Here is a 54,388-nt window from a genome sequence, read left to right as displayed (position 1 = left end):
ATGCCATCATAATTCCAATCAATCTTGTGTTTGCAATTGATGTGATTAGAATTTCTGTTTTCAAATATTTTGCAAGTGTATCTGATTTTTCTTTTGCAAATCCATTTGGTAAAAAGACAAAACTGTCGTTTGTCTTGGTGTAAATTCCAATGTTTGGCCCACGATAAATATCGTATTTGTAAATATCCAACAAATCAGACATCTTCTGAAAAGATATGAACGTAAGGAAAAAACGGTGTTATAATTTCTAATTTCTAGCGATCTGAAAATTTAGTGGCGACTAAGTTTGTCTAGGTTTAAATATTATTTGACAAAAAGTGTATCATGCCAATTGCAGAAAATTTTCCAGAAGGTCTAAAGCCAATCGGAAAAATTAATCACGCAGACGGTGAACACTTTCACTTCATGTGGGGTCCAGGAAGAGGCGACGCTGAAACTTCATCTAACGAGGAAGTTCAAGCAGCTTACAAGGCCCGTGGTGAAAAATTTGAGCCACTAGGTGTCAGCGGAACAATGGTCGCAGTCGATTGGGATTCTTGTGTAGCAGACGGTGCTTGCATCGAAGCCTGCCCAGTACAAGTTTTCCAATGGTACAGAACTGAAAAAGATATCCCAGCAAAAAAAGTAATTAATGAAACTTTTGAGGGTACTGGAAGTTCTGTAAAAGAAGAACGTAAGGATTACACAGACAAAGCAGATCCAATCAGAGAACATGATTGCATCTGGTGTATGGCATGCGTCTCAGTCTGTCCTCCTCAAGCTATCAAAGTTGATCAATCTAACTTAGAAGCACATGAGAAAGCAGCTGGAACATATACCAAAATGGAATCTGGCAGTGCTAATCCACACGCACACGACTAAAACAACATCTTTCTTTCTTTATTTTTGATCCATTGTTACGTTAAGCGTTCTTAACAAATTTTAATCAGTTGATATCATCGAAGTTCGCAGAGGTCGCCTAGCTCGGTAGGGCGCGGGCCTTGAGAGCCTGTGTGAGCAATCACCCGGGGGTTCAAATCCCTCTCTCTGCGCTTACTTTTTTCCAAACTTGCTAAGCTCAGCCAAAAGTGCTGACAATTGGATCTCTGGATTAGAGCCCATAAGTAATCGATAATCATATTTTGCAATTACCTCAAGAATTTCGCCTAGATTGTCATGCTTTGTCTTAAAGACTGCAGAGTTAATGTATTTTAGAAAATCTGATTCTGACATGCCATATACTTTGACAAGCTCTACCATCTTGTCTCTTGCCTCTGAAATCTTTCCATCCAGTGCAAGCTTTAGAATGTCACTGACATCTTTTGTCTTTGAAAGTCCTGCAGCACCCTTTACATGCTCCTCAGTAATATCACCCAAACTAGCAGCTGCCTGCAACAAGTTAATTGAATGCCTCATGTCTCCTTCCGCATAATCACAAATTGCCTTTAGGCCCTTTTCGTCTGCCTTTAGTTTTTCTTTCTTAGCTATAACCTTTAGATGATCAATTACATCTTTTTCTGGAATTGATGTAAATTTGAATACTGCACATCTACTTTGAATTGGCGCAATAATCTTTGAGATATTATTTGCAATTAGAATAAATCTGCAATATTTTGCAGTGTCTTCAATGATTCGACGCAATGCAGTCTGGGCATCTGATGTCATCTCGTCTGCCTCATCCAAAATAATTATCTTAAATGGTATCTGAGTATCCAATCCTGCAAATCTTGAGAATTTTTTAACCCTATCTCTTACCATGTTTATGCCACGCTCATCTGAGGCATTTAGCTCAAGTGTGTAATCCTTCCAATGCTCTCCCAAAATTTGGCGTGATATACAGACTGCTGCAGTGGTCTTGCCAATACCTGCAGATCCTGAAAATAGTAAATGTGGCATCTCATCTTGATTTTTTAAAAGAGAAGTAAGACTACCGATGATCTCTTTTTGATCTACTATCTCAGATAGCTTTGCTGGCCTGTATTTTTCTACCCACATAAAATGAGAATTACCCATCGATCTGATGATTTTCTTACCCGCATAAAAACGATTTATACAGGATCAATTGATCTGACCTTTTGGTAAACAGAATTGATCGATCCGATACATCAAGTTCAAACCGGGATAAATTGATCTCATGAACGCAGCATCCCTTGAAAAGGTGCACAGGACCTCCTTTGAGCTTGAGGACGTAAAGGTTAGCCTACTGCAAGATCTAAAACTTGATGTTGCTGGTGTTAACGTTACTGGAAATCAAGGCGAGATGCTCAACATTCCACGATGGGTTGCATCTGTGTTGGAGAAAGAGAAGCTAGGTCAAATTCAAGATACAGACATGGTAGTTGAGCTAAAACAAGCAATTGTTAAAGAAAATGTTCAGGGGGCATTTGAGATTTCTACATTAGAACCACATTTTTACATAAAGCTAAAGGCATACATGAAAAGACTAAACGAGTCAGACTTTGACAAAGTCCAAAGCATGCTAAACACACTTGTTAGAAAAAGACACGGAAAAATTATTCATTTGGCAGATTCTTCTAAGCTGACTGCTGATCTTGCAAAAAAGATGACAGTCGAGGAGAGGGAATTCTATAATAACCTGCATAATATCAGCGAAGAATTCACAAAACAAATTTTAGGTGATTTGAATTGACGATGGAAACTCAACAGATGACAGAGTCTGCACTTGCAGACATGGTAAAGTCATTTCTTGTACAATTCAAAGACAAATCTGGCTCTTTCAAGTATGTTGAACAGATCGATGGCATGATGCCAAAGAATTCCAAATTTATCGTAATTGATTACAATGATCTTGTTTCTTTTCCAGAAATTGATTCAAGGTTTAATGAACATCCAGATCAAATTCTATCTGCATTCGCTCGCGCAATAAAGGAAATACTTCAAGAAAGATTTTCAAAATATGCTGAAAAGATTAAAGACGACATTAGGGCACGTATTGTCAACTATCCAGTTCAGCGTAGCCTTAGACAAATCAATGCCGAAGTAATCAACAGAATGACCAGTGTCTCGGGAATGGTAGTTCGTTCCTCCGAAGTAAAGCCACTTGCAAGAGAACTAATCTACAAATGTCCTGATGGACACCTTACACAAATCATTCTACTAAAAGGAATGAGTGTCAATACTCCAAACAAATGCAGTGATCCTAAATGTACTCATAGAGAACTAGACATTGAACCTGAAACTAGCAAATTCATAGACTTTCAAATCTTAAGATTACAAGAACTTCCTGAAGACCTTCCACCCGGTCAACTCCCTCACTATATTGATGTGGCAATAAAGCAAGACTTGGTTGATAACGCAAGACCAGGTGATAGAATCATCCTTACTGGAATTGTAAGAATCGAGCAAGAACCCATTGCTGGAGTAAGCAAGGTAAACAGTGGGCTGTATAGATTAAGAATTGATGGTAACAACATTGAATTCCTAGGAGGCCGTGGCTCAAAGACCTCTAGAAAATCAGAGAGGGAAGAGATTTCACCAGAAGAAGAAAAAATTATCAAATCTTTGGCAAGAAATCCTGACATCTATCAAAGACTAGTAGACTCTTTTGCCCCCCACATTCAGGGCCAGATGCTTATCAAAGAAGCAATCTTGCTTCTAGTCGTTGGCTCTACTCAAAGACTACTCGGTGATGGAAGCAAGATTCGTGGTGACATTAACGTATTTTTGGTAGGAGATCCAGGTACCGCAAAAAGTGAGATGCTAAAATTCTGTGCTAGAATTGCACCAAGAGGTCTTTACACCTCCGGTAGAGGTTCTACTGCAGCAGGTCTTACTGCAGCAGTTGTTAGAGACAAGAGTGGAATTATGATGTTAGAGGCAGGAGCAGTTGTACTTGGAGACCAAGGACTAGTCTGCATTGATGAGTTTGATAAGATGAAACCTGAAGACCGCAGTGCACTACACGAAGTCATGGAACAACAATCTGCAAGCATTGCAAAAGGAGGAATCGTTGCAACACTAAACGCTAGAACTTCTATTCTTGCAGCTGCAAACCCAATGTATGGAAAATATGATCCATTCAAAAATATCACTGAAAATGTAAATCTCCCGATTCCTCTTTTGACAAGATTTGATCTGATATTTGTCGTACGAGACATTCCATCAAAAGAAAGAGATCGCACCATCGCACAACACATTATTGATCTTCATACTCCCGCAGGAGTTGAGAATCGCTCTTTGATTGATGTTGATATCTTGACAAAATATCTTGCATACTCTAAACGAATTGATCCAGTATTAACTAAAGATGCTGAAGAAAAAATTCTAGAGTACTATATGAAGATGAGAAATGTTGACTCTGAAGAGATGATTACTGTTACTCCAAGACAGCTTGAGGGACTAATTCGTTTGACTACTGCACGAGCTAGACTATTGATGAAAGATCAAGCCGATGGCGAAGATGCAGAAAGAGCGATCTTCCTAATTCAAAGCATGCTTCAAGATGCTGGAGTGGATGTAAACACCGGTAAAGTTGATCTAGGTGTCCTACAAGGAAGACCAAGAAGTGAAGTATCAAAGATGCAGCTCTTCATGGATGTTCTAAAATCTTTGGAAGGAGAAAACAAGACAGCAGTAGAAGAAAAACTCTTTGTAAAGGAGCTTGAAAAATCAGGTAAATTTACCGAGGAGGAAGCAAGAAACTACATTAGAAGAATGCTTCGCGAAGCATCTATTTATGAATCAAAACCCGGTCACTATAACCGAGTATGAAGATATCAGAGCTAGATTTTCCAAAACCAATAATTGATTTTTTTAAGGAACAAGGATTCAAGGATCTTTACCCTCCACAAGAAGATACGATCAAGGCCGGTCTCTTAGATGGAAAGAGCATTCTAGTTTCTGCACCAACTGCCAGTGGAAAAACACTGATTGCAACACTTGCAATGATAAAATATCTACTTGAGAATAATGGAAAAATAATCTATCTGAGCCCACTTCGTGCACTTGCTTCTGAAAAATTTAACGAGTTTAAAAAAATTGAAAAGATTTCAAACATGGGTAAAACAAAGGTGATGATATCCACTGGAGATTTTGAATCAGTTGATCAAAATCTAGAGAAAGGAAACATCTTGGTTCTAACAAATGAAAAAATGGACTCACTAGTCAGACATGGCGCTGAATGGATTGATGATGTTGGTTTAGTTATTGCTGACGAAGTCCATTTGATTGGGGACCAGGACAGAGGACCGACACTAGAAATGGTTCTAACAAAACTCAAACTTTTAGAGAACAAGCCCCAGATTGTAGGTCTCAGTGCTACCATAACTAATGCTGATGAGATTGCAAAATGGCTTGGATGTACTCTAGTTGAAAATTCATGGAGACCGGTTCCACTATCTGAAGGAGTCTATGATGGGGGAAGCGTGACTATGGGTGATGGGAGATTTTTTGAGGTAGAATCAACCATTCGTGGTGCACCTATTGACTTGGGTGCAGCATCCGTAAAGGATGGCGGCCAATCCTTGGTATTTGCTGAAACTAGAACCAGATCTGCATCATTAGCTGCTAAGGCATCTGAAATTATTTCACGGTATCTGCAAGAATCTGAGAAAAAAATTCTAGAGGAGACATCAAAAAAAATACTGAGCAATAATGAAAACACTGCACTAGTAAAGACTCTGGCTGAGCTAGTCAAAAAAGGAGTTGCATTTCATCATGCAGGATTAAATCAAAATTGTAGAGAGATAATTGAAAATGAATTTCGTAGTGGGAGGATAAAATTACTTTCCTCAACTCCAACTCTTGCAGCAGGAGTAAATCTTCCTGCACGACGAGTTGTAATTTCAAACATAGCAAGATATAATGCAAAGATTGGAGCGAACAAACCAATCAGCGTTTTAGAATACAAGCAGCTTTGTGGACGAGCAGGTAGGCCTCAATATGATGAGTTTGGAGAAGCAATAATCGTTGGAAAATCAAACACTGATGAATTAATTGAATATTACATTCGTGGAGAACCTGAACCAATAGAATCAAAGATTACAGATGATAAGGCTTTACGAATTCATCTGCTTAGCGTAGTTGTTACAACTCCTGGAATTAAAAAGGAAGAAATTCTTGAATTCTTTTTGCAAACACTAGGAGGATTACAATCAAGAAAATCTACAATGAAATTTGGAATTGATATTGCAACAAGATATCTACTTCATGAGGGATTTTTAATTAAAAAAGGTGATAGATATGCCGCAACTGATTTTGGGAAAAAAGTTTCCAAGCTGTACATTGATCCATTAACTGCATCCTACTTTAGAAAAGCATTAGAAAATGTTTCAGAAGAAAGAAATCATACCTTTGGATTTTTACATCTTGTATCAAACAGTGAAGAGTTTTTCCCAAAATTTGCATTGCGAAACAAGGACTATGAGACTGCTAGTCTTATGATTGAAAATCATTCCTCTGAATTATTGGAACCAATATCCGAGTATGACTGCAATCGAAGTTTATTGGCCCTGCAATCTTGGATAACAGAATCTTCGGAGGTCTCACTGTCTGATAATCTAAAGATTGAATCAGGTGATATGCACAGAATGGTTGAGACATCAAACTGGCTAGTGTATTGCTTGAGGGAGCTTGCAAAGCAGATGGAACGCCCAGATTTACTTGATGAATTAGATTCACTTCGAAAGCGTATAGTCTATGGAATACGTGAGGAATTACTTGACCTTGTAAAGATCAAGGGAATAGGAAGAGTTCGTGCAAGAAAACTATACAATACTGGAATCAAAAATCTTGATGATTTGGCTGCAATTCCTGTTAAAAAATTGGCAGAGATTGATAAAATTGGTTCAACACTTGCAGATAACATAAAGTCTCAATTACGGAAGGGTAGATAATTGTCTGAGCTAATAATTCCAGGAATAATTACATCTGTAGTTGCTTTCTTTACTGTTTTTGTCATTACTCCATTTTTAATCAAAGCCCTTGAGAAGCGTAAGATGGCTGTCAAAGACTTTAACAAACCTGGTGAAGTAATGGTGGTCAGACCTGGCGGACCTGTACTCATTGCAGGAATTCTTGCAGCAGAATTTACACTGTATGCATTTTTACAAATGAATGAAATTCTTGCAGTAATTGCTACAACTAGCATGGCCTTTGTTGTCGGAATGATTGATGATAGAAAGGTAATGGGCGGATGGTTCAAACCACTTGCACTTGCAGTTTCTGCAGTACCGATAATTCTCCTTGGTGCATATGATTCAAATCTATCTTTTCCAATTTTTGGTGATGCTGTAATTCCTGCACTGTATCTTGCAATAGTGATTGTAATGATTCCAATTACTGGAAACACAATCAACTCAATTGATGTGCTAAATGGGGTTGCAAGTGGTTTTATGACCATTGCAAGCTTTGCTTTGACAATCTCATTGGTAATAGTTCAAAACTATGAGGTGGCTTTGATCAGTTTGCCCTTGGGTTTTGTCTCACTTGCATTTTACAAGTATCATAAAGTTCCAAGTAAAATTTTTCCAGGTGATTCAGGGGCACTGACACTTGGTGCAATGTATGGTGCAATTGCAATTGTAGGTGGAGTTGAAATTATAGCAGCAATTGCTTTACTCCCAGCAGTGATTAACTCATTTTTGTTTCTCTCCAGCATGAAGAGAATTGTTGAACACAGACAGATTAAAGCAAAACCTGTAACCCATACAGATGACTTTAAGCTAAAGGCTACTACTGAAAAGACCGCTCCTGTAACCTTGGTTAGGCTAATTCTTGGGGATAAACCATTATCTGAAAAGCAAGTTGGATACGAAATATTCAAACTTGCAGTATTTGCAGGAATTTTGGCAGTGACTAGTGCCTTTTTGACGGTGATTAAATTTTGAATAAATCACTTTACATCTTTATCTTTGCAATGTGGGTTTTGTTATTAATTGGAGGAGGAATAGTGATTACAGTTCTTGGACCTATATCGATATCTGGATATGGAGAATTCGATCAAGTGATATCTTCTGGAATAAAGGCAATTGTTGCAATAATTCTTGTTGTACTTTGGGTTTATGTTTTATCAAAATTCAAAAAATGGATATTTCAAAAACAGATTAGTAGCTAAATCTTTGCAAAAGTATATGTCTAGAATGTGGGCATTAACAGATAAGAAATGAATTTAGAAGTTGATGAGAACGCAAAAAAAGAAATCGGACAAGCAATTACTAGTCCTGATAGTCCAGTTGGAATTGATGCAAAAAAGACACACATCATTATCATCAATAAGCTAATCGAAATTGAAAAGCGACTCGATAAACTTGAAAAACTACACTAACTAAGATTCCAACCAATCTTTTTGTTTTTTATCATACTCTTCTCTTGAGTACTTTACTTTAGCTGGAACTCCAACAACTACTGAATTTGGAGGAACATCCTTGGTTACTACTGCCCCCATTGCAACAACACTATTCTTTCCTATAGTGACACCTGCCTTAATCACTGCGCGTGCACCAATTATTACACCATCTTCAATCGTAACTCCAATCATTTTGTCACACATTGGGTATGGATCATTGGTTAGTGCAGCATTTGGTCCGATAAACACATTCTTTCCAATTCGCGATAAAGGCGGAATGTAAGCAAGTCCTTCGATCTTTGTATTTTCTCCAATCTTTACGTTATAGTCAATGTGTGCAAGAGAACCAATCTTGACATTGTCTCCAATCTCTACATTGTCTCCAACATACGAAAAATGCCAGATGCTTACATTTTTTCCAATCTTTGCTTTTTGAGAAATATGATTTGTTACCAAAAGAGCTTCACAAGTGCCATGGTGATGCCTGCTTAATTATTTTTTCAGGAAGTTTATCCTTATTATTTTTCAAAAATTCCATATCTTGTTTTTTGTCACGTAATTCATCGGGTAACATTATTGGAATCTCTTCTATAATTGGGTAGAATCTCGAGCATTTTGTGCAGTACAATACTCCTTCCTCAACTATCTCTGTTTTTGATTTACACTCTAGTAGTTCAAGTGGAAAATGTTTGTCAATTGGACACGCTAAGATGTCTATCATACTTTTTTTCATTTTAAATCGAGATAAATCGGGGTTCCTTTCTGACTAGATAAAAGTGCCGCTTCTGCAATCTTTGTTACGTTAACTGCATGCTGTGCTTTTACTAATAACTCGTTTTTTCCTTCAATTGCTCCCAAAAATGTTTGAAGCTCAAGTAACAGTGGCTCCTTTTTTTCATTGCGAGGAATCTCTGTATCATTATTTGTTTCAATCTTTACTTCTTGTGTGATAAAGTCTGATGAAATTATTGCATCAGTACATACTGCATTGAAAGTTCTGACTCTGGTTGGTGTAATCCAGTTTGATGATATTATTGCAACTTTATTGTCTTTGAATCCTAGCATAATTGATGCAAAGTCTTCATGTTCATGTCTTATCTTGCCTGCCCTTGCAAAAATTACTTCAGGGGTATCATCAAAAAGCCACATGGCTGTGTCAATATCGTGTACAGATGTATCGTAAATGATTCCTACATCTTTGATATGCAAGGGCATCCTATTTTCTCTATGAAATTCTAGCATAACCAATTCTCCATATTTTCTTGATTTAACAAAATCTTTTACAATGCCTACTGCTGGGTTGAATCTCTCAATGTATCCGCAGGTGAGAAGAACTTTATTTCTCTCAGCAAGTTTCATGAGATCTTCGCCTTCTTCTGAGAGATACGTCATGGGTTTTTCAACGAAAACATGTTTTTTTGCTTGAATCAATTGCGTGGCAATCTTTGCATGTGTTGATGTAGGTGTACAGATTACAGCTGCATCAAAATCTTCTGAAGATAACAATGAATCAATAGAGTCGTATTGGTTAACAGAGTACTTTTCTCCAAACTCTTTGCATCTTTGCTTGTCGGCATCACAAATTGCAACAAGAACGTCTAACTGTGAAAGAATTCTTGCATGGTTTTTGCCCCATCCTCCGGTTCCAATTTGTACCACTCTCATTAGTATACCGCCGTTAACCAGTGTGAATATTTCTTCTTTCTATTCATTACAATATCCGTATATTCTGACATTATGGCTTTTGTGATGGGGCCTACCGTTCCATTTCCTACCTTTTTTCTATCAATTTTGATAATTGGTGTTATCTCTGCTGCAGTTCCTGTAAGGAAAATCTCATCTGCCCTGTTCAATTCATTCCTGTTGAATTTCTTGATTGATGCTTTGTAACCACTATCTTTTGCAATTTTTAGAACTGCATCTCTGGTAATTCCATTAAGGGCTGATGAACTAATTGGTGGAGTGTACATCTTTTCTCCTTTAACTATGAAGATGTTTTCTCCAGGTGCCTCACTTACATTTCCTTCCAAATCAAGAAGAATCGCCTCATCAAATCCTTTTTTCTTTGCCTCCTGAGTTGCAATGATTGAATTTAGATAGTTTCCGCCCATCTTTGCTTGCGTTGGAGTTGACGCATCAGAGAACTTTCTCTTTGATGACACCCCTGCAGTGATACCATTTTTGTTAAATAGATCTCCAAATGGAAACATAAAGATTGCAAGGTGTGTTGGTGCATTTTTTGTAACATGCAGATTTATTCCGTATTGACCAATAAAGTAAAAGGGTCTGATATAGCAGGATTTTTTCATCTTATTTTTTTTACATAAATTGGTTATTGCCTTTTTGATCTCTTCATTAGAATAATTCAAAGACATGGAATAAAATTTTCCAGAATTTCTAAACCGCTTTACATGCTCACCTAGCCTAAAGATAAACAGATTTTCTGAATTCCAATAGGCTCTGATTCCTTCAAAGACTGATGTTCCATAATGAATTGCATGAGTTGTCACAGGAACTTTTGCTTTTTGTATGGGGACTAATTTTCCATCAAACCAAACAAATTTTGAATTAGAAAATTTCACACCAATTCGAGGATTTGGTCATAATTAATCTATTTCCATAAATAATTTAGAAAAAAGAGAATTCTTAGTTCATATACCTAATAATAAAATAATAATTCTTGGAAACTCACAGGAAATTTTCATTCATTGGACTTTTTTTACTAATTGCAACATTTGGGATTAACTATTATCATGAACAGAATCATCCTGGAGATGGATTCAACTATGCATATGTGACTGGCATAGCAATGATTATCTTCTTTATGATTAGCTTTGCCATGTTTAATATGGATAGATGGAAGAAATCAAAAAAATCCTAATAGGACTATTATTTTGACCATCCTTCTTTTGGAAACTTCATTCCCAGAACACGTGTAGTCAAATCTTCCATTTTTGCAAATCTCTCTATAATATTCCAGTTTTCTTGAATGATTTTTGCTACGGGTTCTGGCACATTATTTTTCCATCCTGAATCTGCTTTTTCTACTGAATCATACATCTTTTCTTTGACTGACGCAGCAGAAATTGATTTTCTGGTACCAACTTTTGGTCTTAATCGATACATCTTGAGCATGTATCCTTCTGCTTTGTCTCCAGTGTATGTGAAATAATCATCTTCTATTCCTTTTAGAATTTGTTTTCGTAGCTTCCAAGAATTTGGTGATAAAAGAGGTGGCATGTATTTTGAGAATGGTGCAAAGAATGTATAATTTCGTGATACCTCAACTGAATCGGCAAAAACTGACTCTATCATTTTTTTTCTTATCTCAAAACCAAATGGAAAACTCTTACTATTAATTTCAGAATCTTCTTTCATGAAAATAACCGGCATTACAATTATTTTGTCAGCTTGTGATTTTAGATCATTAATAATTTCAACATGTGCATTTGTTACTGGATTCAAATGTGCAAGGTATAATGCAGTTGCCAATCAGACTATGATTTCATTTGTCCTATTTCAATGATTGAATTAGTAACATGGGGACGATGGGAGTTGAACCCATGATCTCCAGCGCCCGAGGCTGGCAGTCTACCAAGCTAACCTACGTCCCCGTAGGTAAATTCTAGCGCATGATATTATTTCTTTAAAATAATCTATTGCTATCCGTATGATTCGAACTTTACTTCGAAGCTTCCGTCAGCTCGCTTTTCTCTTTGCGTAACAAAGTTCTTTGGTTTTAAGAAGTCCATTACGCCATCAATTGTGCCTTGCCAACCACAAATGTAAAACATTGTGTTATCTTTTGTAATCTTCTCGCCAACTAATTCTTCAAGTGGTGACATTCCATCTTCACGTGGTCTTAGAAATGTCTCAACTCTTCCAGTTTGTCCGCCCCATGATCTGTTAAACCAGTCTTGTGGCCTACTGATAGTTGCGCGATAAGTAAAATTCCATTTGTCCTTGCCTTTGTCGAGGCTTTCATATTCTAAATTCGTGAAAAGTTCTTTGTAGCTGAGCTCATCAACATAACTTGCACCGTGTAATACAACAATTTCTCGTTTGTCTCCTACATCGTGGAGATGCTGTGCAAAACTAACAAAGGGTGCAATTCCTGTTCCACCACCAATACATACGATTCTTCTGTTGTCTTTGTTACCATTTGGAAGTGTTTCATTAATTGATAATGCTGCACCAGTTGGTTTAATCCAAGTTACTTCATCTCCTTCTTTTGCATTAAACAATTGAGTGGTTAATCTTCCAGGAAGTGGTTTTCTTACCCATCTTATAACAAGTTCAATGTATTTTTTGTTTTCAGGATGTGATGCAATAGAGTATGCTCTTCTGATGACTTTACCCTCACTTGGAACATTCATTCCAATTGTAATGAACTGACCTGCGTGATAATCGGGAACTACCCCGTCGTTTGGAACTAGTCTGAATATTGCAAGATCTTCTTTTAGTAATTGAATATATGTAATCGTGGCCTTATTTTCTACAACCATGCAGTATTGATCGTGATCTCCAGTGGTTAAATATCTTATGTTAGGATGTTGGGAAATCCGCCTAACATCTAAAACGTTAATAACCAATCCAAAAAATCTTATTCGATCGCAGATTCTTGCTGATCACTTTGGGCCGGTCGTCTAGACTGGTAGGATACGCCCTTGGCATGGGTGAGATCGAGGGTTCAAATCCCTCCCGGTCCACTTATGATTTCTTTTGAGCTAAGACTATTAGCTTTTCAAGCTCTGCATCTTTTTCTTTAGAAATTTTATCAATCTCTTCTTTGTGAACTGTTTCTCCAATGTCAATTGCTGCCTTGAGCGCACTTTTTTTCACTTCAATGCTTGAATCAAAGAAACATCTGTGAATGACATCTTTTGCCTTTTCTGCTTTTAGAAATCCTAATGCTCCTAATGCACACTCCCTAACCATGGAGCTCTCATCTTCAGTAAGTTTGATTATTGACTCGATGCAATTTTTCTCATTTCTATTTGCCAAAATTAATGCAGAAAAACCTCTTACGTATCTACTCTGAGAATCAAGACTTTGAATCAAAAATTCTGAGATGTCATTTTCATTTAGCACAAGGGCGCTAAATGCCTCGCCTCTAACCTGAATGTCAGGATCATCTAATTTTGTGATGATTTTTCTAATAATTTCTGGGTCTTTTGCTTCAGAAAGTGACTCTAGAGTTTGAATTTTCAAATCTTTTGAATCAGAATCTAAAATTTTTGTAATTTCCGCATTATTTACCATAAATTATCGCTCTCCATATCTTGAATTTTGGATTTTTTCAAAAAAATTCCCCCAATATTCAAATTCGCTGATCTTAGATTTAAATTATCCTGAGTAATCTCAAGGCCTATGTCAAACGAAGCAAGAGACACCATATTCATTGGTAAGAAACCTTTGATGGCGTATGTTACTTCTACGCTGATTCAATTGGCAAACTTACCTTCCGTACACATCAAGGCAAGAGGTCTTAGCATCGGACGTGCAGTTGACGTAGCACAAATCATCTCACGAAAAACCGAAAACGCTGGATACTCTATTGGTGAAATCAAGATTGGCTCTGAATCATTAGAGTCACAAGACGGCAAACAAAGAAACGTATCAACAATAGAAATTGAAGTAAAGAGAAACGCATCCTAAATGCGCTTTACTTGACATTTTTTATTCTCTTTTTGAATATCCGTACTTCTTTTCTAGCTTTCTAAACTTTGATAACTCTACTAAATTGTTAAACTCTTCAAAGTCTACAAGTTGCTTTTGAATTTTTTTAGTTCCACCTGTCTTCTTTAATTCCTTGAGAACATTCATTGTAGCAAAAGTATTTGCAAACAAAACTGAAAGTGGATACAGAATTATCTTAAATCCAATCTTGTACAAATCTAATGCAGAACTAATTGGCGTTGCTCCGCCCTCAATCATGTTTGCAACAAGTGGAGCCTTTATCGATTTGCCAATTTTTTTCATCTCTTCAATTGACTGGGGAGCTTCAACAAAAATAATGTCTGCTCCCAATTTTTTATTTTTTAATCCTCTTTCAATTGCAGCATCCAATCCTTGTGTTGCTCTTGCATCAGTCCTTGCAACAATAACAAAATCCTTACTGCTTCTTGCATCCAATGCAGCACCTAATTTTTCTGCATACTCTTCATACGGCACTACTTCCTTTCCTTGCATGTGTCCACATCTTTTTGGCCATCTTTGATCCTCAAGAAATATTCCAGATGCCCCTGCACTCTCAATCTCTTTTACTAGCTTCCATACGCTGAGGGCATTACCATATCCTGTATCTACATCTACAATTACAGGAGTAGAAACGGCTCTACAGATTCTCCGTGCATTATCAACAGTCTCTGTAGCTCCAATAAAGCCATAATCAGGCATGCCAAATAACGTTGCAGAAGTCCCATAACCAGTTTGGAACATTGCATCAAATCCAACCTTTTGAGCTATCTTTGCACCTATTGCATCATACACTCCAGGAATTACAAGTGGTCCTTTCTTTTTTAGAATGGCCTTGAATTTTTTCAATGAGGGAGATTTGTCGGTGAATTATTTATGATTTTAATTCATCTGATTTGTTTTGGGAAACCCACTTCTCATACATGGCAATTAACTCATCAACATCAGTGCCTTTCTCTGAATATGTAACTATGACGCCAAATTTTCCTTTCTTGTCATGCCCTCTTGCAAAGTATCCCCAAAAGGAATCTGGAAGTTTCTGGAAATTTGCTTTATCCCTTGATACTCCAATTAGGTTTTTTGCAACTGTTTCAAGAACCTTTGCGGCATCATCGGACTCTATCATGATATCCTTAAAACTTGACTAATAATAAATGCTGAATTTTCTATTCTACCTTGAACTCTTTGCCTTTCTTTTTGGCTGATTTTTCATCTAATTTTTCAAGCTCTGACTGGAGGAACTTTCTATATTTTTCAGTCTCTTGCCTTGTCATGTTTTCGGCATTTGAGCTCAATAATGAACCCATACTGAAGATCTTCTCCAAAGTATCCATGGCTACAAAGCGCCCAATGTTTCCTAGTCTAAACAATACGTCAAGTTGCTTTCTTACAACATCATGTATTTTTTCAACATCTTCTGCAGTTGATTTTCCCTTTGATGTAATCTGATACTTGCCATCCTTTGTTTCATCGATTAGTCCTTCATCCAATAACCTGCCAAGTAATGGATAGATCAATCCTGGAGATGGTTTCCATATTCCCTGGCTTTGCTCAGAAGCATGATCGATAATCTCTTTTCCAGAATATGGTTTTGATTTTAAGATCTCTAGTATGTAGTATCGTGAAAATCCTCTGGGGACTGAACTGCCTACTCTTTGAAACCAGTCTGCAATCATCACTAGTGATATCGCTAGCGATATATATTAATTATTCGGATCTAATCCATTCTATACTACATATTTAACCACCCTCATGGTAGTCTGACTGAAAATGGTCGAGTCAATCGAATATGATTTGATTATCTGTGGTACCGGATTGGCTGGATTACGCGCTGGAATTTCAGCTGCACAAAAAAGTCCTGATATCAAAATTGCCATGGTATCAAAAGTTCAGGTAATGCGTTCACACTCCGTTTCTGCAGAGGGTGGTACAGCTGCAGTATTGTTTGAAGAAGAAGGTGACTCTATTGAATCTCACATTTATGATACTGTAAAGGGAAGTGACTTTTTAGCAGACCAAGATGTCGCAGAAAGACTTTGCCGTGAAATGCCAAAACAAGTTTACCAGTTAGAACACTGGGGAATGCCTTGGTCTAGAAGAAAAGATGGAAGAATTGATCAGAGAGCATTTGGTGGATACAGTTTTCCAAGAGCAACATATGCATCTGATAAGGTTGGCTTTTTTGAGATGCAGACGCTCTATGATACATGTCAGAGATTTGATAACATTGAATATCTCAATGAATGGTTTGCAACTTCAATAATTCACGATGGTCAAAGATTTCTAGGAATTACTGCAATTGATCTAAAGTCTGGAGCATTTTATTCAATCAAAGCCAAAGCACTAATCATCGCTACAGGTGGTGCTGGAAGACTGTACAGCTTTTCAACATATGCTCACTCTTCAACACCTGATGGACTAGACATGGCATTTCGTGCAGGAATGGCACTCAAAGACATGGAGTTTGTTCAGTTTCATCCAACTGGCATCTTACCATCTGGAATTCTAATTACAGAAGGAGCAAGAGGTGAAGGTGGATATCTACTAAATAACAAAGGTGAACGATTCATGAAAAAATATGCAGCAAACAAGATGGAGCTTGCACCAAGAGATATTGTATCTCGTTCTATGATTACTGAAATTAACGAAGGCAGAGGATTCAAACATGAAACTGGTGTTGACTGTATGAAGCTTGACCTGCGTCACTTGGGTGATGAAGTAATCAAAGAAAAACTTGGAGGAATTAGAGAGATTTCAATTAAATTCTCCGGCATTGATCCTGCCCAAGAGATTATGGATGTCAGACCCGTATGTCACTATATGATGGGTGGAATTCACACTGACATTGATGGTGCCACAGAATTACAGGGAGTTTGGGCTGCTGGAGAGGCAGCTTGCAATAGCGTTCATGGCTCAAACAGATTAGGCGCAAATTCTACATCTGAGTGTATAGTATGGGGAAACATCACAGGCTCACTTGCTGCTGAATACATCAAAAAAGGAGTGCCTTCAACACCATGGCCACATCACCTAGTTACCGCAGAAGAGAAGAGAATCTATGATGGAATATTTCGAGGAAATGGAGATGCAAATCCATACGAGATTAGACAGGAGCTAACTGATATGATGAATGAAAAAGCATACGTATACAGAACTGAAGAAAAACTTGTTGATGGTTTGAAGAAGCTTAGAAAACTACGTGAACAAACCTGGAAACATGTTGATGATAAAGCCAAAGAATACAATACAAACTTTACAAATGTAATGGAGCTAGACTCTATGTTTAGAGTGGCAGAAGTTGTACTGATTGGGGCAATCAACAGAAAAGAATCAAGAGGAGCTCATGCAAGGATAGATTATCCAAAACGTGACGATACAAAATTCTTACATCATACTCTGGCGTACTATGATCCAAAAGAGCCAATAATGAAGACTCACCCTGTAACAATTACTAATTACCAACCAGTGGAGAGGAAATACTGAATGGCAAAAGTAAATGAAGACAAAGTAAATGAAAACAAAGAAGGAATCAAGGGAATGGCAAATCCCGGAAGATACGGGATTGAGCGCTTTGCATACTGGTTAATGCGCTTGACAGGATTGGGACTGTTGGCATATTTTGTTGCTCACATTTATGAAACAAGTAATATTCTAAAAGGAAAAGCCGGCTGGGCAGAAGTCCTTGCCATGACACAAACAACAGAAGGTCACATTGTTCTTACCATTGTAATTGGAATGTGTGTCTTTCATACGGTAAACGGAATTCGTGTAATGCTAGGACATGGTGGTGTTGGTGTTGGAACTCCTGGACGAGCTGACTACCCATACACTCCACGTTCTCAAAACTATCGACACAAAATTGGAATTTACTCTGCAATAGTATTGGCTGCAATTGCTATGATGTACGGAATGACCGTAATGTTTGGTGAATAAAATGAGAGAAAGCACAATTATGAAAATTCACTATGGAACTGCACTTGGAGCAGTTGCTCTTGTCGCAGTACACATTTTGTTTAGATTGACCCAAGATTTCTCTCAATCACTAGAGTATGAGAGTGTAATTGCAAATTACCAATTCCTACCATATGCTGGAATGCTTGAGATAATTTTGATTCTATTATCAATTCACGGATTCAATGGATTGCGGGTTATTTTACTAGAGTTTAAACAAGGACCCTCATATGAGAAAGCAGTATCATATGGTTGTGTAGCTGCAATGATTGCAGTAATTGCATATGGTTCACGAACTATATTTATGACGAGTATGGGGATGGTGTAAATGGCAACAGAATTAGCAACAGAACAATCATCTAGTAATGTCTCTCCTTCGCAAACAATTACACTGCGTGTTGCAAGAATTAATCCTAATACAGACAATGAGAAAAAATTCATGGACTTTCAGATACCTGTTCAAAAATGGACTACAGTTCTTGAAGCAATTCTTGAAGCAAAGAAATACTTTGATCATTCTATTGCTGTGCGATACTCTTGCAGACAAGCAACATGTGGTTCGTGTGGAATGGTAATTAATGGAAAACCAAGACTGGCATGCTTTACAAAAATTAGTGAGCTAAACTCTAATGTTGTAACAGTAGAGCCGATGAATAACTTTCCAATTATTCGAGATCTTACAGTCGGCTTTGATAGAATGTTTGCAAACCACAAAAAAGTAAAACCGTTTATGATTAATGATGAAACCGAAGTTACTGACAGAACTAAAGAACACATCCAAACTCCTGAAGAGCTTGAAAAGTTCATCCAGTTTGCTGGCTGCATAAAATGTGGCTTGTGCAACTCTGCATGTCCAACAATGACTATGGACTCATCCTTTGTTGGCCCTCAAGCATTGGCCCAAGCATATCGCTATGTTGCAGATAACCGTGACAAAGGAAAGAATGACAGACTAAAAGTTATTGACGAATCCCATGGAATTTGGCGATGTCATTTTGCTGGCTCTTGTAGCCAGGTCTGTCCAAAGGGAGTAGATCCTGCTATGGGAATTCAATTACTTCGAGGATACCTATTAGGCTTTAATCGTTAACTAACCCTGTTTTTTTGGATTTGGGCTGTTATTTACCTGATTGTTAATCTGCTCTGCCATAAAGTGATTTGAGACATTTACCTTGACATCATCAATCCCATCTATCTTGAGTAGATTATCATGAACATCTTGGCAAATCTTGAATCCAAACACTGCTGGACAAAATGGACTAGTCAGATGCAAATCCACCTTGACATTTTTTTCATTAATGTCAACTTCATCAATTAATTCCAAATCAGTTATCGATGTGTTGATTTCAGGATCTACGATCTTTGATAGTTCATCAAAAATTTTCACACGAAGTTGTTTGACGTCTTGTGACATGAACGCCAAATCGTCTATGCTATATATAACCATTCTAGAAATAATCGTGATGTATCGGTCACGTCTAGGAAATGACCTAAACAAAATAACTCTTGATTATGTTTCATCAATATCAGATGATACTGAGATTGCTTTGTATGATATCTTGGGCAGTCAAGCACACGCAATAATGCTGTATGAGAATAATATTATTTCAAAAAATGATATCAAGAAAATTTTATCAGCACTTGAGGAACTCAAGAAAGAAAAATTTGATGTTACATCTGACTCTGAAGACATTCATGAATTAATTGAATCACTAGTCATCAAAAAAGCAGGAATTGCAAGCGGTGGAAAGATGCATACTGCTCGATCACGCAATGATCAGGTCTCACTTGATATTCGAATGAAGATTCGAGATGACATAAACATCCTATGCAATTGTTTACTGGATACAATTGAAGCTCTAGTATCATTAGCACAAAAACATGACAAGACAATCATGCCGCTTTATACACACTTGCAGCAAGCCCAGGTTGGAACATTCTCGCATTATCTTTTGGCACATGCAGACGCATTGTTTCGTGATTTGGACCGACTATACGTCACATATGGACGAGTAAATGAAAGCCCATTGGGAGCAGGTCCTGTTGGTGGAACAAGCATTCCAATTGATAGGCAAAGCACAGCAAAGATGTTGGGCTTTAAGGGAATAGTTGAGAACTCTATTGATGCTACTAGCACACGTGACTTTGTAGCAGAATACGTCTCTGCAATTGCCATCCTGATGACAAACCTTAGTAAAATTTCTGAAGACTTTGTTATTTGGTCAACATCTGAATTTTCATTCATAGAGTTATCCGATGAGTTTACTTCTCCATCAAGTGTTATGCCGCAAAAAAAGAATCCTGACATCTTGGAGCTAACACGTGGAAAGACTGCTGAGATAATCGGATACTTGATGGCTATCTTGTCAACTGTAAAGGGATTGGCAACGGGTTACGGACGTGACCTACAGCAAATAAAATCCTCAATATGGAAGACATCAAAAATTTCAATCAGTGCATTAATCGTAATGAAATCAATGTTGCTTACACTTTCTGTAAATGAAAAAAATATGAAAAAGGCTGCAGATGGTGGTTACCTTATTGCCCTCGACATTGCAGAGAAGCTAGTTCAAAACGGTGTTCCATTTAGAACAACTCACAAGATTGCAGGACAACTAGTCCAAGCTGCATACCAGTCCAAAAAACAATTATCAAAACTCACGCCATCTGAGATAACAAAATCAATTCAGGGAACAGGAGTTGATTCTAAAGTTGTTTCAGAAATTATCAAGAACACTACCGTTGCATCCTCACTAAAGGAGAGAAAATCGCAGGGCTCATCAGGATTTTCAGAACAAAAGAGGATGATCGAAAATAGATTATCAAAGATTAATGCATACCGAGGCGGCACTGTCAAGCGAGACAACGATGTTACAAATTCTCTGGATGCATTATCTTCCAAAGTAAACGAATTAAAAAAATAATCACTTCAATTATTGGTCAAAATCATATGTGAAAATTATACATCTGATATAATGTCTCTGGCGACAAAACATAGATGAAAAAAGACCCGATAAAAATCGATCTCCTATATGATGAAACATTTCTTACTTAAAGCCCTCCTTCATTTTTGTTTTTGATAATCATAATCCCCCTTTAATTTCTCAAATATCAAATTCACTGTATGCTGTTCCAAAATATTTTAGTTCCATATGACGGCTCAAAATTTGCTAATCGTGCATTTAAAATTGCATTGAATCTGGGAAAAAAATATTCTGCAAAAATTACAATTCTGACCGTGTTGAATACTCCAATGACTGGTTCTTGGTATGTAGATAACCGTATAGCTGATGCAGATCTTAAACGACAATTAAAAATTATACAAGGGCAATTTAAAAAATTTGGAGAATCTGCAAAAAAATCAAATGTAAAATTTAACTCAAAAATTATCTATCCACAAAATGTTGGAAAGGCCATTGTCAGCTATGCCAAATCAAGCAAAATGGATCTTGTAGTAATGGGATCGCATGGCAAAACTAATTGGGATAAACTAATTCTTGGTAGCGTAGCAAATGGAGTTTCTAATAGGGTTCACTGCCCGGTATTGATTGTGAAATGACTTCAAAAATTAATCAGGAAAACTTTTTGTCATGATAAAAGGAGCAGCAAGAACTGTGATGTTTGCATTTATTGCCGTGGGTATAGTACTTGCTGGGTTTTCCACTTGGGCACTTAATGGAACTGATATTCCCCAAGAGCAATTCCAAGAGGATCCTCGCTTTAAGGAGGAATATACAAAATATCATGAATGGTTAAGGATTTTTGGAATGGCGTTGATCGTTATTGGAGGAATAATCTTCGTTTTGGGAAGAAAAATGTGAATTCTCCCGCAAATTTTTTTGTGAATCCAGTTCCTTGGTGTATGCTATTAAAATCAACAAACAATTACACTGTTTCATTGAATTTCAGATGATTTTTTAAAAATGGCATAGTTTGGCATAGTTAGAATTAGCGGGTCTGGTGGGATTCGGACCCACGACAACCGGATTAAAAGTCCGGTGCGCTACCTGGCTGCGCTACAGACCCCCACAACACTGCCCGGCGTGTATAATTTAGTCTTTTACAACAAATTTTGATCTGAAGGAAAGTTTTAAACTGGCAAATTTGTTTTGAATTACTGCGCCCTTGTAGTATAGCCCGGTCTAGAATTCGGCCCTGTCACGGCTGAGACGCGTGTTCAAATCCCGCCGAGGGCGCCATTAGTTTTTTCCAAATAATAACTTGAGAAGGATTTTTAATGAACAAATGTGAAATTATAACATGAAACTTTCTGCCAAGATGACAAAAGCACTAAATGATCAAATTGCCATGGAGGCGTTTGCATCAAATTACTATTTATCAATGGCATCTTGGTCTCAAATCACTGGGTATGAAGGAACTGCCAGTCTGTTTTATGCTCAATCCGATGAAGAGCGAATGCATATGCTCAAAATTGTTAAATTTCTAAATGACCTTGGTGTTACTGTTGTAATTCCTGCAGTAAAACAGCCACCAAAGGATTTCAAATCAATTGAGGGTATATGCAAAATTGCATTAAAAAATGAGCAAGCAGTTACTGCATCAATAAACAAAATTGTAGAGTTGGCACAAAAAGAAAAAGATCACAGTACGTTTACATTTCTACAATGGTTCGTAGACGAGCAAGTCCAAGAAGAGACAAAGTTTGAAACTATTCTTCAAAAATTTGAATTAATTGGCCGTGATAAGCTTGCATTAAACGAGATTGATAAGATTCTTGGTACTATGGCAGCAACACCAGAACCTGCAGCAAATTAGTGAATTATCTAGAACATTATTTTGATTTTTCAATTACATCAATTAGATTTTTCTCAATCTCATTTCCCAAAAATTGCATATTATTTTCTGAAACTAAACCAAGTAAGGCTGAAGGTCTTGCAAGACTGATAAAATTTCTTCCTTTCTTTTGGTAAACTGCTATTGTGCAGGGTAACAAAAGACCCAATTCTGGATTTGAATCTAAAACCTGTTTTGCTAATTTTGGGTTACATACCTCTAACAATTGGTAATTCTCTTTGAACTCTAGGCCCTTTTCTTCTAATATTTTCTTAAAATTTAGAGAACCAAGTACTCCAAACCCAATCACCTTTAGGTTTTGAGTAAGACCATTTATTGCATTATCTATTGTTTTTGATGTAGATACAGTATAACTAAAACTCATACTTTTCATTATACAATATTCAATATAACAAGGAGGATAATTTTCACCAATGGAAATTAAATATGAAAATTACTTGCCTCTTAATTTTTTAATCAGTTTATCATTAAACATGCATGGCTGACGAAATCAGAACATTACCAAGTGATTCTCCGCTTAAAACTGCTTTACTTGATGCATTAGCAGATGATTATTCTCGAAATATTATGAACTATACAATAGAACAACCTAGATCTGTAATTGATATTGTCAAAGAACTTGACATTCCAATGACTACCGCATATAGACGAGTCAATGATCTTACTGATAAAAAAATCCTAAAGGTAACCGGTTCTGTAGTTACCGATGATGGGAAAAAATACTTTCTCTATCAATGTAAAGTAAAAGCTACCTATGTTGTATTTGGGTTAGAGGAGCTAAATGTACAGATTGTTGATAATATTGGATTTACAAACAGCGCATACTGGTAAATTTTTACTAAATTCTGTTATTACTTGAAGATCTACCTCTAGGTTTTGTTCTTAAGATAGTTTTACAGCATGGGCATCTAGGTCCTTCACATGTCAAAAACAAACCACAGTATGTACATCGTTTCTGACCATACTGGTATTTTTCCTTCATGGTAATTCCTTGACTCTTGTATTCTTCACACATTCCTTTACATGATGCAGCCATTTTACTCATAATCCCACAAAAATCCGCAGTTTCTACAAAAAATTCCATATTGATTAACGCAAGTATTTGAACTTCCACATACTAGGCAAATTCTAACCAACCTACTCAGATGTCTATTTTTTGAAAAATCAAAACTGACAAGAATTTGTTTCATGTATAATATACGGAAATATATGATATTATTACCGGGTACAATTTCCTTTCACGATTATCAATTTTGGAAATCAATATTGAAAAAGATAATCCAATCTTTTAAGCAAATATTTCCCAAACTAATCAATGTCTGCATTACCGGCAAAAGAAAAGAAATCAAAAAGCATTACAACATATCTAATAATATCTGGTGTGTTGGCTGCAATTGGAATATCTCTATTTGCTTATCTGATGTGGTATGTTAGCCCAGATGAGATTATAGAAAGAGTAGAGATCATTGCAGTTACTGATGCAGGTTGTATTGCTGAAACTCCAGATGGATATGCTGTAAATATTGGTCAGTGTGACGCAAAAGCAGGTGACTTTGTAATGGCACCCATTGATCAAAAACTCAAAGAGAGAGCAGCAATGATGAATCCAACTGGCCAATAATTTTTTTATTCTTTCCAACTTGTTTTTACTAAATAATGATTTTCATGTTTGAAAATCAATTTTGAGAAACATGTTTTGATATTAAATAAAAAATTCAAAAAGCATTTACAATGAATTTTCAAAAAAATATTTTGATAGGCGTACTCGCAGGAGTAGTAGTATCTATTGGAATAGTTGCAACTTCAGATCTATCCATTGCAGATGCTCAAATGGGAGGTATGATGGGTGGTCATGGTGACTCGAGTAGTTCTTCTAGTGATCATGGTGGTGGAATGGGAAGTGGTCCCAGTAGACACGGTATATGGTATGGTCCTGGAACAATTCATCAACAATGTCACAAAGGACATGATATGCCACCACATTTCTGTGAGCCATACTACAAGACAATGTCCTCAGTACCTGGAGTAAAGATCTCTGTCGTCGAGCCTGTTAACGAAAAGACTTTGAGAGTAACTTTACATGAAATCAGTGTTGCAAAACAAGGAATCAACCAAAAGATTTCACTATCAATTGGTGGCGGCCATTTGGTTGGTACTGCAATAGTAAATGGTGGTTGGTCTGGTAGCACTACTGTTGATGTTCCATTAAACGGAATGGGTCATATCTACTCTCATGAGAGCATGCACGTACACATATTTCCTGTAACCAATGGTTAAGGATTTTTTTTTATTTTTACAATAACTACAAATGAAATTATTTCATTTGAGACATTATCTCATCTAACATCTTTTGATTTGATGCTGCAACAAATGATAATCTTGTCTTGTAGCTTAAATCCGAATCAAGAGGTTTGAGATTTTCATCCAATAGTAATCCTCCTGCCTCCTTTACAATCAGATATCCTGCAGCTATATCCTGAATCCTGATCTTCTTTCTCAGGTCGATAAATACATCCATCAAGCCTCTTGCAAAGAGTGCCATCTCTAGTGCATTTGCACCTAGATGTCTGATGTGATTGTGTTTCTCAAAGATTGGTTGTAATTTTTCTAACAGATTGGCATCAGCACCTGATGCGTTTACTCCAACAATTCTGTAAACTGGCTCCTCTCCGTGAACTTTGATCTTATTTTCATTTAGGAATGCCCCCTTTCCCTTTGATGCCCAATACATGTTTCCATTTGTTAGATCAATGACTACCCCATCGGTAATGGAACTAAGTTTATCCTCCTTTGCAAATGCAAGTGAGCAACAAAAGAATGGAACTCCTCGTACTGCATTTGCCGAGCCATCAATTGCATCCATTATGATGAATCCTTTTGGCTTGTCTGATAATTCGACTCGCCCACATTCTTCACCTAATACAATGCATTCAAAATTAATCTCCCTTAGATAATCAAGCACGGTTTTTTCAGCAGTAACATCGATGTTTCTTGAGATATCTCCTCCTGCACCTCTTCCAAAATCTCCTGCAGCATCATCGGTTCCTGCCAAGTCCTTGACATTTTCATAAACTCGTCTTGATGCTTCCTTGATTACATCAATTACTTCCATAACCGATCTGTCTGAAATCGTAATTTAAGTGAAAGAGACATTGAAAGCATAAATAACAATAAAATCGCCTTTGGTACGTGAGTGGAAAAGATCAGTCAGTAGTAAGTAAAGAAGCTCTAATGAGTACAAAGCCTGGAAAACAAATTATCAAGCAGGGATTATTCAAATCAAAAGGATTCAAACTATTCAATCAATACAAGGAAGAGACAGAAAATGAATTTCCAAACTTTGCAAAAAGATTTGCAAGTGATCTTCTAAAAGAAATTAAATCTGATACAAACCCAAATTCTACACAACAAGCATTTGGAAACGAGGTAGGCTCCACCGAGATTATTCTAAAAAGCTCAGAGATAGATCCAATTAAATCAAAACTCGAAAGTCCTGATGTCTTACAGGATCGAGTGATGAGAATACTAAACTCAAATTTTGTCAAGATGACATTTCCTGTCTTTAACGCACTGTATGATGCAGCAGCTGACTATACTGGAACATCAGATCCTCAAATGCGTGAGAACTTGGTTGACGGACATATCATTGCAATTGACCTTAGTGAACCAATGGATAGAATTGTAGACAAGGATGAGGATCTTGACTATCTTGATGATTACAAGCTAATGAACCCATACATACTCAAACTTGCCCGAGACAAAATAGCAAAGGGTGGAGATACTGTTCTCAAAGAATTTGAAGATGGATTCAAGGATGCAAGATTAGGCCAGTATATTGATACAAAACTCAAATCAAAGCCAACTGAAATCACTGAAGAAGAAATGAATCAGTGCTACAAAAAGTATCGAGCAGTCATGGGCACTGCGGGAAGAAACATGGCACTAGCTCAAAGACCTCTTGGCGAGATCTTCTACTTGGGAATGGCAAGAGCTGCCGAAGGAGTAGGATGTGGAAATGAGATTGAAGATTCTATCAAAAATGGATTTGTCAAGATACCATCTTGGCCACTTTATTATTCCCTACTTTCTGGTGATGTAAAAAAAGGATTTGAATTAACTCTGGAAAAAAGTAATCTGTATTTGCAGGATGCAAGATTAGCATTGGAATTACTCCCAGAAGGATTCTCATACAAAGAATTTCTAGAGTTCTTATTCCTAACTGTTGAGCACTATAACCAATTTTGGTATAACAAGTTACAAAAAGCCAACATGTGGTCTGACTTTGAATCAAAACTTCCAAAGTGATTCAAATTGATGTGGTCAGAAAAACATAGGCCTCAAAGCATTTCTGAAATGGTTGGAAATGAAGAGGCACGCGCAGCAATTGTAGAGTGGTTTGCAAAATGGAAAAAGGGAACAAAACCCCTCTTGTTAGTGGGACCACCAGGAATCGGTAAAACAACAATTGCAAATTTGTCTGCAAAACAATTTGGTTATGATATGATAGGCCTCAATGCAAGTGATGTCAGAAGCAAAGCTCAGATCAATGATATTCTTAGTCCTGTACTTGGGAACGTCAGTGTATTGGGTACTCCAATGATCTTTGTTGACGAAGTTGATGGAATTCACGGCCGCTCAGATTACGGTGGTACAGAAGCGTTGATCAACATTCTAAAAGAACCGACAGTTCCAATGATACTTGCAGCAAATTCTGATTCTTCTGATAAGATGAAGAGCATCAAAAAGGTGACAAAATCTATCGTGTTTAGACCAATTCCGCCTAGACTCTTATGCCTATATCTTGAAAATATAATAAAAAAAGAAGGTGCAAAAATCTCCCCCGGCTCTATGATTAAAGTTATCGATGAATCACGCGGGGATATTCGTTCTATGATAAATATGACTCAGTCAATGGTTACTGGCTTTAATCCGTCCACTGAAAAATCATTTGAGACATTAAATATTGAAGATGGAATCAATGCGTTTTTCAAATCAAACACACTAGATGAGGCTAGAATTGTTTTGTATTCTATGCAGATAGACCCACGAGAGAAGATTAATGCATTCTACTCTAGTATTGTGACTAGCAGCATTTCAAGCGATGACATGCAAAACATGCTTCAGGTAGTATCTGAGGCAGACATTCTATATGGAAAAATAATGAAGAACCAAGAATGGAGATTACTGCGTTATCTTGATGCCATACTGATTAAATTATACAAAAAAGATACATCCATTCGTTATAACAAATTCAATTTATCCTGGCCACTTTTGAATCGATTACGTTGGGATGGTAAAAACATCAAGGCATTTGCAACTGTAATGGCAAAACACATGCACATTTCACGTAGTACATTTGGTACGTTTTACCTGCCGTATTTGTTATTTTGTCTAAAGAATAAACAATTTGACTTTCCTCTAGAGGAAAGTTTTGGTGATCTCGTTGAAAAAGAGATGGAGCTAATAAAATGAGCTGGAGAAAAATTCCAATGAAATTTCCTGGTACTTGTATAGTATGTAATGAAAAAATTCAGATTAATGAAATTGGATTATGGGCAAAAGGATTGGGTGTAAAGCATGAAAAGTGTGCTGAAGTTAAGGAATTAAAGTGTGGAGTTTGTGGTGGTCCTGCAGGATGCCAACAATGCGAGTTTATTGAAAACTGTGATCTAGAAAAAGTTTCGCAATTATGTATCTGCAAAAAGTGTTTTGAACAAAAAAACTCTTTTGACAATTATCAAGAATCAATAAAAAAACAATTCCACATATTAAATCACTAAGAAAATTTTTTAAACTTAATTTTGTTTAATCTGAATCTCTTGCTCTGATTTTTCTTTCAAATGATTGATTATCTTTGGATGACATAACATAGAACTATGCGCTGCAGAGTCAGTACCTATTCCATAGCTAATGGTTGAATCTCCTACAAAGAATAATCCCTTGATTCCCTCTATGTGATGCGGCATCTTTTGTTTCCAGACTAATCCTGGTTCTTTTACAACTGCTTCAACTAATTTCCATGCCATTGGTCTCTCCCAAAGCAGGTTTTCCTTAAAATCAGGATAAATCTGAGAAATATCTACCTTCATTTTGTCTACCACTTCTCTAATCTTTTGTGGATTGTCAGTATATTCAGATGGAACAGGTGTGCCTGCCATGAGTAGATGCTCCCCTTTAGGAGATACAGATGGTGCAATGTTTGTGATAAAAAAAACACCCTTTGCAGTATAGTTACTTCCAACAGGAAAAACAATCTGTCTAAAATCAATCTTTTTTGAGAGACAAAAATGTACCTCAATTACTGATGTTGTCTTGTTTAATTTTTCAACTTTGGATAGGAATTTTTTATCAAAAACTTCATCATCAAAGAATTTCTTTACTGCAATGTATGCTGGATTAGAGACTATCACACAGTTTGATGGGAAAAACTCCCCACTTTCTAGCACGACTCCCGTTACATGATTATTTTGTATTACAATTTTTTTTATTGGGGTAGATAGACTAACTACTCCACCATTATTTTTAACATACTCTTCTAACATCTTTGAAATTTTGTCATATCCACCTTCTGATGGATAACCAAACTCACTTGTTCCACCCTTAAACGGATTTGCCCTGATAATCGTTCGTACAAACTCTCCCAATGATACATGATCAGGCGTATCTGCAAAAGCTAGCATACACACTGCATCAAAAAAGGACCTTGTTTTTTTATCCATGGTCTTTGTAATTTTAGTTAATGATTTTGAATCCAACTCTTCAGCTTTTTCCATCGAAGAGAATGCCATTGGCAAAAGTATTCTCAACAGCCTTAGCCTACTCTTCATTGGAACAATTGATAATCGAAAAAAATCCAAAATACCTTTTGGATATTTATGAAATTTTTTTTCTTGGAAAAAAGTAATATCATCTACAATTGATAATTTTAAATCAGAAACTATTCCGATCTCCTCTAATACTTTGTAAACTGCCGACGTTTTGTAAAATGGCATAATATGAAACCCATTATCCAAAATATGTCCCTTGTAACTAGTTGATGTTGTTCTGCCCCCAACCTTAGGGGATTTTTCAAATATTCTAACTGGAATTTTATCTTTTACCAATAATGCAGCAGATGATAATCCACTTACACCTGCACCAATAATAATTACTTCATCTTTCATTAAATTTTTTTTTAAATTATTGTATTTAATCTGGAAATGAATTTTCTTCTAGTGCTAAATCCGTACATAGCATGTTTTCTTAAAATAGTAAATCGAACTATTGATAATTGCGAGGAACGAGTATGCGTGACAAATTGGTTCCTAGAATGCAAGAATCCCCCTCGAGCATTAACCTGTCACACCGAGTCATTATCATTCCTCGCTTTTCTAGTGACCGTTTTTTTACCACTAGGTTATCTATTTAGCACTAGTTATATAGTATAAGCGTAAACTAGTGCTAATGAAAACAAAAATCGCTGTAATTGCTACTGTTTTGATATTACTCCCACTTGCACAAAGTGCAAGCGCAGAAGTACCAGCATGGATTAAGACAAATGCAGGTTGGTGGGCAGATGGACAAATCGAAGACTCTGATTTTGTACAAGGAATTCAATTCTTGATAAAGGAAGGAATTCTAGTTGTCCCTACGGCAAGTGTATCTGGTGAAAAATCCGATGTCGTACCTGACTGGGTAAAAACCAGCGCAGCATGGTGGTCAGAAGGTTTGGTTAGTGATGATGAATTTGTAAATGGATTACAACATTTAATGAAGATTGGAATTATCTCTGTACAAACCGATTCAATGACTGAAGAAACAGTAAAGAGCGCTTCGACAAAATCTTCTGATAATTCTAAAGTCGCTGCATTGCAAGCAGAGCTAGAGGCATGTCAGGAAATTAAAAAGGCATACAAGAGATTAGACTGTGAGAAAGAAGTTAAAGCACAATTAACTTTGATTGAATACAAAGAAAATTCAACTCCATATAATGTTGGACCTGTCACATTCTATAATCCTGGTGTAGAGTTTGAAATAAGCTCATCTGGTCAAGCACTCTTAACTGTTAAAATGTTAGCAGAAAATACAGGATCAAGTGATAACGTAGCACTCTCATGTACAGGCCCCGCAATATGTAGCTATGATGTTACAGATGGCTCAAAAGCATACAAGTACTCTGGAATGGACTTTACCAACGGTCAAATTGTTTTGAAACCAGGTGAAGCAAAAGAGTTCACAATGCTCTTTGGACCAAACATTGGTTATGGAGGAACAACTTTTGAATATGATTCATCAAAGAGTTATTCTTTTAGAATCAATGAGCCTTGGGGAAGTATGAGCATCCCAATAGATTTGGGATGATTCCAAATTTTTTATGGTGAGAATTACGATTATGATGAAATTAAAAAATAAAAAATCAAACCCACAAATCGGGAGTGAGCAATAGATGGGACGCTCATGTAAGGGAGTATGCCAAATACTTCAAGCAGAATCACTTCCAAATGGAATGCGTTATGAAAAGGGCCATAAACGATGCACATTCTGCGGCTTCTTTTTCTCGATTCCTGATGTGAGATGTCCTTGCTGTAAGGCAGTCCTGCGTACAAAACCACGAGGAAGGAAGAGGGATTAGCATGGTGTATGTTAGAGCTAAAACAGTAAAGGGAGACAAGTATCTCTATCTTGTAAAAAGCAAATGGGATTCAAAAAAGAATACTTCACGACAAGAGATTATCAAGTATCTTGGCAAGGCATCCCTTGTAAAATTAAATGATGTTCCTGAAGATTACCGTAAAGATCCAAAAATTCTTTCTTTTCTTACAACACATTCGGGAGAAAACATAGAAAAAAATCAAAAGCTTATTGATAAAGTCAAAAAAGAATTATTCAACGGACTAACTAAAGGTGATCTTGACAGATGCCTCGATATCTTTGAATCATTTGAGAAAACAAACACTCTCAACGTCTTTTATGATTCCGTTCTTAAACCAATAATGTATAAGATTGGAGATTTATGGGAATCAAATGAATTAAGCGTTGCAACAGAACATGTATCAAGCAATATTGCAAAAGAGTTAGTGAGCATTATTACCGAAAGAAATTCTATATTAAAGAAAAAAAACAAAATTCTTGTCTGTACACCATCAGGGGAAGAACATAATCTTGGATGTAATGTAATTCAATCATTTTTACAAAGCAAGGGATATACTGTTTATAACATCTCTCCATCTGCTCCAACAGAATCTGTTCTAAGTTTTATCGATGACAAAAAACCACACGCAATATTTGTTTCAATAACACTTGAGGATAACATCAAGTCTGGGCAACGCTTGGTCAGTAAAATTAACTCAGAATATAATGTCCCGGTATTAGTTGGTGGGCAAGCAGTTGAGGGAAAAGACTACAAATTTGATGGTGAGATAATCCAAAATCAACTCCTTGAAAAGATTCCACGTATAATCAAGCAAGCAATGAAATGAAATTTGTAAAAAATGTCTTTAGTGCATTTGGCGTTCTTTTCATTATCACAGCAATCATAGTTCCTATTCAGAATCTAATTGTTTGGGGGCCTGATTTTGTATCTGACTTTTACACTTCCAATGAAATAACTGCTGAAAAGATTTCTATTGGTGTAATTGCATTTGGAGCCTTCATGATCATTCTTGCACACAAGAAAGCAGATTACATTACAAAATTATGATTCATTCAAGTATACTTCAATTGTATCAAGCTCATCTTGATGATCTGCAATATAGTGAAGGATTTCATCAGAATCAATCTCTATCCACTCTGAATTGCCTCTATGGGCAACAATATCTTCAATAAATGCACCACTCTCACCGGAGAGTCTGATCAGTACACGTTCTTGTTTTGGATATGAAACAGGTAATTTAATTAATTTCTCCTTCCAATGCCCTTGCACATTAATTTTGTATTCTTTTTCGTTTATAGTTGCAGCTCCAAAAAAATAACTTTGATTGATATCTAATTTTTTTATTTTAATTGTAATTGGTTTACTTTCTGTTTGTTGCATAATTATTGGTACATTCATTTGAATAAAAGCATGAATGTAATTTCCTTCTAGTGCCAATATTAAGTAAATAACAAAAAATATGTCTGCCTAATCAAGTATCTTTTATCAAATTTCATAGTCCAATTTTTTAATGTTAAGAGAATATCTCTTAATTCTTTTTCATCAACTTTCAAATTTTCTATGATTTTTAAAAATTCATTTTTTTGTTCTTTGGTAAGATCTTTTGAAAAATGACTAACTATATGATAAACTGTATTAAGATGTGATCTGCTTGTAGGGTTTTTTTGTAAAAGTCTTCTCATTATGAGATAGTATTTTTCAAAAATCTCTTTAGGATTGTCCTTGTTTTTGTTTGCAACTAAATTGCCAAGTTTCTTTAGATGGTTTGGACTATGTGCCATAAACAAATACTTGTTGTTGGTATGGAATCGTATTAACTCATTCAAGTCATTGTGGTTTTTTGCTTCAAAAAATCTTTCATAGACAAATTGATGAATGTCAGCGAGTGATAGACTATCTACTTTTAGGGGTGGAATCTCTTTCAACATAGGAAAAGAGCAAGAAAATAGTATATGAAGCCAAAAACCGTTTTTTCATATTACCACTAGCATTTTTCCAAAAAGAATTGGCACTTGGTACCTTACTAACGGGTGTTTTTATATTACAAATCTTCGAAAATTGAATTTCTAGTAGCTAAGTTCAAAGTATTTTGATATTCTTTATCTTGATCTGGTCTTAATCAAAACTTAAAATTTAACCCCCCCTAGGTAACAGCATATTGGCTGACGAAAAGGAAAAAACCACTACTGAAGAGAAAAATGATACAAAATCTTCTGATACCGCAGTAGAAGCAAAAGAAGAGCCACCAAAACCAAAAGAATACACACCTGAGGAGATTGCAGAAATAGCAAAAAAGGTCGAGACACCATCAGATCAGATTCCTCCCTACAAGCCTGAATACATTCTAAGTCCAGAATACGGTGGAACATCAAACTATGAAAATGGAATCAAAGAGATTCGTGAAGAAGCACAAAGACGGTTATCTGCTTTAAAAAACAATCCTGATGCAACTCAACAACAAATTACAAAGGCAGAATTTGATCTCAAAAAATTAGACCATCTTTATGAGAATTTCCATATTGGAATGAATGTCTTTAGAACTGCAAAAGGCGGACGAGACAAATTAAGAGAGTAGATCCGACAAAATAATATAGGTAAAAAGTTTTCACAGATCGCCGGCTATGCATTCTGAAAAAATAGATAAATTTTTGAAAAAAAATAAGCAGGCTGCCCAAAGTGGTGGACAAGACAGAATTTCAGCACAGCATGAAAAAGGAAAGTTAACAGCTAGAGAAAGAATAGATCTCTTACTAGATGAAGGAAGCTTTACCGAAGTTGATGCACTGACAACTCATCATTACCATGAATTTGATATGCAAAAGAAGAAGTTTTTTGGAGATGGCGTTGTTGGTGGATATGGGACAGTAAATGGAAGACAAGTTTTTGTTTTTGCATATGACTTTACAGTACTTGGCGGTACACTAAGCCAAATGGGTGCTAAAAAAATTACAAAACTTATGGATCATGCAATTCGAACAGGATGTCCAATTGTTGGTATAGCAGATTCTGGAGGAGCTAGAATCCAAGAAGGAATTCTTAGTCTTGATGGTTTTGCAGACATCTTTTATCATAATGAACTTGCATCAGGAGTAGTTCCACAAATTACTGCTAGTGTTGGTCCTTCTGCTGGAGGTGCAGTATACTCTCCTGCAATGACTGATTTTGTTATCATGGTTGAAAAAATTGGTAACATGTACGTTACAGGTCCAGATGTTGTAAAGACTGTACTCGGTGAAGAGATATCATATGAAGAGTTAGGTGGGGCAATGACTCATGGATCAAAAAGTGGTGTTGCACACTTTGTGGCTAAACATGAATACGAGTGTATGGATTACATCAAAAAATTACTATCTTACATCCCACAAAATTATACACAAGAACCACCAATTGTAAAAACTGATGATGATCCTAACAGAACTGATCATAATTTAATCAATCTAGTTCCTGAAAATCAACTACAACCATACGACATGAAAGAAATTATCTTTTCAATTGTTGATAACAGAGAATTTTTTGAAATTCACGAATTATTTGCACCAAACATTATTGTTGGTTATGCAAGAATGAATGGAAGAACAGTTGGCATTGTTGCAAATCAACCACTCAATCTAGCAGGAGCATTGGATATTGATTCATCAAATAAAGCTGCACGATTCATAAGATTTTGTGATGCGTTTAACATCCCGATAATTACTTTGGTTGATACACCAGGATACATGCCAGGTTCTAATCAAGAGCATAATGGAATTATTCGTCATGGAAGTAAATTGCTATTTTCATATTGTGAGGCAACAGTTCCAAAGATTACTTTAGTTATTGGAAAAGCATATGGTGGTGCATACATTGCAATGGCAAGCAAAAATCTTCGTACAGATGTAAACTATGCATGGCCAACAGCTAGGATTGCAGTTCTTGGTGCAGAAGCTGCTGTTAGAATTATGAATAAAAAAGATCTTGATGCAGCAAAGAATCCTGATGAATTAAAAAAGCAACTTACTGATGACTTTGCAGAAAAATTTGATAACCCTTATGTTGCTGCAGCAAATGGTTCCGTAGATACTGTTATTGACCCTTCTCAAACAAGACCTATGATAATAAAAGCACTTGAAATGCTTGCAAACAAGCGTGACAAACAACCTCCTAGAAAACATGGAAATATCAACTTGTGAGTGAAAATGATTGAAAAAGTCCTAATCGCTAACAGAGGAGAAATCGCCTTACGTGTGATTCGAACATGCAAAGCACTTGGAATTAAAACTGTGGCAGTTTATTCTGATGAGGATACCAACTCTCTACACGTTAAAAAAGCAACAGAATCATATCATATAGGTAAAGCAGCTCCAAAGGAGAGTTATCTTAATCAAGAAAAGATAATGGAAGTAATACTATCATCTGGAGCAGATGCAGTTCACCCGGGTTATGGCTTTCTTTCAGAAAATGATGACTTTGCAAGATTGTGTGAGAATAATAAAATCAATTTCATTGGACCATCAGCAGATTCTATGAATCTTTGTGGTGATAAAATGGAATGCAAAGCTGCAATGCTCAAAGCTAAGGTCCCAACTGTTCCAGGTAGTCCAGGTCTTGTAAATGATGCAGTAGAAGCTGAAAAGATTGCAAATGAAATCGGATATCCTGTACTCTTAAAATCAGTTTATGGTGGAGGTGGTAGAGGAATTAGACTAGTAACTAATGATAAAGAATTACGAGAAGGATTTGAAACAGTAACTTCAGAATCAATTGCAGCGGTAGGAAAATCTGCTATCATTGTAGAAAAATTCCTTGAAAAAACTCGTCACATTGAGTATCAGATGTGCAGAGACAAGCATGGAAATGCAGTACATCTCTTTGAGAGAGAATGCTCTATCCAAAGACGTAATCAAAAACTAATTGAACAAACACCATCTCCTGTTGTAGATCAAAAGACAAGGGATAGAGTCGGTGAACTAGTTGTAAAGGCAGCAGAAGCAGTAGATTATACGAATCTTGGTACCGCAGAATTTTTACGAGCAGATAATGGGGAATTTTATTTCATTGAGATTAACGCCAGGCTTCAAGTCGAGCATCCTATAAGCGAAATGGTTTCAGGACTAGACTTTGTAAAGTTACAAATCGATATTGCAAACGGAGAACCACTTCCATTCAAACAAAAAGATCTAAAGATGAATGGATATGCAATTGAGTGTAGAATTAATGCAGAAGATACCTTTTTGGATTTTGCACCATCAACTGGACCTGTCCCTGAAGTAAACATTCCATCTGGTCCCAATGTCCGTTGTGATACTTACTTGTACTCTGGTTGTACTGTATCTCCATTTTATGATTCATTGATGGCAAAGTTATGTACATGGGGACCAACATTTGATGAATCAAGACGACGAATGCTTACTGCATTAGATGATTTCTACATTCAAGGTGTAGAGACTTCAATTCCATTATACAAAACAATTCTTAGAACTGACGAATACAAGAAAGGTGAACTCTCTACTGACTTTTTGAAAAGATATGGAATTATTGATAGATTAACAGAAGATATCAAAGCGGATAAAGAAAAAAATAAAGAAGCAGCACTTGCAGCAGCAATAATCCACTCAGAATACTTTAAGAGCAGAGTAAAAGATTCTACTGATGCAAATTCCACATGGAAGAGTAGATTATAGGTGAGTAATGATGGAATTCAAAATTAAAGATATTGAACAAGTCTTCAACGGAGAAATTCTCCAAAATCACGGAAACAATGAATATACAATCAAAATTAACGGAGATGATAGAAATATCAAAATCTTGCAAATGAATTCTAAGGGAATAGAATTTGTTTTAGACCAACAATATCATACAGTAAAATATCTCCAAACCTCTACTGCAGAGCTTAACATGGTTGTTGATGGAGTACCAATGATAGTCAACAAACACATCAATTTGGATAAAATAGTTTACAAAAACTCTGGTGGTGCAGGAGCAGGTGACTCCAAATTAGCATTACACAGCCAAATTCCTGGCAAGGTAGTCTCAATTGCAGTTGAAGAAGGTGCTTCAGTGAAAAAGGGTGACACAATCTGCACTTTGGAATCAATGAAGATGCAAGTTGGCATAAAATCTCACAAGGATGGAGTTGTTAAATTAATCAAAGTAAAGAAAGGCAACTCTGTTGCAAAAAACGATGTTATCGCAGAAATCGAATAATAAAAAAGAAAAATTAGTTTGATTTTAGAAATTCTTTGATCTCTTTATAGTTTGGTTCCTTTAATGGATCTTCAGAAACCCACTTGTAACCAATGGTACCGTCTTCCATTACGATAAAGACAGAACGCTTTGCTGCATTGTAGTCTTTAATGTGAAGAAGATCTGGCATTAGAATGTCGTAATCTTTTATGGTCTTACTGGTATAGTCACCTAGCACTGGAAAGTTAATGTTATGTTGTTTTGCAAATGCTTTGTTTGCAAAAGGTCCATCGTTACTGATTGCTATTACCTGTGCACCAAGATTAGAAATTTCATTCCATGAATCTCTAAAAGTACACATTTCTGTCTCACATACTGGAGAACTTGCAGCTACAAAGAATGATAAAATGACTTTTTTCCCTTTGAATTCGTCAAGCTTTCTCATTTTTAGATCTGTATCTACAAGCTCAAAAGCTGGAGCCTTGTCACCTACATTGAGGGCCATATTTCAAAAACAGATCTAGTCATATTAAGGACTTTGCAAAAAATTTACTTAAAGAAAAAATTGCGATCCAAAAACCGAGCATAGCTTTTTATACCATCTTCAGGGTTTCAAAGCTACTTTGGTAGGGGAAGTAGCGGCTAACTATAGTACTATATTGATGATGTTTGGGTTTGCAGTAGCTGCAACAGCTCCAGCACTTTTAATTTCCAGAATGATTGCACCCCGAAGACTTAGCAATCCTGTAAAGTTTTTGCCAATGGAATGTGGTCAGGTTCCAAAGGGCGAAGGTCGTACTCATTTTATGATGCAATATTATGCATACATTCTCATGTTTGTCGTCTTTGATGTAATGGCAATCTTTCTTTACGCATGGGGAAGCACAATTCTGAATCTTCCAAAAACAGCCACTCTTCCAATTATTGGATTCTTAGCAATTATGTTTGCAGCAATGGCATTTGCACTGTATCAATCAGGGAGACGAAACATTTGGTAATCGCAAGTTATAATCCGAGTATAATGGAGGACAGGAAATAAAATGCTAAAAGATCTTGTGACTCCACAAACCGCTAATGTGTTTGTTGGCAAGTTGGGAGATATTTTAGAAAAGGCAATTGATCAACCTCTAGGTTATGCACTCAATTGGTCAAGAATTTGGTCATTATGGCCAGTTCACATCGAGACGGCCTGTTGCAGTGTAGAATTTGGTGCAGCATCAGGACCAAGATATGATGTTGAAAGATTTGGCATCATTGAAGCATTTGGTTCACTTAGACAATGTGATCTTGTTGTTGTACAAGGAACAATCACAAGAAAGATGGCTCCAAGACTGCGTCTTGTATATGATCAAATGCCAGAACCAAAGTATGTAATTGCAATGGGTGCATGTGCAATCACCGGAGGACTCTATTTTGATTCCTACAACGTACTTCCTGGCATAGACGGTGTGTTACCTGTAGATGTGTATGTTCCAGGATGTCCACCTAGACCTGAAACTCTTATACAAGGATGTATGCTCCTACAGGAGAAAATTAAGAGAATGAAGGCTAGGAAGACTGTCTAATGAGTACTGAAACAAAACCAGCTGCCGCTGATGAAAAAAAGGAAGTAGCAAAGAAAGAACCAGAGCTTCCAAAATTTGAAAAAGATATTGCTGATAAGATTACAAAAAAATTCAACGACAAGGCAGAAATTACTTTTGTAAAACCAAATAGAATTGGCGTCAAAGCAAGCAAAGAAAATGTTAAAGAAGTTGCACAGTTCATTCGCGATGAATTAAATTTTGATCATGCAGAATCTGTAAGCGGTGTAGATTATCCTGCTGATAAAGAAATAGAGGTTGTGTATCATCTGGGATCCTATACTGATCCTACTTTAGCAAAACAAATCTTAGCTCTATCTACAAGAGCTCCAAGAGAGGACAAACCAAGTCCTGGTAAGGATTCCACTAGATTACCAAGTCTTAGAGATATATTTTACAGTGTAGAATTTCATGAAAGAGAATGCTTTGAAATGTTAGGTGTTTTCTTTGAAGATCATCCAGATAATCGCAGATTGCTTCTCCCAGAAGATTGGGCAGATTTACCTCCATTAAGAAAGGACTTTAGAATAAAGGGAAGATAGAGATGAGTAAGCAATTACCTCCAGGCTTAGCAGTCGAAAGCGTAGATGAGAGAATTATGACTCTCAATGTTGGACCACAACATCCTGGTTCTGGCCACATGCGTTTGATAATCAAAATTGATGGTGACTATATCGTATCCTGTGATCCTGATCCTGGATATGTCCATAGAGGAGAAGAAAAGATGGCAGAGTATAGAAATTACATTACAAACATTCCTCATCTTGAAAGACCAGTAATTCATGATTCATGTAATGTGTTGTACCCATATTGTTTGGGCGTTGAGGATCTTTTAGGAATCGAAGTTCCAGAACGTGCAAAGTATGTTCGAGTTATTGCATCTGAGCTAAACCGATGTGTCTACACATTATACTGGTTGGCAATCTATGGAATATTCCTAGGACATTCTACTATGTTTATGTGGCCTGCAGGCGATCGTGAACTTTTAATCGACTTGCTTGAAAAAATGACAGGTGCTCGAGTTACACACGCATATTTTGTTCCAGGTGGTACAAGAAATGACTTGCCAGCAAACTTTGAAGATGTTTGTCTTAGACAGGTAAACTATTTTGAAAAGAGAATTCGTGAGTATGGTCCAATCTTTTATGATAATCCAATCTTAATTGCAAGAACACAGGATGCAGGAATTTTATCTCGTGAAGATGCTATTCGACTTGGAACAACCGGCTCTGTCTTACGTGCAAGCGGTGTTGACTTTGATATTAGAAAGAAAGAGCCATACGATGTATATGAAGAACTTGATTTTCAAACTAATGTACTCAAAGAAGGTGACTCTTATGCAAGATCAAAAGTTCCATGGCTTGACATGCTTGAGAGCTGTAGAATAATTCGTGATGCATTAGCTAAAATGCCAAAGTCCGGCTCTGTGCGTGTAAAACTGAAACCAAATCCAAAAGGCGGAGACGAGTCTGTTTACCGACGAGTAGAATCAGGGAGAGGCTCCCTTGGCTGTCACATTGTTTCAAATAACAAACCAGAACCATACCGATTAAAACTCAGTGTAGGTTCATTTAGAAATCTCATTTGTATGCCGTACCTCCTAAAAGGCGAAAAACTTGGTAACATGCCAGCAGTTTACTGGAGTTTGAACTATTGGCCAGTGGAGGCTGACCGATAAATGTCAATTATTGCACCAAAATTCCGACTGGGTTATTTTCTAAAGTACGTTCTTGATAACGTATTTTGGATAATTGTTCTACTAACTCTGGTTGGACTTCCTCTTGTTCAAATCATCCTGTTTTATGTTGATTTACCAATAGTTGATGGAGAACTTGTTAACCCCTTCTTGGCACTTACATGGCTAGCGGATCCGTCTCGTACTTTACCATTAATCAAAGCACTAATGTTTACAGACATTTTTAGAATTGCTGCATTTCCTGGATTTGGTTTTGCTGCACTATTAGCAGCTGGCACAATTTTTGTTGAAAGAAAGATGCTAGCAAAACTCCAGCTCAGAGTTGGACCATTTTACTGTGGAAAAGTCGAGGGAATATTACAATTAATGGCAGATGGGCTGAAGTTAATCTCAAAAGAAATTATCATTCCTGCAAAGTCCGATAAGCCAATCTTTATTGCAGCACCACTTTTGTTTGTGGGGGCAGCCGCTGCATTTGTTGCATTAATCCCAGTAGCTCCTGGAGGATGGGTTGTTGCAGATGTAGACATTGGTCTAATTGCAGTATTTGCAGTAATTGGTTTCTTCCCGATAATTACAATCTTATCTGCTTGGTCTGCAAACAGCAAGTTCCCATTCATTGGTGGAATTAGAGCGCTTCACCAAATGGTTTCATTTGAAATTCCATTAATCTTATCATTACTTGGCGTTGTTATTCTTACAGGAACTCTAAATCTTACAGAGATTATTGAATCACAGTCTTCATTCCCCTGGATTATCTTTTTACCAGTTGGGGCAATTGTATTTTTCATATGCGCTCTAGCTGAGCTAGAAAGAATTCCTTTTGATCTTCCAGAAGCAGAAAGTGAAATTGTTGCTGGATGGTTAACTGAATTTTCTGGTATGATGTATGGACTAGTTCAACTTGGTTCTTACTTGAAATTATATGCATTTGCTGCATTGTTTGTAGTAATCTTCCTAGGTGGATGGCATGGACCTATGATATGGCCTCCCTTCCCAGAAGAAATAATCACTGAGGGTATCACTGCAGGTCCAATCACTGCAAAGATTCCCGGATTACCAGTATTTTCACAAGAAATGCTTAATGGCGTTTTATGGTTTGTAATTAAAACAGTATCTGTAATCTTTTTCATATTGCTCCCAAGAGGTGTATTCCCAAGAATTAGAATTGACATGTTGTTGAAAATTGGTTGGTACAAATTAATTGGTCTTGCATTCGTTAACATCTTTATAGCACTCACCTTGCTTTATGCTGGAGTATTTGGTCCTGGGGGAATTTTGTAATGGGAACTGCTAGTGGAATTATCAAAGCACTGAATTCAGGAATAAAACACCTAGCTGTAAAGCGTTTCACACTAAGATACCCTGAACAAAAACTCAAGTTCGTAGGTGACGGTTATCAATTTGATCCAACTACGGGTGTTGGTATTGCAGGTCTCAAAGGAAGACACATGCTATTTCATGACCATTGTACTGGTTGCCAGCTCTGTTCTATAGCATGCGAAGGTGTTGCTGAAGCAATTGCAATGGTAAAAGTGCCAGAAGAATGGAAACAAAACAAAAAAGCAATCATGCCACAAATTGATTATGGAAAATGTGTATTCTGTGGATTGTGTGTTGATGCTTGTCCATTTTATGCATTATACATGACTAATGATTACGAGTTATCATCTTATTCCAAAGAGGGACTGATATACACACCAGCTCAACTACAGGTAAAACCTGATGTTCAACAAGATGCTGAAATAATAATTACTGATAGAGGTGCAACTCATGGCTGATGCTGCGTTTTTAGCATTATCTGTTCTGACAATTGGCTCTGCAATTGCAGCATTAGAATTAAGATCTTTAATTTATGGTTCAATTGCATTAATGGGTACACTAGGTGGTGTAGCTGGATTCTTTTTACTACTTGACTCACCATTTGTAGCAATGTTCCAACTTGCAGTTTATGTTGGCTCTATTGCAGTATTGATTTTGTTCACAGTCATGCTTGTGAGAAGAGAATTAATCTTCAAAAAGATTGAAGACCCAAGAAGAAAATTTGCTGGAATTGCATTAATGCTAGTCTTCATGACTGCATTAGGTGCTGTCATCATGGATTCTGGCATCAAGAGTATCACTACAGATGAACCACCAGTAGACTTTAGAGAGATTGGTACTGATTTTCTTACTTACTATTGGCCTGCACTTATTGCAATGGCATTAATCTTATCAGGTGCTGTAACGGGCGCATTGGTTTTAGCTAGACGGGAGGATATTTCAGATGAGCAACGAACTAATTGATTTTGTAATTGTCTCAATTGCTCTTTTGGGCATTGGTATCTATGGATTATCAGTAAAACGAAATGCTTTGAGAATGCTATTTGCAGTTGAGATTGTCATTAATGCTGCAAATCTCAACTTGGTAGCGTTTGCTAGATTCATGCCTCATAGCGGTGGACAAACTTTGGCATTGTTTTCAATTGCAATTGCCGCAGCAGAAGTAGCAGTAGGTTTGTCACTAATTATTGTAGCTTACAGAATGTACAAGAATGTCGACATTGCTGAATTTAGGAGCTTGAAGGGATAATGGAATTTGCATTAATGCAGGCAGTATTCTTGCCTCTATTACTCTCACCAGTAGCCTACATAATTGGTCGAAACGCCGGACCAAATGCAGCAACATGGTTTACCTTTGGAGTATTGCTTTACTGTACTGTCCTTGTAATTTTGACTGCTCTCAACGGAACATACGAAGAGCATTATCAGTGGACCGAACTATTTGGTGAATTTGGATTTGTCCTTGATGGCTTGGCATCACCATTTGCAATAATGATCTATGTTCTCAGTACAATATTGGCTTTGTACTCAAAACCATACATGGTTCACAAATTTAAAGAACAATTTGAAGAAAATAACAAAGAGGCTGCAGCTGAAGGCTCTGGACAGACAACAACACTAGTTGATTCTTCAGAATTAAACTCACATATCAACAAACAATCTGGAATCTACTTTGCACTATTTCTTGTATTTGCAATGGGAATGCTTGGAACAATCCTTGCAACAAACCTCATTGAATTTTACATCTTCTTTGAGGTAATGCTGATTCCTGGTTTCTTTTTGATTGCGTTTTGGGGTGATGGTCCAAGACGAAAAATAGCTTTAATGTTTCTATTCTGGACCCATGTTGGTGCAGTAGTTCTTCTTTTAGGATTTTTGATGATTGGTCTTTCCATTGGAAGCTTTGACTTTGCAGATATTCGTGAATCAGAAATTCCTCAAGATGTACTGTTATTGTCTGCAGTAGCAATAGCAATTGGACTTGGAGTAAAACTTGCAGCATTCATGTTCCATATTTGGTTACCATGGGTTCACGGAGCAGCTCCTACTCCAATCAGTGCTCTCTTATCGCCAGTAATGATTGGAATCGGCGCATATGGTATCTTTAGATTAATTGTTGAATTCCTGCCAATGACATTTGCAGATTTGGCAATCTGGTTCCACGTTTGGGGATTGGTTACAATGATCTATGGTGGCGCAATGGCATTAATGCAAGATGATCTCAAAAGATTATTTGCATATTCTAGCATCAGCCAGATGGGATATCTTCTCTTTGGAATCGGTTCCTACTCTGTTTTGGGAATGTCTGGAGCTGAGATGATGTACATTACACACGCATTAGGAAAAGGAATCCTCTTCATGACCGCTGGAATAATCATAGTAAAAGTTGGTACCCGAAGCATCTCAAAGTTAGGTGGACTTGCAGGCAAGATGCCAATCACTGCAGTATGTGCAGTGATTGGAGCCCTTACAATAATGGGTGTTCCACCAACAAGCGGATTCATGGGTGAGTGGATAATGTTCTATGGAGCACTAGAGACTGCAATTGAAGAAGGCTCTACATTACGATACGTAACATTTGGACTAGGTCTTGTTGCAACCGCCTTAACCATGTCTTACATTCTTTGGATGCTTAAACGCGTATTCTTTGGAAAACTACCTGAGAATCTTTCAAATGTAAAAGATGGAAGTTGGTACATGCTTGCACCAATGATGGTGTTAGCAGGATTTACAATTGTAGTTGGACTTTATCCTGACATCTTTTTGGAAACAATTGTTCCATACATGAGTGGAGTGTTGGGGGCTTAGAGTATGGCTGACATGATGGGATTTGATATTGGTCAGTATGCTGCTTGGCTAATCTGGATATTGCCATTTGCTGCAGCAATGATTATTCCAGGTGTAGGTAAAGGATCTAAACGAGCAACGGGTTATGTTGCTGTAGCATTTGCCCTAATGAGTGCATTATCTGCAGCATCTTTGCTTCCAATAGCATTAGAAGCTCATGAGGTACATGATCAGATTAACTGGATAAATGCAATTGGAATTAAAGCTGGAGTCTTAGCTGATCCGATAGCAATTATCATGTCCAATGTTGTAGGTTGGATATCTTTCCTTATCATGATTTACAGCACTGGTTACATGAAAGGCGACAAGGACATTGTAAGATTCTGGTTCTGGATGATGTTCTTTATTGGTTCAATGCAGCTAATCGTTCTTTCTGATAACTTGTTACAGGTATTCTTTGGTTGGGAAGGTGTAGGACTTGCATCATATGCATTGATCAGCTTCTGGTATCGTGATAAAAAGAAAGACTATGTTGGAAAAGAAGGACGTACTGTTCTAGGTTTACTTGATTACTATTCTCCAACTCATGCGGGTATGAAGGCTTTCATAATGACCAAAGTCGGTGACGTGATGATGGTTGCTGGAATGCTTTTGATATTTGCATTTGCTGGAACATTTGGATTTAGAGAATTACTTGAAGATACTACGTGGGCAACTACAATGTCTGCCCAAGGATTGCTTATTCCTGCAGCAGTGTTGCTTTTTGGTGGAGCAATAGGAAAATCAGCACAATTCCCACTAAATGAATGGCTACTTGAGGCAATGACTGGTCCTACTGCAGTTTCTGCCCTAATTCACGCAGCAACAATGGTAAAGGCAGGTGTATTCCTTGTGGCAAGACTAGGGCCATTATTCTTTGCATTAGGTGCAGCAGGAATTCTAGCAGACCAGTTCTTTGAAATTATTGCATGGGTTGGTGCAATTACTGCATTATTGCTTGCCACTCAAGGCATGGTCAATCCAGAAATTAAGAAAGTTCTTGCATACTCTACAGGTTCTCAAATAGGATATATGATGATGGCATTAGGTATTGCAGGTTTATCTGAACAATTTGTTGATGGTTATACTGCAGGATTTTTCCACTTGATATCTCATGCAATGTTTAAGGCTTCACTCTTCATGGCAGCCGGTTCGTTGCTGCATATTGTTGGCTCGCGATTTATGACCGATATGGGTGGTCTGCGAAAACACATGAAAAAGACTTATGCGTTTATGTGGGCAGCAGGACTTGGTCTGATGGGAGCCCCATTTATCACAACAGGTTTCTGGAGTAAAGATGCAATCTTTGCATCAGTGTATGAATCAGGAAACGAATGGGCATTACCAATATTTGCAATTGCCGTACTCACTGCTATCATTACAGCATTTTACACAACAAGAATGATTGGAATGGTCTTCTTTGGTCCAAAGAGCAAACACGTTGAAAAGATGGAATCCGAAGGACATCACATTCATGAAGCTCCATTGTCAATGTGGGTACCATATGGTATTCTTGCAGTCTTGACTATTGGAATAGGAATTATTGGATTGTCAGTAGAAGGTGGAATACACGAATTATTTGCAGAGTATTTGGAGCATTCATTTGGAATTCATTCCTTACATCATGCAGATGAGCATTCAATATTGCCTGAATTCCTACAGGGACTCAACCCCGTTGCATTGGGTGCATCATTAGTAGCATTTGCCATAGGAATTGGACTTGGATACATATTCTACATTGGTAGATGGGTTGATCCTGTCAAATTTGTAAACTCTAATCTCTTCTTCTATGGAATTCACAAAGTTATGTTAAACAGATGGTATCTTAATGCAATTATCTATTGGTGCTTTGTTGTAGCACCATTATGGCTAGCACGTGGTGTATTCCGCTACTTTGAGAAGACAGCCATTGACTATGGCATGAATGTAGGATTACAAAAGGCAGTAGGATGGGGAGCAAAAGTAGTTCAGGGAACTCAAACTGGTGTTGCACAATCATATCTATTCGTATTTGGAGCAGGACTACTCTTCGTAGTTCTGATATTGTTGATTTAGGTGATTAATGGATGATCGAAATTACTTCAACACCAATGATAATAATTGCAATACTTGGTACCATAGGCGTAATTCTTCCAGTAATTAGCATAGCTAGAAAAGAAAAAGGAAGCAATTCATTTTATGCTGTAATTGCATTTGGTGCCTTAATTGCATCAATTGGCTATGTCATCTATCAACTAGTCAGCGAGAAGACTCTCTCTGCGGCAATGTTCTCTTCAGGTGTTTTAGTTGATGACACATTTGGTGGTCTCTTTGCAATTGCAATGTTAATTGTAGCAATAATGACTACAGTTGGCTCTTTTAATTACATGAGAAAGCAGAGTCATTCTGCTGTTTACTATTCGCTGATTTTACTCTCAGCAATTGGTATGGTTCTTGTTGCTTATTCAACCGACCTGGTAATGTTATTTGTTGCATGGGAGCTAATGAGCATTCCAACATACATTTTAGCAGGATTTATGAAAAAGAACCCAAGCTCAAACGAAGCTGCACTCAAGTACTTTTTGTTTGGTGCTTTATCATCAGCAATAATCGTTTACGGTATATCTTTGGCTTATGGAATCACTGGTTCCACTAACATCAGCGAGGTAATGCAAGGATTTGCTACAGTAGATCCAGAATTGCTACCTCTTGCATTACTTGCTATAGGTATGTTCATAGCAGGATTTGGATTCAAGATGGGATTAGTTCCCTTCCACATGTGGCTGCCAGATACATACGAAGGAGCACCTCCAACAATTACTGCATTACTTGCAGCAGGTACAAAGAAGGCTGGATTTGCCGCAGCGATTCGAGTAATTGTGATGGGAACTGTAGCATTAAATCTTGATTGGACTCTTGCACTTGGAATCATCGCAGTAATGACAATGACTATAGGAAACATTGCTGCTGTAATGCAAAAGAATCTTACAAGAATGCTTGCATATTCCAGTATTGCTCATGCAGGCTACATTTTGATTGGATTGGCAGTTGCACCGTTCTCACAGATAGGACTTTCTGGCTCTTTATTCCATATTCTTAATCATTCTGTTATGAAAGGTGCTGCGTTTATTGCAGTTGCAGGAATTGTTACGACTCTTGCTGTAACCCATTTGGATAAGATCAAAGGACTTGGTAGAAGAATGCCTATCACATCATTGGGTCTTGTGATCTCACTATTTGCACTTGCAGGTGTTCCACCATTAAATGGATTTTGGAGTAAACTAATGTTATTTGGCTCTGCACTAGATGCCGGTACAGTTGTATGGTGGGCCCCATGGTTAGCTATAGCTGGAGTGCTAAACAGTGCACTATCTTTGGCATACTATGGTTGGATAATGAGAAAGATGTACTTTGAGGGTGAGACACAAAAGAGAGTCAAAGAACCAAAGTCAATCATTGCAGTAATGATATTCTCAATAATATTCATGGTTGGAATTGGTGTCTATCCAGATCCAATAATCAACTTTGCAGAAAGTGCTGCCCCATCACTAAGCTTAGGTATTACGCCTTAAAACTAGTGAATGCAATTAGTTGCTCAAGATTACTCTTTGCATCATTATCTGGAATCTTTCTTAATCCTACTCTAGCTTTCTCAGAATAACTTTTTAGCAAATCTTCCATCCGATTAAAAACATCTCTAGGATCGTGACTCTTTTTAATTAACAAATTAAATAATTTGTCTTCGTTCTTCCAATCAAGTAAATCATCTCTTATTTGATAAGCGATTCCAATATTCTTTCCATATTCTGTTAGTGCTTCTATTTCTTCTTCAGAACCTTTTCCTATGATGGCGCCAATTCTAGCCGCTACCTCAAATGCAGTAGCTGTTTTGTATTCTATCACCTTTAGATAATCATCAAAGGTTACATCTTCGCTTGCTTCTAGCTGACCCTCAATCATTTCGCCCTCACTCATCAACATTGCAGTGGTGGCAAGATCTTTTGTTATTCTTGGATTGTTAATTTTTGATGAAATGTTAAGAATTAATCCTAAAACAAAATCGCCTGTAAGAATACTGGTGTTGTATCCATATTTTATGTGGAATGGATCTTTTTGTCTTCTTAGGGTCTCATCATCAATGATGTCATCGTGAATGACGGATTCGGTATGGAGGAATTCGACTGCACATGAAGCAGTATAGGTATTTTCATCAACTGTTCCTACACTTTCTGCAGCCAAAACCAAAATTATTGGCCTAATTCTCTTGCCGCCATGAATTGAGTATTTTAATGGTTCTATGAACTCTGATTCGCTATAGAGATTCAATTCAGCTTCTAGAACTTCATCAATTTTCTTGATATAACGACCATAAGTTTCCAGAAGAGGATTAATTTCTATATTTTTTCTATCCAAATACAGCTCTATTCAAAATTCTTTTCAATTACTAATTAAATCTTGGTGCTCCCGCCGGGATTTCCATCAAATGATTTTGGACCCGGGATCACCGCCTTGAAAGGGCGGTATGCTTGACCGGACTACACCACAGGAGCACGTTTGCATCGGGTCATTCTTTATTTAAAATCCTTTGGAAACGAAAAAGACTTTTTTAACGGAGAATTTGGATATGAGATATGAATCAACTAATTCAAAAAATTGATGAAAAGATAGAAGAAAGAAGTTTACTAAAACACCCATTTTACCAAATGTGGTCAGGTGGAAAATTAAGTATAGAATCACTTACTGGATATTCAAAAGAATATTTTCAACTAGTAAAAGAAGTCCCAAATTTCATGACACCAATTATACGTCAAGCACCTGATTCACTTGTTGCTGAGCTTTCTGCTAACCAAAAAGAAGAATCCGAACACATCAAACCCTGGATAGAATTTGCAGGTTCTCTAGGAGTTGCAAAAAATGAATTGCAACAATATAATGGATTGGAAAAAACTAGACAAGCTGTTTCACAATTATCATCTCTGATGAATTCATTTGAAAGTGGCGCATGTGCAATGTATGCTTTTGAAAAAGAAATTCCAAAAATCAGTCAAACAAAATTAGACGGATTGGCAGAATTTTATGGAATTACAAGCGCTCAAGCAATAGAATACTTTAAACTTCATACAGAAGCAGATATCCGACACGCAGCATCATGGAGAAATATCTTAGAGAATTCAACAACTGATCAAGAAAAGTTACTACAAATTGCAGACAAATCAATATCTGCACAAAATTTGTTGCTTGATAGTTGTTATGAAGCATATTGTTAAATCTCTATAACATTTTATACCAAGGATAAAACCTCATTTGCGTGGGGCCCGTAACTCAGCTTGGTAGAGTAACCGGCTCATAACCGGTGAGCCAAGGGATCGAAGCCCTTCGGGCCCATGTTTTTTCAATTAGTTTTAAAAATGACTCATAGGTAATTTGTACGGCCGCAATGAAGAATCAGAGTTATATCTGAATCATGATGTGAAGGCATTTGACTGAGCTGCCAATCAATTTGTTCCTGTCTGCATTTTTACCTTATCTAAAATTTCTTCCGAAATCATTTTTTGCTCATAAAGAATTTTAGTGATTTCCATAATGTCTGTTAATTGATGCATTTTAACTCCTTCATCACGTAAAGCCTCTGTGGCGCCTTCCATTCTATTAATAATTACATATGTATCTGAAATCTCTAATCCTTCTTGTTTTAATGATTTAATTCCATTTATCACAGAACCACCAGTAGTGGCAACATCATCAATCATCAATACTTTCATACCTTTCTCAAAATATCCTTCAACAGATTTTGAAGTACCATAATCCTTAGGTTTGGTTCTTACATAGATTAACGGTTTTACTGTCTCAATAGCTAATGCAGACGCAATAATTAATCCTCCAGTTGGGACTGAAACAAGAGAATCAAAATTCTCCAAACCTATTTTTTCTATTATTTGATTTTGGAGATATTTGACCATCTTTCTGAATTGATGAGGGAAACTTGGAACTACTCTCAAATCAATATAGTATGAGCTCTTTTTTCCACTGGCTAGGGTAAAATCTCCAAACTTGATCGAGCCTTTTTGGAACAAAAATGTTGCAAACTCTTTTACAAATTCCATACCAAAATTAACTACACTGGATTTATTTTGGTTTGTTTTTTCAATGTATTATGCCTGAAATCTGGTTAAATTATGGAATTACTGATGTCGTTTTGGACATCAGGGCAGAGAATTTAGAAGAAAATATTGATTCTGATGGCAAAATACTTGAAGATACTCAGATAGCTGAAAAATTAAATTCGTTAGACACAACTAAACCAATTGAGTTAGTGGTGTTGCACCACTCAAAAGCAGTTCAAAAAATCATCTCCATCTTGTTTTCTTCTTGTGAGCAAAAATCAAGACCTATTCCAAGAATATTATCTGATAGAAAAATCCTAAATCTTGTTAAACAAGGTCTTCCAGAAGGCAGCGTCATATCCGAATTTGAAGAATCAAACTTGACTAACTCAAATTTGGTATTTCTAAGTGAGTTAGAAATGGATGGACTATTTGGATTTGAAACAATTGCGACTAAATTGCTCAAACGATTTGGAACTGAAAACATGCTTTCAGCATATGCTAAAAGAAAGGGTAATCTACCTACTCCCTGTCAGGCAACTGATAGTCTAGAGGAAGCAAAAAAATTTGTTGATAACTTTGAGATCATAGGAATTGAGATACTGGCAAACTCAAAGGGAATAGTTGACATTGCAGTTGGACATCCCTCATCAACTATTTCTCTGACGAAAACCTTTGAATCCATTGCAATCAAGGATGTGGGAAAACACAAGACTATGTTTATCAGCACTGGAAAAGACGCAAGTAACGACACCCTTGGAAAATCTTTAAACTCTTTATGGAATTGTAGTGACGCCATTAAGGATAATGGATTGGCAGTTCTTGTAGCAGAGTGTAAGATGGGGATTGGTTCTGATGCTATTCAGCAATATATTGAGGATAGGCTGAGTTTAGATCAAATTCGGAATCCGTCAAAATACATCAATGGAATGGAGGATCTACTATTTCTAAATGAAACTCAAAAAAGATTTCAGGTTGCATTAGTTTCCATACTTCCTGAGTTTTATGCAAAGAAGCTTAACATGATTTCACTTTCTGGAATTAAACATGGAATGGATTATGTTCTAAAAACTCAGGGTGCAAGACAAAAGGTAGTAGTTGTGTCTGATGGTGCACGACTCCTATTAAGATAATATTCCATTTGGTATAGGAGCACAAAATATTGCCAATATTACAATTATAACATACGCAATTTTTCTATTTCTTGTTAGTGGGGTAACCTCTTCTAAAATTTGTGCGCTAGGATTCCTAGAACTTAGAATTAAAATGAACATTGCCATAAACCAATATCCTAGTAACACAAGCACTCCCATACTTGCATATGTTGCATATCTGTGCCATTTTTCTTTTAGCAAAGTTCTTGCCATATGTCCACCATCTAACTGCCATGCGGGCAGCAAATTAAGAAACGTGATAAGAAATCCAATCCATGCTGCAAAAAGCACTGGCGTCATGAGTACTTCATGAGTGTCTCCCCCCTTGCCAAACAACGCCAATGCTCCTGTCATAAAGAGTGGCTCTCCTTGACTCCATTCGATTAATCTTGCATCCTCGAACAATTGTTCTGCAATTACACTGTCAATCAATGGTGCTGTATAGGCACCATAAATTGTGACAATGATTGTTATGACTAGTCCAGCAATTGGCCCTGCAATTGCAACATCAAATAAAATCTCTCGATTAATTGTAAGGCCTTTTGATTGAATCACTGCACCAAAAGTAGGGATAAAACCTAAAACTGGAATTCCTGGAATAAAGTAAGGCCACGTTGTTTTTAGCTTGTGCAATCTAGCTGCAACTAGATGACCTAATTCATGAATTCCTAAAATTCCTAAAAGTGATAGGGTGTAAATTCCTGCCATTTCAATAGGATCTCCAATATTGATAATGGAATTTGCCCCAGCAGTCCTATAGTATCCATCTATCATTACAAAACTTACTACTACTGCAAAGAGAATTCTTGGCATCCACGATGATGATAACCACTTTCTCTTTTTTTTCGGGGGCATTCTCCGAACAATTACGTACATACCATCATCACCTGATTCTATCTTGCCAATCAAATTCATAGATTCAAGTTTCAATGCAAGATCAAGGAATCGCTCTTTAAGATCGGAATATTGATTAATCTTAAATCCCAAGGCGTCTAGTCCTTGCTCAAATTCGATAACATCAAATTTTGAGGAGACTAAATCTACAACCTCTTCTATAGTTGGCTCACTCATAATTATGCCACATTTTCTACACATTAATGGCTTTACTACTTTAAAATTAAATAACTGACACTAGAAGTATCGACATGCAAGTAATTTTACGTCAGATTGGAGAATGCAGCGTAAGACGAGCAGAACCTCGAGATCTTATTCCTGTGATGGAAATTAATCTCAAAACATTACCGGAACATTATTCAGATTATTTTTACGAAAGCCTACTTGCAGAGCTTCCAGAAGCATTCCTTGTAGCTGAAATTTCCGGAAAAATAGTTGGCTATATCATGTGTAAAACAGAGTATGGATTTTCAAATTTTAAAAAATTAGGTTTTGTCAAAAAAGGACATGTTGTATCTATTGCAGTCTTGCATGAACATAGAAGAAAGGGAATAGGAAATGCCCTTGTTGAAGAATCTATGAATGGTGTCAAATCCAAAAAATGTGATGAACTCTATCTTGAGGTTAGATGTAGTAACAATGAAGCAGTAACTTTGTATGAAAAACTAGGGTTCTTTATCAAACAGCGTCTGAAATCTTACTATAGAGATGGGGAAGACGCATACATGATGGCCATAGAATTCAACTACTAGTTCAAAACAATAATTAACTAACAAAATTTTTCAACCGCATGGATAAAAGGAAAACAACTGGAATTCTGATATTTGTCTCTTGTATAGGAGGTTTTTTCCTTTATGCATATCTATTGATGTTATCTGAATGGAGTCCTATAGTTTTACAACTTTCTGTATTAATGATTGCAGGCGGTGTCCTAGGTGTGATTTCCTGGATCGGATACACTATGGCAACAACAAAGCCATCTCCATCATCAATTGCATCTGATGATGATTAATTTTTGTAAATTCGTGCATCAACTACGGTTTGATAGAATCTAGGTCCGACTGCTCTGACAATTTTTGAATTTAGTATGTCTGCTTTTAATGGACACACCTTAAGAAAATGCTCTTCTGAAAGTTTTGAAGCTCCAGCTTTTGTTTCACTATGAATGTGAGAATAATAATGAATAATACCTCTATCTTTTGTTACAGAAATAGCTGTATCTAAAAATTCATCTGATCTTTCTGGCAACAACATTAATGTCCTATCTGCCTTTTCTTCAAGATTATTT

General features: G+C 36.9%; 69 protein-coding genes, 7 tRNA genes and 1 pseudogene (1 of these 77 cut by a window edge). 50 read left to right on the top strand and 27 right to left on the bottom strand.

Going from position 1 to position 54,388, the window contains the following annotated elements; all coding sequences use genetic code 11:
- Window positions 1-190, bottom strand: partial view of a translation initiation factor IF-6 gene (locus C6988_RS03385; protein ID WP_182133690.1) — the beginning only. 476 nt of this gene lie to the left of the window's left edge; only the first 190 of its 666 coding nucleotides appear in the window; the start codon lies at window positions 188-190; its stop codon lies off the left edge, out of view.
- A 134-nt stretch (window positions 191-324) separates the two neighbouring features.
- Between C6988_RS03385 and C6988_RS03380 the strand changes: the two genes are divergently transcribed.
- Complete coding sequence (locus C6988_RS03380; RefSeq protein ID WP_182133609.1) at window positions 325-861, top strand: 4Fe-4S dicluster domain-containing protein; 537 nt, start codon at window positions 325-327, stop codon at window positions 859-861.
- An 86-nt stretch (window positions 862-947) separates the two neighbouring features.
- Window positions 948-1,031, top strand: a tRNA-Ser gene (locus C6988_RS03375).
- Between the two features lies 1 nt (window position 1,032).
- Here the strand turns inward: C6988_RS03375 and C6988_RS03370 are convergent.
- A complete protein-coding gene (locus C6988_RS03370) occupies window positions 1,033-1,992 on the bottom strand; it encodes a replication factor C small subunit (RefSeq protein ID WP_220463402.1) in 960 nt (319 codons plus the stop codon).
- Between the two features lie 121 nt (window positions 1,993-2,113).
- Between C6988_RS03370 and C6988_RS03365 the strand changes: the two genes are divergently transcribed.
- The 6 genes from C6988_RS03365 to C6988_RS03340 are packed head-to-tail and all read left to right on the top strand — an operon-like array spanning window position 2,114 to window position 8,263.
- Window positions 2,114-2,629, top strand: coding sequence for a DNA replication protein Gins23 (locus C6988_RS03365; RefSeq protein WP_182133607.1), 516 nt, complete (start codon window positions 2,114-2,116; stop codon window positions 2,627-2,629).
- Window positions 2,630-2,631: 2 nt separating this feature from the next.
- Window positions 2,632-4,710 carry a minichromosome maintenance protein MCM gene (locus C6988_RS03360; protein WP_182133605.1) on the top strand — a complete coding sequence of 693 codons (2,079 nt, stop codon included), beginning with the start codon at window positions 2,632-2,634 and terminating at the stop codon, window positions 4,708-4,710.
- Window positions 4,707-6,833, top strand: a complete 2,127-nt coding sequence (locus C6988_RS03355) for a DEAD/DEAH box helicase (protein ID WP_182133603.1) — start codon at window positions 4,707-4,709, stop codon at window positions 6,831-6,833. Before C6988_RS03360 ends, C6988_RS03355 begins: the two co-directional genes overlap by 4 nt.
- Complete coding sequence (locus C6988_RS03350; protein WP_182133601.1) at window positions 6,834-7,826, top strand: MraY family glycosyltransferase; 993 nt, start codon at window positions 6,834-6,836, stop codon at window positions 7,824-7,826. It abuts the gene before it with no gap.
- On the top strand, window positions 7,823-8,053 hold the full coding sequence (locus C6988_RS03345) for a hypothetical protein (RefSeq protein ID WP_182133599.1): 231 nt from the start codon (window positions 7,823-7,825) through the stop codon (window positions 8,051-8,053). The genes C6988_RS03350 and C6988_RS03345 overlap by 4 nt, the downstream gene beginning before the upstream one ends.
- A 48-nt stretch (window positions 8,054-8,101) precedes the next feature.
- Window positions 8,102-8,263, top strand: a complete 162-nt coding sequence (locus tag C6988_RS03340) for a hypothetical protein (protein WP_182133597.1) — start codon at window positions 8,102-8,104, stop codon at window positions 8,261-8,263.
- Here the strand turns inward: C6988_RS03340 and C6988_RS03335 are convergent, their stop codons facing one another.
- Genes C6988_RS03335 through C6988_RS03320 form a run of 4 tightly spaced genes read right to left on the bottom strand, consistent with a single transcriptional unit; the run spans window position 8,264 to window position 10,866 of the window.
- Window positions 8,264-8,740 (bottom strand): acyltransferase, encoded by a 477-nt coding sequence (locus C6988_RS03335; protein ID WP_182133595.1) that lies wholly within the window; start codon window positions 8,738-8,740, stop codon window positions 8,264-8,266.
- A gap of 7 nt (window positions 8,741-8,747) precedes the next feature.
- Entirely contained in the window at window positions 8,748-9,017 is a 270-nt protein-coding gene (locus C6988_RS03330; RefSeq protein ID WP_182133593.1) for a Trm112 family protein, read from the bottom strand.
- Complete coding sequence (locus C6988_RS03325; protein ID WP_182133591.1) at window positions 9,014-9,949, bottom strand: Gfo/Idh/MocA family protein; 936 nt, start codon at window positions 9,947-9,949, stop codon at window positions 9,014-9,016. The genes C6988_RS03330 and C6988_RS03325 overlap by 4 nt, the downstream gene beginning before the upstream one ends.
- Window positions 9,949-10,866 (bottom strand): branched-chain amino acid transaminase, encoded by a 918-nt coding sequence (locus C6988_RS03320; protein WP_182133589.1) that lies wholly within the window; start codon window positions 10,864-10,866, stop codon window positions 9,949-9,951. Before C6988_RS03320 ends, C6988_RS03325 begins: the two co-directional genes overlap by 1 nt.
- A gap of 98 nt (window positions 10,867-10,964) precedes the next feature.
- Here C6988_RS03320 and C6988_RS03315 point away from each other — a divergent pair, with 98 nt between their 5' ends.
- A complete protein-coding gene (locus C6988_RS03315; protein WP_182133587.1) occupies window positions 10,965-11,165 on the top strand; it encodes a hypothetical protein in 201 nt (66 codons plus the stop codon).
- A gap of 8 nt (window positions 11,166-11,173) precedes the next feature.
- Here C6988_RS03315 and C6988_RS03310 read toward each other — a convergent pair whose 3' ends face one another.
- From C6988_RS03310 to C6988_RS03300, 3 genes are all read right to left on the bottom strand, one after another.
- Entirely contained in the window at window positions 11,174-11,776 is a 603-nt protein-coding gene (locus C6988_RS03310) for a nucleotidyl transferase family protein (protein WP_182133585.1), read from the bottom strand.
- A 48-nt stretch (window positions 11,777-11,824) separates the two neighbouring features.
- A tRNA-Pro gene (locus C6988_RS03305) sits at window positions 11,825-11,898 on the bottom strand.
- Window positions 11,899-11,946: 48 nt separating this feature from the next.
- Window positions 11,947-12,789, bottom strand: a complete 843-nt coding sequence (locus tag C6988_RS03300) for an FAD-binding oxidoreductase (protein WP_182133583.1) — start codon at window positions 12,787-12,789, stop codon at window positions 11,947-11,949.
- A gap of 130 nt (window positions 12,790-12,919) precedes the next feature.
- Here C6988_RS03300 and C6988_RS03295 point away from each other — a divergent pair.
- A tRNA-Ala gene (locus tag C6988_RS03295) sits at window positions 12,920-12,993 on the top strand.
- Window position 12,994: 1 nt separating this feature from the next.
- Here C6988_RS03295 and C6988_RS03290 read toward each other — a convergent pair.
- Window positions 12,995-13,546, bottom strand: coding sequence for a HEAT repeat domain-containing protein (locus tag C6988_RS03290; RefSeq protein WP_182133581.1), 552 nt, complete (start codon window positions 13,544-13,546; stop codon window positions 12,995-12,997).
- A 108-nt stretch (window positions 13,547-13,654) separates the two neighbouring features.
- Here C6988_RS03290 and C6988_RS03285 point away from each other — a divergent pair, with 108 nt between their 5' ends.
- The gene (locus C6988_RS03285; protein WP_182133579.1) at window positions 13,655-13,942 is read left to right on the top strand and encodes an AlbA family DNA/RNA-binding protein; all 288 of its coding nucleotides are present in this window, start codon (window positions 13,655-13,657) and stop codon (window positions 13,940-13,942) included.
- Window positions 13,943-13,963: 21 nt separating this feature from the next.
- On the opposite strand, the gene C6988_RS03280 is transcribed toward C6988_RS03285, so the two are convergent.
- Genes C6988_RS03280 through C6988_RS03270 form a run of 3 tightly spaced genes read right to left on the bottom strand, consistent with a single transcriptional unit; the run spans window position 13,964 to window position 15,657 of the window.
- Window positions 13,964-14,812: an isocitrate lyase/PEP mutase family protein gene (locus C6988_RS03280; RefSeq protein WP_182133688.1), complete on the bottom strand. Its 849-nt coding sequence runs from the start codon at window positions 14,810-14,812 to the stop codon at window positions 13,964-13,966.
- Window positions 14,813-14,855: 43 nt separating this feature from the next.
- Window positions 14,856-15,107 carry a hypothetical protein gene (locus C6988_RS03275; RefSeq protein ID WP_182133577.1) on the bottom strand — a complete coding sequence of 84 codons (252 nt, stop codon included), beginning with the start codon at window positions 15,105-15,107 and terminating at the stop codon, window positions 14,856-14,858.
- Between the two features lie 40 nt (window positions 15,108-15,147).
- On the bottom strand, window positions 15,148-15,657 hold the full coding sequence (locus tag C6988_RS03270) for a PadR family transcriptional regulator (protein ID WP_182133687.1): 510 nt from the start codon (window positions 15,655-15,657) through the stop codon (window positions 15,148-15,150).
- A gap of 94 nt (window positions 15,658-15,751) precedes the next feature.
- Between C6988_RS03270 and C6988_RS03265 the strand changes: the two genes are divergently transcribed.
- The 4 genes from C6988_RS03265 to sdhB are packed head-to-tail and all read left to right on the top strand — an operon-like array spanning window position 15,752 to window position 19,022.
- A complete protein-coding gene (locus C6988_RS03265; protein ID WP_182133575.1) occupies window positions 15,752-17,464 on the top strand; it encodes a succinate dehydrogenase/fumarate reductase flavoprotein subunit in 1,713 nt (570 codons plus the stop codon).
- A complete protein-coding gene (locus C6988_RS03260) occupies window positions 17,465-17,914 on the top strand; it encodes a succinate dehydrogenase/fumarate reductase transmembrane subunit (protein WP_182133573.1) in 450 nt (149 codons plus the stop codon).
- Window position 17,915: 1 nt separating this feature from the next.
- Complete coding sequence (locus C6988_RS03255; RefSeq protein WP_182133571.1) at window positions 17,916-18,260, top strand: succinate dehydrogenase/fumarate reductase transmembrane subunit; 345 nt, start codon at window positions 17,916-17,918, stop codon at window positions 18,258-18,260.
- A complete protein-coding gene (gene sdhB, locus C6988_RS03250; protein ID WP_182133569.1) occupies window positions 18,261-19,022 on the top strand; it encodes a succinate dehydrogenase/fumarate reductase iron-sulfur subunit in 762 nt (253 codons plus the stop codon).
- On the opposite strand, the gene C6988_RS03245 is transcribed toward sdhB, so the two are convergent.
- Window positions 19,023-19,346, bottom strand: a complete 324-nt coding sequence (locus C6988_RS03245) for a metal-sulfur cluster assembly factor (protein ID WP_182133567.1) — start codon at window positions 19,344-19,346, stop codon at window positions 19,023-19,025. It abuts the gene before it with no gap.
- 49 nt (window positions 19,347-19,395) lie between these two features.
- On the opposite strand from C6988_RS03245, the gene argH reads away from it, so the two are divergent.
- The 3 genes from argH (at window position 19,396) to C6988_RS03230 (ending at window position 21,753) form a co-directional block, all read left to right on the top strand.
- Window positions 19,396-20,856, top strand: coding sequence for an argininosuccinate lyase (gene argH / locus C6988_RS03240; protein ID WP_182133565.1), 1,461 nt, complete (start codon window positions 19,396-19,398; stop codon window positions 20,854-20,856).
- Window positions 20,857-21,056: 200 nt separating this feature from the next.
- Window positions 21,057-21,491, top strand: a complete 435-nt coding sequence (locus C6988_RS03235; protein WP_182133563.1) for a universal stress protein — start codon at window positions 21,057-21,059, stop codon at window positions 21,489-21,491.
- 31 nt (window positions 21,492-21,522) lie between these two features.
- Entirely contained in the window at window positions 21,523-21,753 is a 231-nt protein-coding gene (locus C6988_RS03230; protein WP_182133561.1) for a hypothetical protein, read from the top strand.
- Between the two features lie 131 nt (window positions 21,754-21,884).
- Here the strand turns inward: C6988_RS03230 and C6988_RS03225 are convergent.
- A tRNA-Lys gene (locus C6988_RS03225) sits at window positions 21,885-21,958 on the bottom strand.
- A 95-nt stretch (window positions 21,959-22,053) separates the two neighbouring features.
- Between C6988_RS03225 and C6988_RS03220 the strand changes: the two genes are divergently transcribed.
- Together C6988_RS03220 and C6988_RS03215 are read left to right on the top strand one after the other, a co-directional pair.
- Window positions 22,054-22,131, top strand: a tRNA-Asp gene (locus C6988_RS03220).
- A 61-nt stretch (window positions 22,132-22,192) separates the two neighbouring features.
- On the top strand, window positions 22,193-22,708 hold the full coding sequence (locus C6988_RS03215) for a ferritin (protein ID WP_182133559.1): 516 nt from the start codon (window positions 22,193-22,195) through the stop codon (window positions 22,706-22,708).
- 16 nt (window positions 22,709-22,724) lie between these two features.
- On the opposite strand, the gene C6988_RS03210 is transcribed toward C6988_RS03215, so the two are convergent.
- Window positions 22,725-23,111 (bottom strand): DUF302 domain-containing protein, encoded by a 387-nt coding sequence (locus tag C6988_RS03210; RefSeq protein WP_182133557.1) that lies wholly within the window; start codon window positions 23,109-23,111, stop codon window positions 22,725-22,727.
- 113 nt (window positions 23,112-23,224) lie between these two features.
- Here C6988_RS03210 and C6988_RS03205 point away from each other — a divergent pair, with 113 nt between their 5' ends.
- Window positions 23,225-23,578 (top strand): helix-turn-helix domain-containing protein, encoded by a 354-nt coding sequence (locus tag C6988_RS03205; protein WP_182133555.1) that lies wholly within the window; start codon window positions 23,225-23,227, stop codon window positions 23,576-23,578.
- Between the two features lie 7 nt (window positions 23,579-23,585).
- Here the strand turns inward: C6988_RS03205 and C6988_RS03200 are convergent, their stop codons facing one another.
- The gene (locus tag C6988_RS03200; protein WP_255464189.1) at window positions 23,586-23,792 is read right to left on the bottom strand and encodes a hypothetical protein; all 207 of its coding nucleotides are present in this window, start codon (window positions 23,790-23,792) and stop codon (window positions 23,586-23,588) included.
- Window positions 23,793-24,062: 270 nt separating this feature from the next.
- Here C6988_RS03200 and C6988_RS03195 point away from each other — a divergent pair, with 270 nt between their 5' ends.
- Both C6988_RS03195 and C6988_RS03190 read left to right on the top strand, forming a co-directional pair.
- Entirely contained in the window at window positions 24,063-24,368 is a 306-nt protein-coding gene (locus C6988_RS03195) for a hypothetical protein (RefSeq protein ID WP_182133553.1), read from the top strand.
- Between the two features lie 110 nt (window positions 24,369-24,478).
- Window positions 24,479-25,024, top strand: a complete 546-nt coding sequence (locus tag C6988_RS03190; RefSeq protein ID WP_182133551.1) for a hypothetical protein — start codon at window positions 24,479-24,481, stop codon at window positions 25,022-25,024.
- Between the two features lie 37 nt (window positions 25,025-25,061).
- Here C6988_RS03190 and C6988_RS03185 read toward each other — a convergent pair whose 3' ends face one another.
- Window positions 25,062-25,859, bottom strand: a complete 798-nt coding sequence (locus C6988_RS03185) for an inositol monophosphatase family protein (protein ID WP_182133549.1) — start codon at window positions 25,857-25,859, stop codon at window positions 25,062-25,064.
- Window positions 25,860-25,936: 77 nt separating this feature from the next.
- Between C6988_RS03185 and C6988_RS03180 the strand changes: the two genes are divergently transcribed.
- The 3 genes from C6988_RS03180 to C6988_RS03170 are packed head-to-tail and all read left to right on the top strand — an operon-like array spanning window position 25,937 to window position 28,527.
- Window positions 25,937-27,052, top strand: coding sequence for a hypothetical protein (locus C6988_RS03180; protein ID WP_182133547.1), 1,116 nt, complete (start codon window positions 25,937-25,939; stop codon window positions 27,050-27,052).
- A gap of 9 nt (window positions 27,053-27,061) precedes the next feature.
- Window positions 27,062-28,219, top strand: coding sequence for an AAA family ATPase (locus C6988_RS03175; protein WP_182133685.1), 1,158 nt, complete (start codon window positions 27,062-27,064; stop codon window positions 28,217-28,219).
- Complete coding sequence (locus C6988_RS03170) at window positions 28,216-28,527, top strand: hypothetical protein (RefSeq protein ID WP_182133545.1); 312 nt, start codon at window positions 28,216-28,218, stop codon at window positions 28,525-28,527. Before C6988_RS03175 ends, C6988_RS03170 begins: the two co-directional genes overlap by 4 nt.
- 15 nt (window positions 28,528-28,542) lie before the next feature.
- Here the strand turns inward: C6988_RS03170 and C6988_RS03165 are convergent, their stop codons facing one another.
- Complete coding sequence (locus tag C6988_RS03165; RefSeq protein ID WP_182133543.1) at window positions 28,543-29,910, bottom strand: phytoene desaturase family protein; 1,368 nt, start codon at window positions 29,908-29,910, stop codon at window positions 28,543-28,545.
- Between the two features lie 280 nt (window positions 29,911-30,190).
- On the opposite strand from C6988_RS03165, the gene C6988_RS03160 reads away from it, so the two are divergent.
- The 4 genes from C6988_RS03160 to C6988_RS03145 all read left to right on the top strand — a co-directional run bounded on the left by C6988_RS03160 (window position 30,191) and on the right by C6988_RS03145 (window position 32,426).
- Entirely contained in the window at window positions 30,191-31,087 is an 897-nt protein-coding gene (locus C6988_RS03160) for a peptidase (RefSeq protein WP_182133541.1), read from the top strand.
- An 85-nt stretch (window positions 31,088-31,172) separates the two neighbouring features.
- A complete protein-coding gene (locus tag C6988_RS03155; protein ID WP_182133539.1) occupies window positions 31,173-31,358 on the top strand; it encodes a hypothetical protein in 186 nt (61 codons plus the stop codon).
- Window position 31,359: 1 nt separating this feature from the next.
- Entirely contained in the window at window positions 31,360-32,205 is an 846-nt protein-coding gene (locus C6988_RS03150; protein ID WP_182133537.1) for a cobalamin B12-binding domain-containing protein, read from the top strand.
- Entirely contained in the window at window positions 32,202-32,426 is a 225-nt protein-coding gene (locus tag C6988_RS03145) for a hypothetical protein (protein WP_182133535.1), read from the top strand. The genes C6988_RS03150 and C6988_RS03145 overlap by 4 nt, the downstream gene beginning before the upstream one ends.
- Here the strand turns inward: C6988_RS03145 and C6988_RS03140 are convergent.
- On the bottom strand, window positions 32,421-32,759 hold the full coding sequence (locus C6988_RS03140; protein WP_182133532.1) for a hypothetical protein: 339 nt from the start codon (window positions 32,757-32,759) through the stop codon (window positions 32,421-32,423). The genes C6988_RS03145 and C6988_RS03140 overlap by 6 nt on opposite strands.
- Before the next feature lie 59 nt (window positions 32,760-32,818).
- Entirely contained in the window at window positions 32,819-33,307 is a 489-nt protein-coding gene (locus C6988_RS03135) for a DUF1722 domain-containing protein (RefSeq protein ID WP_182133530.1), read from the bottom strand.
- Window positions 33,308-33,537: 230 nt separating this feature from the next.
- Between C6988_RS03135 and C6988_RS03130 the strand changes: the two genes are divergently transcribed.
- From C6988_RS03130 to C6988_RS03115, 4 genes are read left to right on the top strand one after another with little or no spacing between them, the layout of a single operon-like run.
- Window positions 33,538-33,954: a hypothetical protein gene (locus C6988_RS03130; RefSeq protein ID WP_182133528.1), complete on the top strand. Its 417-nt coding sequence runs from the start codon at window positions 33,538-33,540 to the stop codon at window positions 33,952-33,954.
- Between the two features lie 46 nt (window positions 33,955-34,000).
- Complete coding sequence (locus C6988_RS03125) at window positions 34,001-35,548, top strand: acyl-CoA carboxylase subunit beta (RefSeq protein ID WP_182133526.1); 1,548 nt, start codon at window positions 34,001-34,003, stop codon at window positions 35,546-35,548.
- 6 nt (window positions 35,549-35,554) lie between these two features.
- Window positions 35,555-37,039, top strand: a complete 1,485-nt coding sequence (locus C6988_RS03120) for an acetyl-CoA carboxylase biotin carboxylase subunit (RefSeq protein ID WP_182133524.1) — start codon at window positions 35,555-35,557, stop codon at window positions 37,037-37,039.
- A gap of 10 nt (window positions 37,040-37,049) precedes the next feature.
- Window positions 37,050-37,562 carry an acyl-CoA carboxylase biotin carboxyl carrier protein subunit gene (locus C6988_RS03115; RefSeq protein ID WP_182133522.1) on the top strand — a complete coding sequence of 171 codons (513 nt, stop codon included), beginning with the start codon at window positions 37,050-37,052 and terminating at the stop codon, window positions 37,560-37,562.
- 13 nt (window positions 37,563-37,575) lie between these two features.
- On the opposite strand, the gene C6988_RS03110 is transcribed toward C6988_RS03115, so the two are convergent.
- Complete coding sequence (locus tag C6988_RS03110; RefSeq protein WP_182133520.1) at window positions 37,576-38,046, bottom strand: redoxin domain-containing protein; 471 nt, start codon at window positions 38,044-38,046, stop codon at window positions 37,576-37,578.
- A gap of 160 nt (window positions 38,047-38,206) precedes the next feature.
- Here C6988_RS03110 and C6988_RS03105 point away from each other — a divergent pair, with 160 nt between their 5' ends.
- Genes C6988_RS03105 through C6988_RS03055 form a run of 11 tightly spaced genes read left to right on the top strand, consistent with a single transcriptional unit; the run spans window position 38,207 to window position 48,520 of the window.
- A complete protein-coding gene (locus C6988_RS03105) occupies window positions 38,207-38,539 on the top strand; it encodes an NADH-quinone oxidoreductase subunit A (RefSeq protein WP_182133684.1) in 333 nt (110 codons plus the stop codon).
- A 42-nt stretch (window positions 38,540-38,581) separates the two neighbouring features.
- Window positions 38,582-39,106, top strand: coding sequence for an NADH-quinone oxidoreductase subunit B (gene nuoB / locus C6988_RS03100; protein ID WP_182133518.1), 525 nt, complete (start codon window positions 38,582-38,584; stop codon window positions 39,104-39,106).
- Window positions 39,106-39,666 carry an NADH-quinone oxidoreductase subunit C gene (locus C6988_RS03095; protein WP_182133515.1) on the top strand — a complete coding sequence of 187 codons (561 nt, stop codon included), beginning with the start codon at window positions 39,106-39,108 and terminating at the stop codon, window positions 39,664-39,666. Before nuoB ends, C6988_RS03095 begins: the two co-directional genes overlap by 1 nt.
- A 2-nt stretch (window positions 39,667-39,668) precedes the next feature.
- Complete coding sequence (locus C6988_RS03090) at window positions 39,669-40,802, top strand: NADH-quinone oxidoreductase subunit D (protein ID WP_182133513.1); 1,134 nt, start codon at window positions 39,669-39,671, stop codon at window positions 40,800-40,802.
- A complete protein-coding gene (locus C6988_RS03085) occupies window positions 40,803-42,104 on the top strand; it encodes a complex I subunit 1/NuoH family protein (RefSeq protein WP_182133511.1) in 1,302 nt (433 codons plus the stop codon).
- Window positions 42,104-42,601, top strand: a complete 498-nt coding sequence (locus tag C6988_RS03080; protein WP_182133509.1) for an NADH-quinone oxidoreductase subunit I — start codon at window positions 42,104-42,106, stop codon at window positions 42,599-42,601. Before C6988_RS03085 ends, C6988_RS03080 begins: the two co-directional genes overlap by 1 nt.
- A complete protein-coding gene (locus C6988_RS03075; protein ID WP_182133507.1) occupies window positions 42,594-43,106 on the top strand; it encodes an NADH-quinone oxidoreductase subunit J family protein in 513 nt (170 codons plus the stop codon). Before C6988_RS03080 ends, C6988_RS03075 begins: the two co-directional genes overlap by 8 nt.
- Complete coding sequence (gene nuoK / locus C6988_RS03070; RefSeq protein ID WP_182133505.1) at window positions 43,087-43,392, top strand: NADH-quinone oxidoreductase subunit NuoK; 306 nt, start codon at window positions 43,087-43,089, stop codon at window positions 43,390-43,392. Before C6988_RS03075 ends, nuoK begins: the two co-directional genes overlap by 20 nt.
- Window positions 43,392-44,951 carry a complex I subunit 4 family protein gene (locus C6988_RS03065; protein ID WP_182133503.1) on the top strand — a complete coding sequence of 520 codons (1,560 nt, stop codon included), beginning with the start codon at window positions 43,392-43,394 and terminating at the stop codon, window positions 44,949-44,951. The genes nuoK and C6988_RS03065 overlap by 1 nt, the downstream gene beginning before the upstream one ends.
- A gap of 3 nt (window positions 44,952-44,954) precedes the next feature.
- Entirely contained in the window at window positions 44,955-47,024 is a 2,070-nt protein-coding gene (locus C6988_RS03060; protein ID WP_182133501.1) for an NADH-quinone oxidoreductase subunit 5 family protein, read from the top strand.
- A gap of 11 nt (window positions 47,025-47,035) precedes the next feature.
- Window positions 47,036-48,520: an NADH-quinone oxidoreductase subunit N gene (locus tag C6988_RS03055; RefSeq protein ID WP_182133499.1), complete on the top strand. Its 1,485-nt coding sequence runs from the start codon at window positions 47,036-47,038 to the stop codon at window positions 48,518-48,520.
- On the opposite strand, the gene C6988_RS03050 is transcribed toward C6988_RS03055, so the two are convergent.
- Window positions 48,510-49,361, bottom strand: a complete 852-nt coding sequence (locus C6988_RS03050) for a polyprenyl synthetase family protein (protein ID WP_182133497.1) — start codon at window positions 49,359-49,361, stop codon at window positions 48,510-48,512. The genes C6988_RS03055 and C6988_RS03050 overlap by 11 nt on opposite strands.
- A gap of 43 nt (window positions 49,362-49,404) precedes the next feature.
- Window positions 49,405-49,498, bottom strand: a tRNA-Glu gene (locus C6988_RS03045).
- Between the two features lie 81 nt (window positions 49,499-49,579).
- Between C6988_RS03045 and C6988_RS03040 the strand changes: the two genes are divergently transcribed.
- A complete protein-coding gene (locus C6988_RS03040; protein ID WP_182133495.1) occupies window positions 49,580-50,215 on the top strand; it encodes a TenA family transcriptional regulator in 636 nt (211 codons plus the stop codon).
- Between the two features lie 44 nt (window positions 50,216-50,259).
- Window positions 50,260-50,333, top strand: a tRNA-Ile gene (locus tag C6988_RS03035).
- Between the two features lie 110 nt (window positions 50,334-50,443).
- Here C6988_RS03035 and pyrE read toward each other — a convergent pair.
- A complete protein-coding gene (gene pyrE, locus C6988_RS03030; protein WP_182133493.1) occupies window positions 50,444-51,052 on the bottom strand; it encodes an orotate phosphoribosyltransferase in 609 nt (202 codons plus the stop codon).
- Between the two features lie 50 nt (window positions 51,053-51,102).
- On the opposite strand from pyrE, the gene C6988_RS03025 reads away from it, so the two are divergent.
- Window positions 51,103-52,185, top strand: coding sequence for a nickel-dependent lactate racemase family protein (locus C6988_RS03025; protein WP_182133491.1), 1,083 nt, complete (start codon window positions 51,103-51,105; stop codon window positions 52,183-52,185).
- Here C6988_RS03025 and C6988_RS03020 read toward each other — a convergent pair.
- Window positions 52,177-53,277, bottom strand: coding sequence for a site-2 protease family protein (locus tag C6988_RS03020; protein ID WP_182133489.1), 1,101 nt, complete (start codon window positions 53,275-53,277; stop codon window positions 52,177-52,179). The genes C6988_RS03025 and C6988_RS03020 overlap by 9 nt on opposite strands.
- Before the next feature lie 74 nt (window positions 53,278-53,351).
- On the opposite strand from C6988_RS03020, the gene rimI reads away from it, so the two are divergent.
- Entirely contained in the window at window positions 53,352-53,852 is a 501-nt protein-coding gene (rimI, locus tag C6988_RS03015; RefSeq protein ID WP_182133487.1) for a ribosomal protein S18-alanine N-acetyltransferase, read from the top strand.
- A 38-nt stretch (window positions 53,853-53,890) separates the two neighbouring features.
- Window positions 53,891-54,112, top strand: coding sequence for a transcriptional regulator (locus C6988_RS03010; RefSeq protein ID WP_182133485.1), 222 nt, complete (start codon window positions 53,891-53,893; stop codon window positions 54,110-54,112).
- Here the strand turns inward: C6988_RS03010 and C6988_RS03005 are convergent.
- Window positions 54,109-54,388, bottom strand: a pseudogene (locus C6988_RS03005) (class I SAM-dependent methyltransferase family protein); the annotation flags it as partial. The gene C6988_RS03010 and the pseudogene C6988_RS03005 overlap by 4 nt on opposite strands.

Origin of the sequence: Nitrosopumilus sp. b1 (genome assembly GCF_014078545.1) — an archaeon.
Taxonomy (GTDB): Archaea; Thermoproteota; Nitrososphaeria; order Nitrososphaerales; family Nitrosopumilaceae; genus PXYB01.
The sequence above is the reverse complement of the archived record's forward strand: the minus strand, read 5'-3'. Positions and strand labels throughout refer to the sequence as shown.

What these genes read in the sequence shown, in the direction of transcription:
- C6988_RS03255 (WP_182133571.1), top strand. Translation starts at nt 17,916, where the DNA reads ATGAGAGAAAGCACAATTATGAAAATTCACTATGGAACTGCACTTGGA.
- C6988_RS03215 (WP_182133559.1), top strand. Translation starts at nt 22,193, where the DNA reads ATGAAACTTTCTGCCAAGATGACAAAAGCACTAAATGATCAAATTGCC.
- C6988_RS03210 (WP_182133557.1), bottom strand. Translation starts at nt 23,111, where the DNA reads ATGAGTTTTAGTTATACTGTATCTACATCAAAAACAATAGATAATGCA.
- C6988_RS03020 (WP_182133489.1), bottom strand. Translation starts at nt 53,277, where the DNA reads ATGAGTGAGCCAACTATAGAAGAGGTTGTAGATTTAGTCTCCTCAAAA.
- C6988_RS03275 (WP_182133577.1), bottom strand. Translation starts at nt 15,107, where the DNA reads ATGATAGAGTCCGATGATGCCGCAAAGGTTCTTGAAACAGTTGCAAAA.
- sdhB (WP_182133569.1), top strand. Translation starts at nt 18,261, where the DNA reads ATGGCAACAGAATTAGCAACAGAACAATCATCTAGTAATGTCTCTCCT.
- C6988_RS03205 (WP_182133555.1), top strand. Translation starts at nt 23,225, where the DNA reads ATGGCTGACGAAATCAGAACATTACCAAGTGATTCTCCGCTTAAAACT.
- C6988_RS03285 (WP_182133579.1), top strand. Translation starts at nt 13,655, where the DNA reads ATGTCAAACGAAGCAAGAGACACCATATTCATTGGTAAGAAACCTTTG.
- C6988_RS03095 (WP_182133515.1), top strand. Translation starts at nt 39,106, where the DNA reads ATGAGTACTGAAACAAAACCAGCTGCCGCTGATGAAAAAAAGGAAGTA.
- C6988_RS03075 (WP_182133507.1), top strand. Translation starts at nt 42,594, where the DNA reads ATGGCTGATGCTGCGTTTTTAGCATTATCTGTTCTGACAATTGGCTCT.
- C6988_RS03160 (WP_182133541.1), top strand. Translation starts at nt 30,191, where the DNA reads ATGAAAACAAAAATCGCTGTAATTGCTACTGTTTTGATATTACTCCCA.
- rimI (WP_182133487.1), top strand. Translation starts at nt 53,352, where the DNA reads ATGCAAGTAATTTTACGTCAGATTGGAGAATGCAGCGTAAGACGAGCA.
- C6988_RS03195 (WP_182133553.1), top strand. Translation starts at nt 24,063, where the DNA reads ATGTCTGCATTACCGGCAAAAGAAAAGAAATCAAAAAGCATTACAACA.
- C6988_RS03060 (WP_182133501.1), top strand. Translation starts at nt 44,955, where the DNA reads ATGGCTGACATGATGGGATTTGATATTGGTCAGTATGCTGCTTGGCTA.
- C6988_RS03265 (WP_182133575.1), top strand. Translation starts at nt 15,752, where the DNA reads ATGGTCGAGTCAATCGAATATGATTTGATTATCTGTGGTACCGGATTG.
- C6988_RS03080 (WP_182133509.1), top strand. Translation starts at nt 42,104, where the DNA reads ATGGGAACTGCTAGTGGAATTATCAAAGCACTGAATTCAGGAATAAAA.
- C6988_RS03110 (WP_182133520.1), bottom strand. Translation starts at nt 38,046, where the DNA reads ATGGCCCTCAATGTAGGTGACAAGGCTCCAGCTTTTGAGCTTGTAGAT.
- C6988_RS03300 (WP_182133583.1), bottom strand. Translation starts at nt 12,789, where the DNA reads ATGGTTGTAGAAAATAAGGCCACGATTACATATATTCAATTACTAAAA.
- argH (WP_182133565.1), top strand. Translation starts at nt 19,396, where the DNA reads ATGTATCGGTCACGTCTAGGAAATGACCTAAACAAAATAACTCTTGAT.
- C6988_RS03135 (WP_182133530.1), bottom strand. Translation starts at nt 33,307, where the DNA reads ATGTTGAAAGAGATTCCACCCCTAAAAGTAGATAGTCTATCACTCGCT.
- nuoB (WP_182133518.1), top strand. Translation starts at nt 38,582, where the DNA reads ATGCTAAAAGATCTTGTGACTCCACAAACCGCTAATGTGTTTGTTGGC.
- C6988_RS03105 (WP_182133684.1), top strand. Translation starts at nt 38,207, where the DNA reads ATGTTTGGGTTTGCAGTAGCTGCAACAGCTCCAGCACTTTTAATTTCC.
- C6988_RS03125 (WP_182133526.1), top strand. Translation starts at nt 34,001, where the DNA reads ATGCATTCTGAAAAAATAGATAAATTTTTGAAAAAAAATAAGCAGGCT.
- C6988_RS03380 (WP_182133609.1), top strand. Translation starts at nt 325, where the DNA reads ATGCCAATTGCAGAAAATTTTCCAGAAGGTCTAAAGCCAATCGGAAAA.
- C6988_RS03055 (WP_182133499.1), top strand. Translation starts at nt 47,036, where the DNA reads ATGATCGAAATTACTTCAACACCAATGATAATAATTGCAATACTTGGT.
- C6988_RS03230 (WP_182133561.1), top strand. Translation starts at nt 21,523, where the DNA reads ATGATAAAAGGAGCAGCAAGAACTGTGATGTTTGCATTTATTGCCGTG.
- C6988_RS03120 (WP_182133524.1), top strand. Translation starts at nt 35,555, where the DNA reads ATGATTGAAAAAGTCCTAATCGCTAACAGAGGAGAAATCGCCTTACGT.
- C6988_RS03290 (WP_182133581.1), bottom strand. Translation starts at nt 13,546, where the DNA reads ATGGTAAATAATGCGGAAATTACAAAAATTTTAGATTCTGATTCAAAA.
- C6988_RS03325 (WP_182133591.1), bottom strand. Translation starts at nt 9,949, where the DNA reads ATGAGAGTGGTACAAATTGGAACCGGAGGATGGGGCAAAAACCATGCA.
- C6988_RS03355 (WP_182133603.1), top strand. Translation starts at nt 4,707, where the DNA reads ATGAAGATATCAGAGCTAGATTTTCCAAAACCAATAATTGATTTTTTT.
- pyrE (WP_182133493.1), bottom strand. Translation starts at nt 51,052, where the DNA reads ATGGAATTTGTAAAAGAGTTTGCAACATTTTTGTTCCAAAAAGGCTCG.
- C6988_RS03040 (WP_182133495.1), top strand. Translation starts at nt 49,580, where the DNA reads ATGAATCAACTAATTCAAAAAATTGATGAAAAGATAGAAGAAAGAAGT.
- C6988_RS03245 (WP_182133567.1), bottom strand. Translation starts at nt 19,346, where the DNA reads ATGTCACAAGACGTCAAACAACTTCGTGTGAAAATTTTTGATGAACTA.
- nuoK (WP_182133505.1), top strand. Translation starts at nt 43,087, where the DNA reads ATGAGCAACGAACTAATTGATTTTGTAATTGTCTCAATTGCTCTTTTG.
- C6988_RS03140 (WP_182133532.1), bottom strand. Translation starts at nt 32,759, where the DNA reads ATGCAACAAACAGAAAGTAAACCAATTACAATTAAAATAAAAAAATTA.
- C6988_RS03340 (WP_182133597.1), top strand. Translation starts at nt 8,102, where the DNA reads ATGAATTTAGAAGTTGATGAGAACGCAAAAAAAGAAATCGGACAAGCA.
- C6988_RS03330 (WP_182133593.1), bottom strand. Translation starts at nt 9,017, where the DNA reads ATGAAAAAAAGTATGATAGACATCTTAGCGTGTCCAATTGACAAACAT.
- C6988_RS03170 (WP_182133545.1), top strand. Translation starts at nt 28,216, where the DNA reads ATGAGCTGGAGAAAAATTCCAATGAAATTTCCTGGTACTTGTATAGTA.
- C6988_RS03165 (WP_182133543.1), bottom strand. Translation starts at nt 29,910, where the DNA reads ATGAAAGATGAAGTAATTATTATTGGTGCAGGTGTAAGTGGATTATCA.
- C6988_RS03025 (WP_182133491.1), top strand. Translation starts at nt 51,103, where the DNA reads ATGCCTGAAATCTGGTTAAATTATGGAATTACTGATGTCGTTTTGGAC.
- C6988_RS03145 (WP_182133535.1), top strand. Translation starts at nt 32,202, where the DNA reads ATGAAATTTGTAAAAAATGTCTTTAGTGCATTTGGCGTTCTTTTCATT.
- C6988_RS03155 (WP_182133539.1), top strand. Translation starts at nt 31,173, where the DNA reads ATGGGACGCTCATGTAAGGGAGTATGCCAAATACTTCAAGCAGAATCA.
- C6988_RS03370 (WP_220463402.1), bottom strand. Translation starts at nt 1,992, where the DNA reads ATGGGTAATTCTCATTTTATGTGGGTAGAAAAATACAGGCCAGCAAAG.
- C6988_RS03090 (WP_182133513.1), top strand. Translation starts at nt 39,669, where the DNA reads ATGAGTAAGCAATTACCTCCAGGCTTAGCAGTCGAAAGCGTAGATGAG.
- C6988_RS03175 (WP_182133685.1), top strand. Translation starts at nt 27,062, where the DNA reads ATGTGGTCAGAAAAACATAGGCCTCAAAGCATTTCTGAAATGGTTGGA.
- C6988_RS03365 (WP_182133607.1), top strand. Translation starts at nt 2,114, where the DNA reads ATGAACGCAGCATCCCTTGAAAAGGTGCACAGGACCTCCTTTGAGCTT.
- C6988_RS03360 (WP_182133605.1), top strand. Translation starts at nt 2,632, where the DNA reads ATGGAAACTCAACAGATGACAGAGTCTGCACTTGCAGACATGGTAAAG.
- C6988_RS03185 (WP_182133549.1), bottom strand. Translation starts at nt 25,859, where the DNA reads ATGGAAGTAATTGATGTAATCAAGGAAGCATCAAGACGAGTTTATGAA.
- C6988_RS03085 (WP_182133511.1), top strand. Translation starts at nt 40,803, where the DNA reads ATGTCAATTATTGCACCAAAATTCCGACTGGGTTATTTTCTAAAGTAC.
- C6988_RS03235 (WP_182133563.1), top strand. Translation starts at nt 21,057, where the DNA reads ATGCTGTTCCAAAATATTTTAGTTCCATATGACGGCTCAAAATTTGCT.
- C6988_RS03065 (WP_182133503.1), top strand. Translation starts at nt 43,392, where the DNA reads ATGGAATTTGCATTAATGCAGGCAGTATTCTTGCCTCTATTACTCTCA.
- C6988_RS03200 (WP_255464189.1), bottom strand. Translation starts at nt 23,792, where the DNA reads ATGAGTAAAATGGCTGCATCATGTAAAGGAATGTGTGAAGAATACAAG.
- C6988_RS03190 (WP_182133551.1), top strand. Translation starts at nt 24,479, where the DNA reads ATGAATTTTCAAAAAAATATTTTGATAGGCGTACTCGCAGGAGTAGTA.
- C6988_RS03260 (WP_182133573.1), top strand. Translation starts at nt 17,465, where the DNA reads ATGGCAAAAGTAAATGAAGACAAAGTAAATGAAAACAAAGAAGGAATC.
- C6988_RS03150 (WP_182133537.1), top strand. Translation starts at nt 31,360, where the DNA reads ATGGTGTATGTTAGAGCTAAAACAGTAAAGGGAGACAAGTATCTCTAT.
- C6988_RS03270 (WP_182133687.1), bottom strand. Translation starts at nt 15,657, where the DNA reads ATGATTGCAGACTGGTTTCAAAGAGTAGGCAGTTCAGTCCCCAGAGGA.
- C6988_RS03010 (WP_182133485.1), top strand. Translation starts at nt 53,891, where the DNA reads ATGGATAAAAGGAAAACAACTGGAATTCTGATATTTGTCTCTTGTATA.
- C6988_RS03115 (WP_182133522.1), top strand. Translation starts at nt 37,050, where the DNA reads ATGGAATTCAAAATTAAAGATATTGAACAAGTCTTCAACGGAGAAATT.